The sequence below is a fragment of the Peribacillus asahii genome, assembly GCF_003570725.1.
Taxonomy (GTDB): Bacteria; Bacillota; Bacilli; order Bacillales; family DSM-1321; genus Peribacillus; species Peribacillus asahii.
Genome location: NZ_QWVS01000038.1, coordinates 1 through 57,671, shown reverse-complemented (window position 1 = coordinate 57,671; position 57,671 = coordinate 1). Strand labels below are relative to the sequence as shown.

General features: G+C 37.7%; 54 protein-coding genes, 1 tRNA gene, 3 pseudogenes and 2 riboswitches (1 of these 60 running past the window's edge). Of the genes and pseudogenes, 17 read left to right on the top strand and 41 right to left on the bottom strand.

Annotation, left to right across the window (positions count from 1 at the left end; all coding sequences use genetic code 11):
• The 6 genes from guaA to D1953_RS16860 all read right to left on the bottom strand — a co-directional run.
• Nucleotides 1–744: the 5' end (the start) of a glutamine-hydrolyzing GMP synthase gene (guaA, locus tag D1953_RS16885; RefSeq protein WP_119118335.1), read on the bottom strand. The gene continues 807 nt to the left of window position 1, outside the view; only the first 744 of its 1,551 coding nucleotides appear in the window; it begins with the start codon at nucleotides 742–744; its stop codon lies beyond the left edge, outside the window.
• Between the two features lie 141 nt (nucleotides 745–885).
• A riboswitch (purine riboswitch) is annotated at nucleotides 886–987 on the bottom strand.
• Between the two features lie 29 nt (nucleotides 988–1,016).
• Nucleotides 1,017–3,152, bottom strand: coding sequence for a transglutaminase TgpA family protein (locus D1953_RS16880; protein ID WP_119118334.1), 2,136 nt, complete (start codon nucleotides 3,150–3,152; stop codon nucleotides 1,017–1,019).
• Nucleotides 3,142–4,293, bottom strand: a complete 1,152-nt coding sequence (locus D1953_RS16875; protein WP_119118333.1) for a DUF58 domain-containing protein — start codon at nucleotides 4,291–4,293, stop codon at nucleotides 3,142–3,144. Before D1953_RS16875 ends, D1953_RS16880 begins: the two co-directional genes overlap by 11 nt.
• Complete coding sequence (locus tag D1953_RS16870; RefSeq protein WP_119118332.1) at nucleotides 4,293–5,249, bottom strand: AAA family ATPase; 957 nt, start codon at nucleotides 5,247–5,249, stop codon at nucleotides 4,293–4,295. The genes D1953_RS16875 and D1953_RS16870 overlap by 1 nt, the downstream gene beginning before the upstream one ends.
• A 415-nt stretch (nucleotides 5,250–5,664) precedes the next feature.
• Entirely contained in the window at nucleotides 5,665–5,859 is a 195-nt protein-coding gene (locus tag D1953_RS16865) for a hypothetical protein (RefSeq protein ID WP_119118331.1), read from the bottom strand.
• Nucleotides 5,860–5,898: 39 nt separating this feature from the next.
• The gene (locus tag D1953_RS16860) at nucleotides 5,899–7,380 is read right to left on the bottom strand and encodes an aldehyde dehydrogenase family protein (RefSeq protein WP_119118330.1); all 1,482 of its coding nucleotides are present in this window, start codon (nucleotides 7,378–7,380) and stop codon (nucleotides 5,899–5,901) included.
• Between the two features lie 279 nt (nucleotides 7,381–7,659).
• Between D1953_RS16860 and D1953_RS16855 the strand changes: the two genes are divergently transcribed.
• On the top strand, nucleotides 7,660–9,510 hold the full coding sequence (locus D1953_RS16855) for a sigma-54-dependent Fis family transcriptional regulator (RefSeq protein WP_119118329.1): 1,851 nt from the start codon (nucleotides 7,660–7,662) through the stop codon (nucleotides 9,508–9,510).
• A 33-nt stretch (nucleotides 9,511–9,543) separates the two neighbouring features.
• Here D1953_RS16855 and D1953_RS16850 read toward each other — a convergent pair whose 3' ends face one another.
• Entirely contained in the window at nucleotides 9,544–10,914 is a 1,371-nt protein-coding gene (locus D1953_RS16850; protein ID WP_119118328.1) for a VWA domain-containing protein, read from the bottom strand.
• A 378-nt stretch (nucleotides 10,915–11,292) separates the two neighbouring features.
• A complete protein-coding gene (locus D1953_RS16845) occupies nucleotides 11,293–12,798 on the bottom strand; it encodes a DHA2 family efflux MFS transporter permease subunit (RefSeq protein ID WP_119118327.1) in 1,506 nt (501 codons plus the stop codon).
• A gap of 163 nt (nucleotides 12,799–12,961) precedes the next feature.
• Here D1953_RS16845 and D1953_RS16840 point away from each other — a divergent pair, with 163 nt between their 5' ends.
• The gene (locus D1953_RS16840) at nucleotides 12,962–13,834 is read left to right on the top strand and encodes a TetR/AcrR family transcriptional regulator (RefSeq protein ID WP_119118326.1); all 873 of its coding nucleotides are present in this window, start codon (nucleotides 12,962–12,964) and stop codon (nucleotides 13,832–13,834) included.
• 390 nt (nucleotides 13,835–14,224) lie between these two features.
• Here D1953_RS16840 and D1953_RS16835 read toward each other — a convergent pair whose 3' ends face one another.
• The 12 genes from D1953_RS16835 to D1953_RS16780 form a co-directional block, all read right to left on the bottom strand.
• The gene (locus D1953_RS16835; RefSeq protein WP_119118325.1) at nucleotides 14,225–14,998 is read right to left on the bottom strand and encodes an IclR family transcriptional regulator; all 774 of its coding nucleotides are present in this window, start codon (nucleotides 14,996–14,998) and stop codon (nucleotides 14,225–14,227) included.
• A 143-nt stretch (nucleotides 14,999–15,141) separates the two neighbouring features.
• A complete protein-coding gene (locus D1953_RS16830) occupies nucleotides 15,142–16,284 on the bottom strand; it encodes a CaiB/BaiF CoA transferase family protein (RefSeq protein WP_182480657.1) in 1,143 nt (380 codons plus the stop codon).
• A gap of 264 nt (nucleotides 16,285–16,548) precedes the next feature.
• Nucleotides 16,549–17,355, bottom strand: coding sequence for an enoyl-CoA hydratase/isomerase family protein (locus D1953_RS16825; RefSeq protein WP_119118324.1), 807 nt, complete (start codon nucleotides 17,353–17,355; stop codon nucleotides 16,549–16,551).
• Between the two features lie 13 nt (nucleotides 17,356–17,368).
• Nucleotides 17,369–18,427 (bottom strand): acyl-CoA dehydrogenase family protein, encoded by a 1,059-nt coding sequence (locus D1953_RS16820; RefSeq protein ID WP_119118323.1) that lies wholly within the window; start codon nucleotides 18,425–18,427, stop codon nucleotides 17,369–17,371.
• A complete protein-coding gene (locus tag D1953_RS16815; protein ID WP_119118322.1) occupies nucleotides 18,424–19,569 on the bottom strand; it encodes an acyl-CoA dehydrogenase family protein in 1,146 nt (381 codons plus the stop codon). The genes D1953_RS16820 and D1953_RS16815 overlap by 4 nt, the downstream gene beginning before the upstream one ends.
• 618 nt (nucleotides 19,570–20,187) lie before the next feature.
• The gene (gene gntK / locus D1953_RS16810; RefSeq protein WP_119118321.1) at nucleotides 20,188–21,732 is read right to left on the bottom strand and encodes a gluconokinase; all 1,545 of its coding nucleotides are present in this window, start codon (nucleotides 21,730–21,732) and stop codon (nucleotides 20,188–20,190) included.
• 147 nt (nucleotides 21,733–21,879) lie between these two features.
• Nucleotides 21,880–23,211 carry a GntP family permease gene (locus D1953_RS16805; protein WP_119118320.1) on the bottom strand — a complete coding sequence of 444 codons (1,332 nt, stop codon included), beginning with the start codon at nucleotides 23,209–23,211 and terminating at the stop codon, nucleotides 21,880–21,882.
• A 610-nt stretch (nucleotides 23,212–23,821) separates the two neighbouring features.
• A complete protein-coding gene (gene gnd, locus D1953_RS16800) occupies nucleotides 23,822–24,715 on the bottom strand; it encodes a phosphogluconate dehydrogenase (NAD(+)-dependent, decarboxylating) (RefSeq protein ID WP_119118319.1) in 894 nt (297 codons plus the stop codon).
• 616 nt (nucleotides 24,716–25,331) lie between these two features.
• Nucleotides 25,332–26,093, bottom strand: coding sequence for a twin-arginine translocase subunit TatC (gene tatC / locus D1953_RS16795; protein WP_119118318.1), 762 nt, complete (start codon nucleotides 26,091–26,093; stop codon nucleotides 25,332–25,334).
• A gap of 247 nt (nucleotides 26,094–26,340) precedes the next feature.
• A complete protein-coding gene (locus tag D1953_RS16790) occupies nucleotides 26,341–26,547 on the bottom strand; it encodes a twin-arginine translocase TatA/TatE family subunit (RefSeq protein ID WP_119118317.1) in 207 nt (68 codons plus the stop codon).
• A 95-nt stretch (nucleotides 26,548–26,642) separates the two neighbouring features.
• The gene (locus D1953_RS16785; RefSeq protein ID WP_119118316.1) at nucleotides 26,643–28,397 is read right to left on the bottom strand and encodes an alkaline phosphatase D family protein; all 1,755 of its coding nucleotides are present in this window, start codon (nucleotides 28,395–28,397) and stop codon (nucleotides 26,643–26,645) included.
• Nucleotides 28,398–29,047: 650 nt separating this feature from the next.
• On the bottom strand, nucleotides 29,048–30,367 hold the full coding sequence (locus D1953_RS16780) for an aromatic amino acid transport family protein (protein WP_119118315.1): 1,320 nt from the start codon (nucleotides 30,365–30,367) through the stop codon (nucleotides 29,048–29,050).
• Nucleotides 30,368–30,590: 223 nt separating this feature from the next.
• A riboswitch (purine riboswitch) is annotated at nucleotides 30,591–30,692 on the bottom strand.
• Between the two features lie 240 nt (nucleotides 30,693–30,932).
• Between D1953_RS16780 and D1953_RS16775 the strand changes: the two genes are divergently transcribed.
• Nucleotides 30,933–31,169 carry a hypothetical protein gene (locus D1953_RS16775; RefSeq protein ID WP_119118314.1) on the top strand — a complete coding sequence of 79 codons (237 nt, stop codon included), beginning with the start codon at nucleotides 30,933–30,935 and terminating at the stop codon, nucleotides 31,167–31,169.
• Between the two features lie 348 nt (nucleotides 31,170–31,517).
• Here D1953_RS16775 and D1953_RS16770 read toward each other — a convergent pair whose 3' ends face one another.
• The gene (locus D1953_RS16770; protein WP_119118313.1) at nucleotides 31,518–31,805 is read right to left on the bottom strand and encodes a hypothetical protein; all 288 of its coding nucleotides are present in this window, start codon (nucleotides 31,803–31,805) and stop codon (nucleotides 31,518–31,520) included.
• Between the two features lie 31 nt (nucleotides 31,806–31,836).
• On the opposite strand from D1953_RS16770, the pseudogene D1953_RS16765 reads away from it, so the two are divergent.
• Nucleotides 31,837–32,120 (top strand): annotated as a pseudogene (locus tag D1953_RS16765) (aldo/keto reductase); the annotation flags it as partial.
• Nucleotides 32,121–32,262: 142 nt separating this feature from the next.
• Here D1953_RS16765 and D1953_RS16760 read toward each other — a convergent pair.
• The 11 genes and pseudogenes from D1953_RS16760 to spxA form a co-directional block, all read right to left on the bottom strand.
• Nucleotides 32,263–33,351 (bottom strand): GerAB/ArcD/ProY family transporter, encoded by a 1,089-nt coding sequence (locus D1953_RS16760; protein ID WP_119118312.1) that lies wholly within the window; start codon nucleotides 33,349–33,351, stop codon nucleotides 32,263–32,265.
• Nucleotides 33,352–33,382: 31 nt separating this feature from the next.
• Entirely contained in the window at nucleotides 33,383–34,459 is a 1,077-nt protein-coding gene (locus tag D1953_RS16755) for a Ger(x)C family spore germination protein (protein WP_119118311.1), read from the bottom strand.
• A 26-nt stretch (nucleotides 34,460–34,485) separates the two neighbouring features.
• Nucleotides 34,486–36,015, bottom strand: a complete 1,530-nt coding sequence (locus tag D1953_RS16750; protein WP_119118310.1) for a spore germination protein — start codon at nucleotides 36,013–36,015, stop codon at nucleotides 34,486–34,488.
• A gap of 89 nt (nucleotides 36,016–36,104) precedes the next feature.
• Nucleotides 36,105–36,636: pseudogene (locus D1953_RS16740) on the bottom strand (IS110 family transposase); the annotation flags it as partial.
• A 519-nt stretch (nucleotides 36,637–37,155) separates the two neighbouring features.
• Nucleotides 37,156–38,304, bottom strand: coding sequence for a tRNA 2-thiouridine(34) synthase MnmA (mnmA, locus tag D1953_RS16735; protein WP_119118307.1), 1,149 nt, complete (start codon nucleotides 38,302–38,304; stop codon nucleotides 37,156–37,158).
• A gap of 34 nt (nucleotides 38,305–38,338) precedes the next feature.
• A pseudogene (locus D1953_RS16730) lies at nucleotides 38,339–38,685 on the bottom strand (aminotransferase class V-fold PLP-dependent enzyme); the annotation flags it as partial.
• A gap of 94 nt (nucleotides 38,686–38,779) precedes the next feature.
• Nucleotides 38,780–39,214, bottom strand: a complete 435-nt coding sequence (locus D1953_RS16725) for an OsmC family protein (protein ID WP_119118306.1) — start codon at nucleotides 39,212–39,214, stop codon at nucleotides 38,780–38,782.
• A gap of 120 nt (nucleotides 39,215–39,334) precedes the next feature.
• Nucleotides 39,335–39,670: an IDEAL domain-containing protein gene (locus tag D1953_RS16720; RefSeq protein ID WP_119118305.1), complete on the bottom strand. Its 336-nt coding sequence runs from the start codon at nucleotides 39,668–39,670 to the stop codon at nucleotides 39,335–39,337.
• A gap of 146 nt (nucleotides 39,671–39,816) precedes the next feature.
• Nucleotides 39,817–40,245 carry an RrF2 family transcriptional regulator gene (locus D1953_RS16715; RefSeq protein ID WP_119118304.1) on the bottom strand — a complete coding sequence of 143 codons (429 nt, stop codon included), beginning with the start codon at nucleotides 40,243–40,245 and terminating at the stop codon, nucleotides 39,817–39,819.
• A 261-nt stretch (nucleotides 40,246–40,506) separates the two neighbouring features.
• Nucleotides 40,507–40,641 (bottom strand): BA3454 family stress response protein, encoded by a 135-nt coding sequence (locus tag D1953_RS16710; RefSeq protein WP_119118303.1) that lies wholly within the window; start codon nucleotides 40,639–40,641, stop codon nucleotides 40,507–40,509.
• Nucleotides 40,642–40,668: 27 nt separating this feature from the next.
• Nucleotides 40,669–41,064 carry a transcriptional regulator SpxA gene (gene spxA, locus D1953_RS16705; RefSeq protein WP_119118302.1) on the bottom strand — a complete coding sequence of 132 codons (396 nt, stop codon included), beginning with the start codon at nucleotides 41,062–41,064 and terminating at the stop codon, nucleotides 40,669–40,671.
• Nucleotides 41,065–41,314: 250 nt separating this feature from the next.
• On the opposite strand from spxA, the gene D1953_RS16700 reads away from it, so the two are divergent.
• The 4 genes from D1953_RS16700 (at nucleotide 41,315) to D1953_RS22100 (ending at nucleotide 42,559) form a co-directional block, all read left to right on the top strand.
• Nucleotides 41,315–41,581 carry a Ger(x)C family spore germination protein gene (locus tag D1953_RS16700; protein WP_119118301.1) on the top strand — a complete coding sequence of 89 codons (267 nt, stop codon included), beginning with the start codon at nucleotides 41,315–41,317 and terminating at the stop codon, nucleotides 41,579–41,581.
• A 16-nt stretch (nucleotides 41,582–41,597) separates the two neighbouring features.
• Nucleotides 41,598–41,942: a Ger(x)C family spore germination protein gene (locus D1953_RS21415; protein ID WP_182480656.1), complete on the top strand. Its 345-nt coding sequence runs from the start codon at nucleotides 41,598–41,600 to the stop codon at nucleotides 41,940–41,942.
• The gene (locus D1953_RS16695; protein ID WP_182480655.1) at nucleotides 41,893–42,303 is read left to right on the top strand and encodes a Ger(x)C family spore germination C-terminal domain-containing protein; all 411 of its coding nucleotides are present in this window, start codon (nucleotides 41,893–41,895) and stop codon (nucleotides 42,301–42,303) included. Before D1953_RS21415 ends, D1953_RS16695 begins: the two co-directional genes overlap by 50 nt.
• 127 nt (nucleotides 42,304–42,430) lie before the next feature.
• Nucleotides 42,431–42,559 carry a hypothetical protein gene (locus D1953_RS22100; RefSeq protein ID WP_286676500.1) on the top strand — a complete coding sequence of 43 codons (129 nt, stop codon included), beginning with the start codon at nucleotides 42,431–42,433 and terminating at the stop codon, nucleotides 42,557–42,559.
• On the opposite strand, the gene D1953_RS22005 is transcribed toward D1953_RS22100, so the two are convergent.
• Nucleotides 42,514–42,648: a hypothetical protein gene (locus D1953_RS22005; RefSeq protein ID WP_281271570.1), complete on the bottom strand. Its 135-nt coding sequence runs from the start codon at nucleotides 42,646–42,648 to the stop codon at nucleotides 42,514–42,516. The genes D1953_RS22100 and D1953_RS22005 overlap by 46 nt on opposite strands.
• Before the next feature lie 689 nt (nucleotides 42,649–43,337).
• Between D1953_RS22005 and trxA the strand changes: the two genes are divergently transcribed.
• The 6 genes from trxA to D1953_RS21775 all read left to right on the top strand — a co-directional run bounded on the left by trxA (nucleotide 43,338) and on the right by D1953_RS21775 (nucleotide 47,711).
• Nucleotides 43,338–43,652 (top strand): thioredoxin, encoded by a 315-nt coding sequence (trxA, locus tag D1953_RS16690; RefSeq protein ID WP_119118299.1) that lies wholly within the window; start codon nucleotides 43,338–43,340, stop codon nucleotides 43,650–43,652.
• Between the two features lie 244 nt (nucleotides 43,653–43,896).
• Nucleotides 43,897–44,415 (top strand): DJ-1/PfpI family protein, encoded by a 519-nt coding sequence (locus D1953_RS16685; protein WP_119118298.1) that lies wholly within the window; start codon nucleotides 43,897–43,899, stop codon nucleotides 44,413–44,415.
• Nucleotides 44,416–44,536: 121 nt separating this feature from the next.
• The gene (locus D1953_RS16680; protein ID WP_119118297.1) at nucleotides 44,537–45,049 is read left to right on the top strand and encodes a type 1 glutamine amidotransferase domain-containing protein; all 513 of its coding nucleotides are present in this window, start codon (nucleotides 44,537–44,539) and stop codon (nucleotides 45,047–45,049) included.
• Between the two features lie 99 nt (nucleotides 45,050–45,148).
• Complete coding sequence (locus tag D1953_RS16675) at nucleotides 45,149–45,865, top strand: SDR family oxidoreductase (protein WP_119118296.1); 717 nt, start codon at nucleotides 45,149–45,151, stop codon at nucleotides 45,863–45,865.
• A gap of 152 nt (nucleotides 45,866–46,017) precedes the next feature.
• Nucleotides 46,018–46,917, top strand: coding sequence for an aldo/keto reductase (locus D1953_RS16670; RefSeq protein WP_119118338.1), 900 nt, complete (start codon nucleotides 46,018–46,020; stop codon nucleotides 46,915–46,917).
• 545 nt (nucleotides 46,918–47,462) lie between these two features.
• Nucleotides 47,463–47,711 (top strand): tyrosine-type recombinase/integrase, encoded by a 249-nt coding sequence (locus D1953_RS21775; RefSeq protein ID WP_245980208.1) that lies wholly within the window; start codon nucleotides 47,463–47,465, stop codon nucleotides 47,709–47,711.
• Nucleotides 47,712–47,824: 113 nt separating this feature from the next.
• Here D1953_RS21775 and groL read toward each other — a convergent pair whose 3' ends face one another.
• Both groL and groES read right to left on the bottom strand, forming a co-directional pair.
• A complete protein-coding gene (gene groL, locus D1953_RS16660) occupies nucleotides 47,825–49,456 on the bottom strand; it encodes a chaperonin GroEL (protein WP_119118295.1) in 1,632 nt (543 codons plus the stop codon).
• A gap of 63 nt (nucleotides 49,457–49,519) precedes the next feature.
• Nucleotides 49,520–49,804 carry a co-chaperone GroES gene (gene groES / locus D1953_RS16655; protein WP_119118294.1) on the bottom strand — a complete coding sequence of 95 codons (285 nt, stop codon included), beginning with the start codon at nucleotides 49,802–49,804 and terminating at the stop codon, nucleotides 49,520–49,522.
• 305 nt (nucleotides 49,805–50,109) lie between these two features.
• Here groES and D1953_RS16645 point away from each other — a divergent pair, with 305 nt between their 5' ends.
• Nucleotides 50,110–50,832, top strand: coding sequence for a CPBP family intramembrane glutamic endopeptidase (locus tag D1953_RS16645; protein WP_119118293.1), 723 nt, complete (start codon nucleotides 50,110–50,112; stop codon nucleotides 50,830–50,832).
• Nucleotides 50,829–51,035, top strand: coding sequence for a YdiK family protein (locus tag D1953_RS16640; protein WP_119118292.1), 207 nt, complete (start codon nucleotides 50,829–50,831; stop codon nucleotides 51,033–51,035). Before D1953_RS16645 ends, D1953_RS16640 begins: the two co-directional genes overlap by 4 nt.
• A 119-nt stretch (nucleotides 51,036–51,154) precedes the next feature.
• Here D1953_RS16640 and D1953_RS16635 read toward each other — a convergent pair whose 3' ends face one another.
• Nucleotides 51,155–51,841: a redox-sensing transcriptional repressor Rex gene (locus D1953_RS16635; protein WP_119118291.1), complete on the bottom strand. Its 687-nt coding sequence runs from the start codon at nucleotides 51,839–51,841 to the stop codon at nucleotides 51,155–51,157.
• Nucleotides 51,842–52,246: 405 nt separating this feature from the next.
• Here D1953_RS16635 and D1953_RS16630 point away from each other — a divergent pair, with 405 nt between their 5' ends.
• Nucleotides 52,247–54,169: an ABC-F family ATP-binding cassette domain-containing protein gene (locus D1953_RS16630; protein WP_119118290.1), complete on the top strand. Its 1,923-nt coding sequence runs from the start codon at nucleotides 52,247–52,249 to the stop codon at nucleotides 54,167–54,169.
• A gap of 344 nt (nucleotides 54,170–54,513) precedes the next feature.
• On the opposite strand, the gene tsaD is transcribed toward D1953_RS16630, so the two are convergent.
• The 5 genes from tsaD to D1953_RS16605 all read right to left on the bottom strand — a co-directional run bounded on the left by tsaD (nucleotide 54,514) and on the right by D1953_RS16605 (nucleotide 57,503).
• A complete protein-coding gene (gene tsaD, locus D1953_RS16625; protein WP_119118289.1) occupies nucleotides 54,514–55,530 on the bottom strand; it encodes a tRNA (adenosine(37)-N6)-threonylcarbamoyltransferase complex transferase subunit TsaD in 1,017 nt (338 codons plus the stop codon).
• Entirely contained in the window at nucleotides 55,527–55,979 is a 453-nt protein-coding gene (gene rimI, locus D1953_RS16620; RefSeq protein ID WP_119118288.1) for a ribosomal protein S18-alanine N-acetyltransferase, read from the bottom strand. Before rimI ends, tsaD begins: the two co-directional genes overlap by 4 nt.
• A gap of 2 nt (nucleotides 55,980–55,981) precedes the next feature.
• The gene (gene tsaB, locus D1953_RS16615) at nucleotides 55,982–56,701 is read right to left on the bottom strand and encodes a tRNA (adenosine(37)-N6)-threonylcarbamoyltransferase complex dimerization subunit type 1 TsaB (RefSeq protein ID WP_119118287.1); all 720 of its coding nucleotides are present in this window, start codon (nucleotides 56,699–56,701) and stop codon (nucleotides 55,982–55,984) included.
• A complete protein-coding gene (gene tsaE, locus D1953_RS16610) occupies nucleotides 56,698–57,153 on the bottom strand; it encodes a tRNA (adenosine(37)-N6)-threonylcarbamoyltransferase complex ATPase subunit type 1 TsaE (RefSeq protein ID WP_119118286.1) in 456 nt (151 codons plus the stop codon). The genes tsaB and tsaE overlap by 4 nt, the downstream gene beginning before the upstream one ends.
• A 276-nt stretch (nucleotides 57,154–57,429) precedes the next feature.
• A tRNA-Met gene (locus D1953_RS16605) sits at nucleotides 57,430–57,503 on the bottom strand.
• Nucleotides 57,504–57,671: the final 168 nt, after the last annotated feature.

The window sequence follows — 57,671 nt, the reverse complement described above, 5'->3', positions numbered from 1 at the left end:
TTGGTCGCCAATCGCTTTATGGATTAACACAGCTACAACAGAAGAATCTACGCCTCCGCTCAATGCACATAAAACCTTTTTGTCACCAACGATTTGACGGATTTTCTCTATTTCCACTTCAACAAAGTTTTCCATAGACCAATCACCTTTACATCCACACACTTCAAATACGAAGTTTTTCAAAAGGTCATTTCCATATTCTGAATGACGCACTTCTGGGTGGAATTGCACCGCAAATAAATTGCGCTCACGATCGCTCATTGCGGAAATTGGACAAGATGCACTTGTTGCATCTACTTGGAAACCTGCTGGTGTTTCAACAACTAAATCACCATGGCTCATCCAGACAGTTTGCTCTTTCGGTAAGTTAGCAAATAAGGCAGAATCATTTTGAACATTTAGAATCGCTTTTCCATATTCACGATGCTGTGCTGGCTCTACTTTTCCGCCGTAATATTGCGTCATCAATTGCATCCCGTAACAAATTCCGAAAATCGGTAACCCTAATTCAAAAATCGCTTCATCGCAACGGAAAGCTGACTCATCATAGACGCTGTTTGGTCCACCTGAAAAGATAATTCCCGCTGGATTCAACTTTTTGATTTCCTCTGCTGTAATCGTATGTGGATGTAATTCACTATATACACCAAATTCACGAATACGACGTGTAATCAATTGGTTATATTGACTTCCGAAATCAAGTACTACGATCATTTCTTGGTTTATTTCTGTTTTCCCCGGCACTATCGTCACCTCAACTAATGTATTTTCACTTGAGTCTTTCGAATCAAGTAATTACTTTTACTATTTCCATAACGAAAATATTATCATAAAAAAAACTAGAAATATGCCTTCATCATAACAAAAAGGCAGATTTCTAGTTTACACGTTGAAATCCGCCTTCATAGTCAAATCATTTCCGGTGATTTGGTAGATACTTTCGATCCGTATTATCGAGGATATATGAAGGGCTCTATACGTTTTACGGTCATTGTATCAGTATAATAAAAACAAGGTCAAGAGCTAGTTTTTCTCATTAAGGTTTCCCAGCTCTCTTGAAGTTCCCTCCACGCTTCTCCTTCTTCATCTCCTCTGTAAAGAATTAATTCATAGCGACGTGTTAGTTCGGTCATGAGATTTGTATCATAGACCGAATCAACATAAGCAGCATATTCGCGAAATGTTTGCCCCTTAAGACGCTTTAATCCCGCACGATGCAGTTGTTTAACAAGCACTTCATACGCTTCAGAAAAACAAATGGACTTTCGTTTACAACGAGTAATCAGTAAACGTGGTACCCATTTTCGACGAGTAAAAAATAAGCTAAGTACAACGATCACTACAATCCCTAAGCTTATCCAAAATGGCTTCATAATGGAGGCAAATTTCCCATTTGTTCCTCTTTCACTGATAGCATTCTTCTCTTCTTGCTGGGGTGTCTCGGCTTGATCTTCACGTACAGTAGCATGTTCCATATCACGATGAGTTGTCCTATCTGAATTAATAAATTCCGGTTCACTCGAAAATCCTTTCGTTGGTTCAAAAGAAATCCATCCAATTCCAGAGAAATACACTTCCACCCAAGAATGTGCATTATTATTCGTTACTTGATAAATAACCTCCCCTTCTTTAACCGTTCGCTCTCCTTCCGTGTACCCCTTTGCCCATCTAGCTGGAATACCTGCTGCTCGCAGCAAAACAACCATTGAAGTCGAATAGTTATCACAATAACCAGTCCTTGTTTCAAATAAAAACTGATCCACATAATCTTGATCTTTCGCTGGATAAGGAATGTCCTCCTTTGAATAAACAAATTCCGATCGATCAAAATAATCTTCTACAGCCTTGGCCTTATCGTACCAATTTAATTGATTCTCTGTCAGTTCCCTTGCTAAATCATACACTCTACTCGGAACACTGTCAGGCAGCTGCGTATATAAGTCCATCAATACATCCATCGTTTCATCAGCCTCTGTTACTTTTCGCAATTGCGCCAAATCATAACGAGACTGCTCATAATTCACTATATACTCACTTATATCTTGTAAAGTTCCATCCGCTGTCTGAGGCGTTAGTTTCTTTAGATTTGGTTCATATAGAAAAAATGAGACTCCCTCCGCCTTCACGTTTTTCAAATAACTTCCTGCTGGATAAAGAATATGTCCTTGGTCCTCTATGATAGATACCGATGCCGAGAGTGCTTTTGCGGCTACTTGCTCCGGCCCCTCATAATTCTCTAGCTCTGTCAGTTCATCGCCATTAGCTACAGGAAAGGCCGTTCCTTCTCCAACCGATGAAACCCACCCTTTCCCGGTATATACATTCTTACTTTCTACCTTCCAATAATAATCCGGCGTTGCTGTATGATAAAACACAACGGACGAATCGGGCTCAATAGAACCCCCGAGTTTTGAATCATCCTCGCTATATCCAACCTTACTAACGGAAGCTGTACTGTCCTCTCCCTTTGCCTGCTCAGAAAAGGATTGAATAAAAGGAATAGGGTCTGGCCACTGTGGACCAGGCTTTGGCAAAAGAAGGCCCATTGATACAAAAAAGGCTACCATAACAATAAGCGACATAGACCATTTCCCTAACAGGCGGAGCGACAACGCTGGAAACAGATGAACCAGCTTCATTACTCCCAATATCATAACCCCTGCTATAACGACTCTAACGATAGCTGTGCTTGCATCATAAATAGTAAAAGTATCCAAAACTGCTAAAAGAATAATCGTCATACTAAAAAAGAAAAACAGATTGCTCTTCATATAAATCCAATAATGAATCAAGTACGTCACAAGCCATAACAGCGCAAAAAATAATAAGGTCCGAAATGAATTGGTCATAAGCACCCAATCGCCACTCCATACATAAGCTATATTGACACCAAGTTCTCTTATCGAAAACAGTGCATCATCATATAACATATATGCTATTACGGCTATATATCCTATTAACACAACAAAACGAGCAAACCAGTGAAGAGAAAAGAAGTGAACAGCTAATGATAAAATGATAAACAGAATAAACACTTTCATATTCCCTGTATCCGTCAGTTCCGAGACCGGACGCATCCATTCTGTAAGGAGAAAAAATGAGAATACGTAGATGAATAGTTGTATTATATTTTCGACTCGTTTAGGCATCATTCTTACTCGCTCCCCCGGTTTGCGATATCACAAACTGAACCTGTACGCCTTGTTTCAACGCCACTTCCTGCACTATGTAATCTTCATCTTTTACCTGTTCCTTCACAACAAAACAAGTAACCGCTTGGTTATTCCTATACGCATATATGTGTTCAAGTTTTTCAAAGGTTAACTGAGTCGTCATCACAATAAGCTTCGCTTGATGCATCCCCATTCGAATATCGCGAGGTAAACTTTGATTCAAATTCGGCTGTACACGAGCTAAATGATAAAAAATCTCTCTCTTGTGCCTCTCCCCTTTACTTGTTGGCAGATATATATGCTGCATAGAATCAATCCAGCCAATCTGTATCCCCCGCTTTAGCGCTGCATGAACAAAAGAAGCAACGAAGGACACCATTTCTTCAAACGAGTCCGTATAACTTTGATCTAAAATAATATAAAATGTTTCCTTCCTTTGTTCATCGAATTCTTTCGTCATGAGCTTATTCGCTTTTGCAGTCGCTTTCCAATTAATCCAAGAGAGCTGATCGCCGGCCTGATACTCTCTCACACCAGAAATGACAGATTGGCGGGAGCGTGCTCTTTGCGAAAAGCCTTGCTCACCGCTCCATAATCGATTAAATTCCCGATAACTTAGCTCATGATAAGCCGGAAAAACAAGAATAGTATCCTCCGTTTTAAACATTTGTTCCTTGTGAAACAATCCTAGTACATCACCGGTATGTAGACGTATCCCTTGAAAAACGTGCTCCCCACGCGGAACATGTTCTACTGTATAATGCCAAGTCAACGTTTTTGTAAAGCCAACAAATAAAAGAGATTGCGGCGGTCTAAGCGCGGTCCCTTCTATATGCTCCTCTACTAATAAATAAAGAAGAGGAAATCGGCTTTTCCGTGTCACTGTAATATAGACATCCACTGCACTTCCAACTGAATATTCTTTCTTGGTAATCTTTCGCTCCACCTTATATACGTGAAACGAATGAAAAGACAACGCCAGTGAATAAAGAACAAAAGGGCACACGGCATAAAACAAAAACCAACTCACAAAACTACCTTGAAACATCGTAAATATAAACATAGCTAGAAGCAAACTAAACAGCCCTATCACTTTTGTATATCTTTTCACGTTCTTCATCACGTAGCCACTCTCTTCACTGGCACGGAAGTCGTCGAAAGAATATCTTGAAGAATAAACTCAGCATTTTCTGCAGAATATTGTGCTTCTGGTTGTAAAATTAATCGATGACTAAACACAAATGGCACTAAATACTGGATATCATCTGGAAGCACATAATCCCGGCTGCGTAATAGTGCATAAGCTTGAGCCGCCTTCATTAAAGCTATCGACCCACGCGGACTCGCGCCTAAATAAATACGGGAATCATTTCGTGTTCGATGCGCAAGGTCAATAATATATGCTTTCACTTTATCATCTACCACGACATTCTTTACCTCTGCTTGCAGCTGTAATAACTCCTCTAAACGAAGTACTGGTTGCAGTTCCTGAAGCGGTGAATAAGAACCTGCCCGCCGCAATACTTCCATCTCTTCCTCCACAGTCGGATATCCCATTTTCAGTTTTAATAAAAAGCGGTCAAGCTGCGCTTCCGGAAGCGGGTAAGTCCCTTCATGTTCAATCGGATTTTGTGTCGCCATTACGAAGAATGGCTGCTCTAATTTTCTCGTTTCTCCATCAATCGTAACACTGGCTTCTTCCATCCCTTCTAGCAGTGCTGATTGCGTCTTCGGTGAAGTTCGATTAATTTCATCAGCTAAAATAATATGTCCCATAATCGGCCCAGGACGAAAAACAAATTCCTGTTCCTTTGTATTAAAAACGGAAATACCTGTTACATCAGATGGCAGCAAATCAGGTGTAAACTGGATACGTTTAAACGTTGCTCCAATCGATTTCGCAAGAGCCTTTACGAGTACAGTTTTTCCCACACCCGGCACATCCTCAAGCAGTACGTGCCCCCCTGCTAGTAAAGCAACCATACTTAATTCAGCGACTTCCCTTTTTCCACTTACAACTCGATCAATATTGTTCAACACTTTTTCTAGTTTCAGATGTATTTGTTCTTGCATCATATTCTCCCCCCTGCCCTCTTAAACTAGTTCGACTATCCCTAAACATAATCCTCTATACAGTATGGCTATAACTTTACAATCTTATTTTTCTATTAAGCTTATCTCATTCAATGTATTTTGATTTGGCTTTATTAAATAACATTGTTCACTTTTAAAACATAGAATGGACCGCGAATAATAGAATCGATGTTCTTTATTCGCGGTCCATTCTATAATAGATATTTTTGACAACAAGCAGAATACTAACGAAAATACTTTGCATGACGAATGTACTTTTACTTAATTTTCCTCTGTATAAGTACATTCGTAAAGTTTGATTAAATGTTTTAACTAAAGGAATAGATTAATTATTAGTAGAAAGCCCCAGGAAAAAAGAGTAATTTCCACCTCTTTTTCCTGGGGCTTATCTTTTCCCTTAAACACACTTCTGTAATACTAAATACTGCTTCACTACTTCTTCTGTTTCGTCTTCTGAACTTAATCCAAAAGTATCTTTCATCGTTCGAGTAACCGCAATGATTTGGTTATCTTCTACTCCAGCCTTGATAAACGCATTGACTACATATATGATTGGTTGACTATTTTCTTTTTGCCATACCCATTTCGTCATTTGAATTTTTAAAAACCTCCGAATCATAAAAAGCCGATATTAATTTAAGTTAATCCACACGCTCTTCACTTCCGTATAATTATCAAGCGCATAGCTTCCCATTTCTCGGCCGATTCCACTTTGTTTATATCCTCCAAAAGGAGAGGCAGCATCAAAAACGTTATAACAGTTTACCCATACCGTACCTGCTTTTAATTGATTCGCCACATAGTGAGCCTTCTTCACATCCTGTGTCCATAAACCAGCTGCTAAGCCATATTCAGAGTTGTTTGCGCGGCGGATGACATCGTCTAAATCTTCAAATGGCATAGCAGACACAACCGGTCCAAAGATTTCTTCTTTCGCAATTGTCATCTCATCATTCACATCAGCAAAGATTGTTGGTTGAACAAAATAGCCTTCTCCTTGACCATAAACACCGCCCGCTACAACTTCTGCTCCTTCTGTCTTTCCTAATTCAATATATCTTCCTACTCGCTCTAATTGCTCCTGAGAAACTAATGGCCCGATTTGAGTAGAAGGATTAATCCCCGCCCCCTGCTTAATGTTTTTAGCATGAGAGGCTAAATCTGCAACTACATTATCATAAGATTTCTTTTGAATATAAAGACGTGAACCGGCACAGCAAACTTGGCCTTGGTTAAACATAATACCCATTAGAGCTCCAGGTATCGCTTTACTCATATCCGCATCCGGTAAAATAATATTAGGTGATTTTCCACCTAGCTCAAGAGAAATCTTTTTAACTGTTCCTGCCGCTTGGCGCATAATCATTTTTCCGACAGATGTTGAACCAGTGAATGCAATCTTATCTACGTCTGGATGATCGACAAGAGGTGCCCCAGCCGTTTCTCCAAAACCTGGTACAATGTTAAGAACTCCAGCCGGGATGCCAGCTTCAAGTGCTAGTTGACCTAAATATAAAGCGGATAGTGGTGTTTGCTCTGCTGGTTTTAACACAATTGTACATCCTGTAGCAAGAGCGGCTCCCAACTTCCAAGTTGCCATAAGCAGAGGAAAATTCCACGGAATAATTTGGCCCACTACGCCAACTGGTTCATGACGTGTATAGTTAAAATAGTTACCTGCAACTGGAATCGTTTGTCCCATAATTTTCGTAGTCCAGCCAGCATAATAACGAATATGATCGATAGCAAGAGGTACATCCGCATTTCTTGTTTCATTAATAGGCTTTCCATTATCTAAAGTCTCTAACTGCGCTAATTCTTCTTGGTGCGCTTCCATTAAATCAGCTAATTTATAAATAAGGCGACCGCGTTCAGAAGCACTCATCTTTCTCCATGGACCGTTTTCAAAAGCCTGACGAGCAGCTTTTACTGCTCTATCTACATCTTCTGGTCCTGCTTCACTCACTACAGCCAACACTTTTCCATTAGAAGGATCAAGAGTTTCAAAAGTTTGGCCTGAAGCGGCTTCTACCCATTCCCCATTAATCAAAAGCTTTTTCGTTCCCTTTAAAAACTCCTGTACACGTGGCTTGATTGATAATGTTTGTTCCATCTAAAAAATCCCCCTTAAATTAACTATATTGGTATCGCTTACAACTATTTATATATGCAAGTCTTGTGCCAAAATTAAAGACCTTTGATTTTCGCATCCCATCATTTTTAAACATATATAGCTGTTCCATAACGGAACAACTTCATGTGCCGTTATGGAACATATGTGTAAAATTGGAACATTGTACAAAAATTCTACAGTATTCTATCATTCTGCTATAATAGTTCTTATATTTGATATTTTTCCCAGAATATTAAGCAAACTGCGAGGTGTCATTCTATGTCTATCGATCTCAACACATCTAAAGGAATAGTCCCTAATCATATTCAAGAATCGTGGAAACGTTGTTATTCAAATGGACTTGACCCTACAACAATCAATCAAGACCATATACTTGGAGAATATGAACTAACCGAATACTACGATAAATATGAGGAGCTTCTTTATTACTCCTCTTCTATTTTAAAAGACGTGCACGCTTCTATTCGTGGAACGGAATTTCTTCTATTAATCGCTACACCTGAAGGATATATTATCGATACCGTTGGAGAACCTTCTTTTATTAGGCACGCTGATAACGTTGCTTTAAGAAAAGGAGCCAATTGGCTGGAAGAATCGAAGGGAACCAATGCAATTGGTACAGCTATTGTAGAAAAAAACTCCGTACTTGTTCACGGAAGCCAACATTTTTGGGAGAATAATCATTTTCTTACTTGTGCCGCAGCTCCCATTCTTGATTCTAAAGGACAACTTCTCGGCATTTTAAATTTAAGCAGTTATCAACAAAACTATCATCCACTCACATTAGGTTTGGTCAAAAGAACCGCTCATAGTATTGAACAAGCTCTGTTACTAGCTCATACTCAAAAGCAAACAAAAAACTTCACAAAAGATCTTGATTTTATTTATAATCATCACCCTGCCCCTCTTATTACCGTTAATAAAGAAGGCACCATTACAAGATTGAATACGGCAGCAACCCGCACAATTGGTTATTCAGAACAAGCTGCGATTGGTAAACCGATTTCCAACATTCTAGTAGAAGTGAACCCTTTAGTGCCAGAGCAAAAATTTTTATTAAACAATCAAGTATTTACTCCCCACATTCTTACTAGCGATTATCGTGATCAGTCCTATATGCTTTTACGAGGAGAAACAAAACAACAGAATGCTGCATTAACGAATCGCTATCACTTTACCGATATTATTAGCCAAGACTCTAAAATGAATGAAATGATAGCCATTGCGAAAAAAGCAGCAATTATAGATATAAACCTTCTAATTTCTGGCGAAACAGGCACAGGGAAGGAGTTATTTGCTCAATCTATCCATGGTGCAAGCTTCAGAAGCAACCAACCCTTTATCGCCATTAACTGTAGTGCTATTCCTGAAAGTTTATTAGAAAGTGAGTTATTTGGATATGAAAAAGGGGCCTTCACAGGAGCCAAAAACCAGGGACAAGCAGGTAAGTTTGAAGCAGCAAACGGCGGGACTCTGTTCTTAGATGAAATTGGGGATATGCCTCTGACTGCCCAAGCTTCCTTACTTCGAGTGCTGCAAGAGCGTTGTATCACACGCATCGGAGGAACGACTCCTCGTCCTATTGATGTACGAATTATTGCGGCCACTCATAAAGACTTACAACAGGAAGTAGAGGCGGGACGTTTTCGTGCCGATTTATATTTTCGTCTCAATGGCTTTACATTAAAGCTTCCCCCTCTACGCAATCGCACAGATTTGCTTTTGTTAGCCGAACATATTTTATCTCAGTTACCCTTCAAAAAAGAAAACATAGAACTAACCGAAGATGCCCAAACCTTTATTACCGAATATGAATGGGCAGGAAACTTCCGACAATTACAAAATGTATTACAGCAGGCTGCTTTTCTAGCCAATGAAAGTCGTATTACGAAATCCTTACTGCTTTCTCTTTGTCCTTCTCCAGTTAAACCAATAGAAAAAGAACGAACAAAAAGTCAAAAGATTATGAGCTTACGAGAACATGAAATAGCTCTTATTCAGCAAGTATTGGAACAAACAAATGGGAATATTAGTCGTGCCGCTAAGCAATTGGATATTGGCCGTAATACGCTTTATCGGAAAATGAAGGAATATGGTCTTATGTTGTAATGTTCAAAAAGCGCCCTATTTAAGGGCGCTTAATTAATTAGCATATTTCTTTTTCATCTCTTCTTCTTTCTCTTTAATCGATTCTTTTAGCTTTTCTCCCTCTGTTTTTAAAGTTGTGTTCAGCTCTTCATATTTCGTTTCATAATATTCACGTATAATCTCATAGCGCTGATCGATTAAGCTGTTTACTTCTCCATATGTTTCATAGTTGATTTGTTCCTTATTCTGAAGATAAGAGGAAGCTTCTCTCATACGCACCTTTTCATCATTTGCTTGGTTCCAAAAACTATTTTTTTGATTAATTAACTCAGTGGACTTTTTATTTTGTTCATTCCAAACATTGCTCCAGTTTTTATTTCCCCAATTCCACCATTCATTCCAAAGACGACGGCGCTCATCTTCCCAAAGTCGATTAAAATCATCTGCAGAATTAACCGTTTCAAACTCACCGCCACCTGCTTCAGCTGCTTCTTTTAATTGCTTCGCCCCATCGTTATCCACATCAAAACCAATGATATTAACAACGGCTTGAATATCTGAATCATGAAGGCTTTTCGCTTCCTTAACAGGATCGCCATCACATGTTTCTATTCCATCACTTACAACATAAATAATATTTTGTCCTTCTGTACCTATTTTTTCAAAATCTGCTTTCGTTTCAGCAATAGCTCTAGCAATAGGTGTCCATCCCGTTGGCTTAAATTTATTTAAAGAATCTTGGAATTTTGCTTTTTCATATGGAGCAAAATCATAGACAACTTCTGTGTTTTCACAAGAAACTTTTTTATCCGAATCATCATTACTTCCTTTATGACCATATACACGAAGCATTACATTAGCGCTCTCTGGCATCGAGGCAACAAAATCATCAATCGCCTTGTTAGCGAGTTCCATCTTCGTTTGTCCTCCAACCTTTTGAGCCATACTGCCGCTTGCATCAAGCAAAATAGCAATATTCGTATTTACCCCTAATTCCCCGTTTTCACTAACCGTAATTCCTCCTGGCATTTCCGTCAGGATTGTTTCAATAGAAGGATTAAACTCTTCAAAAAACTGATAATGTTCCTTATAATTTTCTCCTTCTCGCATTAGTTCTAATAACGCATGATACACTTGAAAGCTATCTTTATCAGCAAAACTTTGCTCATTTAATTCTTTATGAATAATTGCTTGATTATACTGTGTTCCCGAGTACTTACCTGGCTCCTCTTTTAAAATTTCTTCAATCGTTGCCGCAACCTTCGTTGGGTCTTCTTTCTCTTTGTCTGCTCCCTGCTCCTCTTTCTCTTTATCAGCTTCTTTTTCAGAAGAAGTTTCCTCCGTACTACATCCTGATAATAATAGGAAGAACATTGCAACAAGCATAAATAACAAATAGGAATTCCCCTTTATCTTGGTGAACATTCGTCCCTCTCCTTCCTTATACATTATGGCTATTCTATTTACTTTCTAAAAAATCATACATAACATTCCATATATGTACCATATTTGAAATATAAAATAGTTACTTATACACACCAAACGCCACTTATGTAAAGAACATTTTTATATCTTAAGAATCATCAAATGGATTATTTAGGTAAAATTATCCACAGCGAATAAAACTATACACTTTATTTCACAGTAACTTTTTAACTAAAAAATAAACATAAAAAAAGCAATAAGGAGATCTGTAGTCTTCTTATTGCCTTTTATTATCCAGCCTCATTTATTTAATTAATGATTTACATAAACAACGCCCTCTGGTTATAAACCATTCCTTGAAGGCATTGTGATTTTGCTTTAATTTGTAGCTCGTTCTGGTGTTCCACTTTCTTCGATTTTACGAACTGCATCTTCACTAACATCCACTCTCTTTAGGAACAACGCTAAAATTAACGCAATAATGTTCATGCCTAATGCTACTAAGAATGAATATTGAATACCAGCTAATAACGCTTGTTGACCAAGTAATGCCATTGCTTGCTCCGTTGCTTTAGCCGGGTCAACACCAGCCATTAAACTTTCCGCTTCATTTGTTGCTACATGGTTCATAATGGTTACTAAAATAGCTGTACCAATTGAACCTGATACTTGTTGTGCCGTGTTGTTTACAGCTGTACCATGCGGATTTAAACGTGTCGGTAATTGGTTTAAACCGTTTGTCATAATAGGCATCATGACCATCGACATCCCAAACATACGAAGTGTATAAATCATAACAATATAGGTGTATGATGAGTCAATTTGTAGTTCTGCTAATAAATAAGTAGAAACCGCTGTAATACCTAAACCTATTAACGATAATAGACGAGGGCCCATTTTATCAAATAATTTCCCGGTAATCGGTGACATAATCGCCATAACAATGGCCCCTGGCAACATCATTAACCCTGAATCTAACGGTGAAATACCACGAACATTTTGTACATAAGCAGGTGTTAAGATCATCCCTGAGAACATCGCCACTGCATTAACCATCGAAATAATTGAACTTAACGCAAACATTGGATATTTATATACGCGTAAATCTAATAACGGATTCTCTAACTTTAATTGACGTATAACGAAAACGATTAACGCAATAGCCCCAACAGTTAAGGTTGTTAATACTAATTCATCTGTCCAACCATCTGAGCTTGCCGAACTGAAGCCATATAATAAACCACCAAAACCGATTGTAGATAAAACAACCGAGAAATAGTCGATTGTGGCGTTTTTATTTATTTCCATTACATTTTGTAACTTCCAAATTGATAATAGTAGACTAATGATAGCAAGCGGTAAAATCATTTCAAATAGTACGCGCCAATCATAATGTTCTACAATATACCCTGATAAAGTAGGTCCAATTGCAGGTGCACTAATCATGACTAAACCAAAAATCCCCATTGCTGCACCACGTTTTTCACGCGGGAAGCTAATCAGCATCACGTTCATTAATAACGGCCCCATAACAGAAGACCCTGCAGCTTGCACCATACGTCCAGCCAATAACACTGCAAAGTTTGGTGCAAAAGCAGCCATTGCTGTACCTAAGGTAAAGATCACCATCGATGTAATATACAAGCTACGATTTGAAAAGCGTGTAATTAAAAATGCTGAAGCCGGGATTAAAATCCCACTCACAAGCATATAGCCTGTAGCAAGCCATTGAACTGTTGAATAATCCTCAATTTCTAGATCTACCATAATGGATGGCAGTGCTACGTTTAATAACGAGTTATTTAGAAATGATACAAAGGCACCAACGAATAAAACGGCAATCATCAAATACGATGGCTTTTTCATTTGATCCATTGAATTCATATTTTCTTTCCCTCTATTTCTTTATTTAATTTTTTGGTCACTCGAGAATTTTAAACCCTCAGTACAATTTTTTCAAGCGTTTTATACTAAGAGTTTAAAATCATTGAGATTCAACTCGAACAACTTTATACTAAATGTATATAAAACGCTCGATGGAGGAATTATGAATAACCGTAAAAGACATGTAGCAAATGTAGCGTTACGATTATTTGTTGAAAAAGGCATTCAACAAACGTCTATACAAGAAATTATTGAACAAGCAAATATATCTAAAGGAACTTTTTATAATTATTTTTCATCTAAAAATGATTGCATTGCTGAAATTTTAGAAGGATTACGGTATGATGCCAGCCAAATCCGAATGGAAATGCAGATGGGAAAGGATGAGAAAGACCGTCAAGTTCTTATTGAACAAATCTCAATTTTAATCCAATTGAATGAAGAGCGTAATTTAAATGCATTATTTGAAGCCAGTTTAAGCTCAAATGAAAAGGAACTAAAAAAATTAGTGCTGCACCACCGCATGTACGAACTGGATTGGTTAGCTAAGCGGCTTACAGAAGTGTTTGGATACCATATTGAGGAATATGCCTTTGAATGTACCATTTTATTTTACGGGATGATACAACATATAATGTTTACAATGCGCGTTACAAATATGCCACGCTCCATCCATCGCATTGTGGATATTATCCTTTCCTATATAGAGCTGATTATTCCGAAAATGATTGAACAAAACAGTAAGTTACTCGATCAATCTGCCATTCATCTATTACGGGCAAATGTTGATCGACGTATCATCACAGTGAAAGAATTAATAGAACTAGCGCAGCATATCGAAAAAGAAGCGACTTTTACTCAAGAACAACAAGATTTATTTACCGTAATTATCTCGGAATTAAAGCAAGAACGTATTCGTAAATGCGTTCTACAACCATTACTAAAACCATTTCAACTAACATTTATGAAAACTCCTCTAGAAGCACAAGTAAATACGTTTACAAGTATGGTTTGGTATTTTTTAAAATCGTTATAAACTTTAATTGATGTCATAAAGTTTTTAATCAATAAAATAAAAAACCTCTTACCCATTTGAAAATGGATAAGAGGTCTATATCATCGAGCTCGTATAAGACTAGTTAATAGCTCATGTAACCATCGCATGCCGCTCATCTAACGTTCCATGAATTCACAGAACCCCAACATCTAAGATGGAACCTAAAATCTTATTCTAATTCAATCAATTTAAAGCCACTTATATTGTCATTGAAGACAAACAAAAACAGGCATGTACGTACTAAGTGACGTTTATGCCTGTTTTAATGTTCGATTAATGATTCCGTATTTCGGCTTAGTTTTGCATTTAATCAATCGTTTAATTAAATATTACAATATGCCATAATAAACATTTTTCCATCATATCAATTTAATACAATTGTTCTTCGATTGTACGTGCCGCATTCGTTACAAGCGAAATTAAATGTTGTTCTTCAAAATCTTTATAACGTACATCCGGAATAACGATGGTCACCGATGCAATGGCATGGCCTGCAGGTGTTAGAATTGGTGCAGCAACCGAATGTGCACCTTTAACCCGCTCGCTGTAACTGATTGCAAACCCCTGCTGTTTGATAATCTCTAGACTATCTTCTAACGCCTCCTTCGACAGAAGCGTATTTTCCGTAATCGGGTTAAAGACGACACTAGCCATATATTGCTCGAACTGCTCCTTTGGTAAAAATGCAAGTAAAACTTTAGCTGAAGCACCTGCATATAAAGGTGATGTATCCCCAACATAGGCTTTGGCTGCCAGCGGATACTTGCTCGCCAAATTGTAAATACAACGTCGTTCATCACCGTCCACGATATTCAGTGACACACTCTCGCCAATTTCTTCATTTAATGCCTTTAAAATTGACTCAGCGGCTGTCACTATACTCGACTCTTCTTCAACAAGCCGACCTAAATACATAAGTGATAGGCCTAACTGATATTGTTTTGTACGCTCATCCTTATGTAAAAATCCTTCATATACTAGGGTGGAAACAAATCGTTGCAAACTCGAAATGCTAATGCCTGTCTTTTTATTTAACTCTGTTAGCGACAGACGAGGTTCCTCCCGTGTAAATGCCTTTAATACCTTAATGGCCTTGTGAAGTGACTGCATTGTATAGTTTTTATTGAAAGTCTCCTGATCCATCTCATCACCTCATTTAATAAAGCAAGTCTCCCTTTATCGTACCAAAAACGGCGGAGAATGGGGGAATATAATTTATCGCACTGTTAACGAACGTTGAGGCCTCCTCTCACCTAGGAGAAAGGCCTATTGATGGAAGTTTCTCTTTATACCCTTTTTGACAAAAGGAATTGATCTGTGTGCTCCCCTAAAATTGGCGGTGCACTCTGATAAACTATATTTAGTCCCGATCGCTGCATTGGATTTTTGACAAACTTCACCTTCCCATACTGCGGATGCTCTATTTCACCAATTAAATCACGTGCTATGACCTGCGGCTGGGTCAACGCTTCTTCAATTGTATTCACACATCCTCCTGGAATTTTATAGTGTCGCAGCTCCTCAACCCATTCTTCACGTGTTCGTGTTACCATAATATCGCTAATCTGTCTAACGAGTTCTTCTTCATTTTCTTTACGGCCTGTATTTGATTTATAACGTGGATCATTTATCCACTCTTCATGCCCTAGCATCACACAAAGCTTTTCGAACTGACGATCATTGCCTGCGCATACCATTAGAGGACCATCTGCGCATTGAAATACTTGATAAGGTGCTACATTATTATGGCTATTACCTAAGCGCTTCGATACCATCCCTGCATTCAAATAAGCACTAGCCACATTAGCAAGACTACTAATCTGTACATCAAGCAGCGCAAGATCAATAAACTGCCCTTGATTCGTTAAATCACGCATGCGTAGCGCACTTAGTGCACTAATAGCTACATAATGTGATGTTAAAATATCTGCAATCGGAATCCCCACTTTAGTCGGCTCTCCATCAATTGGACCCGTTACATCCATTAAACCACTCATCGCCTGTACGACAGGATCGAAGCCTGGTTCATAGGCAAGCGGCCCTGTTTGTCCAAAGCCCGTTACCGCACAATGAATAAGACGAGGATTGATTTCCTTCAACACATCATAGCTAAGCCCCATCTTCTTCATATCACCTGTTTTAAAATTTTCAAGAACAATATCTGCGTCCTTAACAAGTTCTTTAAATTCAGTGCGTCCACTCTCTGTCTTTAAATCTAGCGTAATTGATTTTTTATTGCGATTGGCGCATAAATAATAAGTGCTTTGTCCTTCAATAAAAGGACCCCAATCACGCATACTATCAGAGCCATCCGGATGTTCAATCCGAATTACCTCAGCCCCTAAATCCCCTAGTATCATGGAACCTGCAGGAGCTGCATATACACGGGATAAATCTAGTACTCGAATATTTTCCAGTGGTTGTATCATCGCTTTCACCCTTATCAATTATTTTCCTGTACGGTTAATTGTCCTGAGGTATTCACTTTCTCACCTTTTATTCCAATTGGAATATCTTTCACTTTCGATAGGAACTGCATAGTGCAGGGAGCCCAACTACAGCTAGTGCAAGTCATTGCCTTTACTTAAGACGTTATTAAACAATATTATTGATAATACGAGTTTTGGCTCATTTATGTGAAACTAAGGTTTACAAAAATGAGCCAAAATCAATAGTGTTCTGAATATAGAGCCTTACTTAAAAACAGCTTTGCGTTTCTCTACAACTGCAGCCACGCCTTCTTTATAATCATCTAACTCAGTTACAATCGCCATTGCAGATGAGATATAATCAAGGGATGATCGTAAATCCATCTTTTGACTTTGATACACGGCACGCTTAATAAACTGAAGCGTTGTTGTCGGTCCATTGGCTAGCTTCGTTACATAATCTAATGTGAATTGCTCTAATTCATCATCTGGAACAACAAACGTAACAAGGCCTTTTTCCTTCGCTTCTGCTGCCGTTAAGACACGTGCTGTCCAAAGCATATCAAGCGCTTGATCAATCCCAACGAGCTTCGGTAAATAATAGGCCCCGCCATCTCCTGGTACAATCCCTACATTAATGTAACTTTCAGAAAACTTAGCTGATTCAGCGACAATTCGAATGTCACACATTAAGGCCATATCAAGACCTGCTCCAAATGCAAAACCGTTCACTTGAGCAATCACCGGCTTATCAATTTCCTCTAGTAAAAGCGGGATACGTTGTACGCGTTTCCATAGAGAGTTTTTACGTGCTAACCCTGTAGAAGTAATATCTGTTTCGCTTTCAAAGAATCCTTTACCAGCAGTCATCGCCTTTACGTCGCCGCCTGCACAAAATGCTTTACCATTTCCTTTGACAATGACAGCGCGAATATCATCTGAATCTCGGACTGTTTCAAGGGCACGAATCCAGTTTAAGATCATTTCTTCACTAAATGCATTCATCTGATTAGGTCGATTTAACGTAATCGTTGCAATGTGGTCCTTTACTTCAAATAATAAATCCGCCATTCTATTTCCCTCCTTATAATTGAAAGACTTTTTCTGTTCTTGTTAAATATCCCCATAAACTATCGTCTTCTACTTCCATTAAACGATTCGCTAACTGCTTCGTCCAATAAGCCTCTCCTGCACCTTCTTCACGCCAAGACCAAAGTCTGCGAGTATATTGATGTAAGCTATGTTCATGTGTTACACCTATAGCAGCATGTACTTGGTGTGCAGATGCTGCAACAATTTTTGCTGCTTCCTCTATACGAATCCGCGTATAAGCCACTTCATTTTGTAAACATTTTTGAGCAATAGAAGCAATCATATTATCTATTGCTGAGCTTGTAATAACAGCTTCTCCTGCTAAGTTTGCTAAATGTTGCTGTACTAATTGGAAGCGATGAATAGGACGGCCAAACTGTTCACGCTCTTTTGTATAACGCACAGTTAACTCATAGGCCTTGTCAATCGCACCAGACATCGCAGCCGATTTTGCAGCAGATTCAAGGGCAATAAAATACTCTAACTGCTCATTTGTAATCTTTGTTTGTTGCTGGACAGGTGCATGGACTAATGTCACGGTATCACGCGGTTCGCACGCTAGATTCATATTCGGAGAAATAGCTGCATCTTTCAGTGATACTTGAACAAGTTCAAGTCCCGATGTACCAGCAGCAACAACAACTAATTCATCGACATACCTTGCCCATGGAACATTAACGATTGTTCCTGATACTGTTCCATTGTCAATGGATACGTTCAGTTGTTCTTCAACGGCATAAGTGGCTTTTTCCTGAGTAACGTTAAGCCCAGTCTTTTCTAGTAGAACGTTGGCAAATGTCGTTTCTACAAACGGAATTGGTACAGCATATTTCCCAATTAAACGATATAAATTTAGTAAATCGTCTAAATCACCACCTGCACCTCCGTTTTCTTCTGATACAGCTACCGCCAGCATTTCATTATCCTGAAGAACTTGCCATACATCCTCAGCCCATTTTCCTTCTTCTACTACATCCACTTTTTCCTTGTCCACTTTATCTTTAAAAATCTTCTCGACAACATTTACAATCATTTCTTTCATTTCGCTCATTGTCCAACAACCCCTTTCGCTACCATGCCATATAACACTTCTGATGTACCACCGCGAATTGTAAAGCCTGGTGCGTGTAATGTTGATTCAGCCATAAAACGATCAATTCTGCGCTCAGCCTCAAGACGTGGATATGTACGCACGAGTAAGCGTGTAATCTCAGGAATGCTTTGCTCAAACTTCGTACCTATACTTTTGACAAGCGCTGCAGGAATGGCGACCTCTCCACCCTCTTCAAGGACCTTCGCAACCCCGATAGATAAGTTACGCAGTCCCCATAAGCGAGAAAGTACTTTTGACGCCTCCTTCATACCGGCTGCATCGCCTTGTCTCTTCAGCCCAGCGATTAACTCATCAAGTAATGGGAATGTACTTAAAATACGCTCTGGGCCGCTTCGCTCAAATGCTAGTTCGGCCAACCCTTGTTTCCATCCATTTCCAAGAGTGCCTACAACCATATTATCCGGAACAAAAACGTTATCAAAAAAGACTTCGTTAAAATGATGCTCACCCGTTAAATACTTAATCGGCACAATCGTAACGCCCTCTGCATGTAAATCGATAATTAACTGACTTAACCCATCATGCTTTTTCTCACCAAGCGGCTCAGTCCGTATAAGCGTCACCGCATAGTGTGCATCATGCGCGTTGCTCGTCCATGTTTTAGAACCATTTATAATCCAGCCGCCATCTACCTTTTCAGCACGTGTTTTAACAGATGCTAAATCCGATCCGCTGTTCGGCTCACTTAAACCAATACCAAAATAGCATTCCCCTTTAACGATTTTCGGTAAGAAAAACTCACGTTGCTCCTCTGTACCAAAGCGCATTAAAAGCGGTCCTGTTTGTCGATCCGCAAACCAATGTGCCGCTACAGGGGCACCCACAGCTAAAAACTCCTCTGTTAAAATGTAACGGTCAATTGTACTGCGTTCCTGACCACCATATTTTTTAGGCCATGTTAACCCAATCCATCCCTGTTCTCCAATCAACTTTGAAAAGGCAGGGTCACTACCACTTAACCATGAATCACATTTTGTTTTAAATGTCCCTTTAGCTAAATGCTCCTGTAAAAACGCTCGTACTTCTAAACGAAACTGTTCTTGCTCATCAGTAAATTGAACTGTCGGTAGACTAAACATGAATATCCTCCTTTTACCGTTAATCGGTAAGTGTTATTCTATATGTGTATTGTATACTGTAAAAATAATCCAAGTCAAACATTTTATTTAAATTTTTGGAATTTTTTATTTTTAAACAAAGCAAAATCGGATAAAAGAGTGACTGACTATAAGTGAGCATGCCTTAATTACCTAAGTTTTAAAGCATTTACTTTCTCCTCATAAACAGCAGCTTTCTTTCAATTCATTGTTGAACTCTTTATGAAAGAATACTTTAACAAAAAGAAAAGACTACCTCCTGTTTCTAGAAAGTAGTCTTTTCTTTAACAAATTATCCTTTACTATTACAATTGAGTCTTTATTCCCTAACTAACAATAATTAGGTTCTTCTAGCTCTATTTAACAACCATCTGTCAATTAATCAATATACCTAAAGATGATTTGAGGTAACTCCATATTAAAAACAGCCTATATCTATGATTATTGGGTAATCATAGATATAGGCTTTATATTTACTATCTTTATATGTTTAATCAACCGAAAAAATTTTTTTCAGTTCTTAACAAACCTTATGTTCATAAATGTATAAGGTTTGTTAATACTTTAATATTTCAATCTTTAACTTATTTTTATAACTTCTTATTTCATCCACTTATGTTGGAAACCAGCAATGGCTTCATATTCACTTTCAAGTGCACGAAAAACACGAATATAAATGGCAATTAAATCTTGGTAAATATCTACATTTTCATCAATAGGTTGATGGGCATGAGTAGAACCAACCCACTCTGATACAATAGAAAAATCTTCAATCTTCCCTAGAGCATACATCCCTAGGATGATAGCACCTAAACAAGAGCTCTCAAAACTTTCAGGAACAGTTACTTCTTGATTAAAGATATCCGCCATCATTTGACGCCATAACTCAGATCTAGCAAATCCTCCCGTAGCTTGGATTTTAGTTGGTACCCCAATCATTTCCTGTAGAGCTAACATAACAGAATAGAGATTTAAAATGACTCCTTCTAAAACAGCCCGAACCATGTGCTCTTTTTTATGATGCAGACCTAATCCGAAGAAGGAACCCCTTGCATTGGCATTCCAAAGCGGCGCTCTTTCTCCAGCTAAATAAGGATGGAAAATCAGCCCGTCTGAACCAGGTGAAACACGAGTCGCAATTTTTGTTAATACTTCGTAAGAGTCCATTCCAAGGCGTTTTGCTGTTTCAACTTCGGAAGAAGCAAGCTCATCCCGCACCCATCTGAACGCCATACCACCATTATTGACAGGACCTCCAACCACCCAATGATTTTCTGTTAAGGCATAACAAAAAATTCTTCCCTTCGGATCGGTAACAGGTTTATTAGTAACAGCTCGGATGGCTCCGCTCGTTCCAATTGTTACAGCCACAACCCCAGGTTCAATTGCATTTACACCTAGATTTGATAGAACACCATCACTGGCTCCTATAACAAAAGGTGTTTGGGAGGAAAGTCCAAGTTCATTTGCAAATTCCTGTTTCAGCCCAGTTAACGTAAAAGTAGTTGGGACTAGGTCTGATAGCTGCTCTTCAGTAATACCGGCAACCTGTAAAGCTTCTTTATCCCATGTTAGCTGTTCTAAATTGAACATGCCTGTAGCAGAAGCAATAGAATAATCCACAACATATCGATCGAAAAATTTATAAAAAACATATTCCTTTATACCGATAAATTTGCTTGTTTTATTAAAGACTTCAGGGTAATCAGTTCTTAACCAAGCAATTTTAGCAAGAGGCGACATTGGGTGAATTGGAGTACCAGTTCTTCTGTAAATCTCAAGACCATTCAGCTCATTTTTAATCTTTTCAGCCCATGATGTAGCCCTGCTGTCGGCCCAAGTAATGCAATGGGTCAAAGGATTCCCATTGTCATCAATGGCAATCACACTATGCATCGCCGCACTGAAAGAAACTAGTTCTAGTTGGGATGGAGCAACGGAACCTTTACGGAGTGCTCCTTTAATCGCTTCTTTTACTGCACGAAAAATTTCATCAGGATCTTGTTCCGCGACAGACGGTGATGGGCTAAAAAGTGGATATCCTGAATGGTGCGTACTAATAACGGTTCCTTTATCACCAAATAAAACTGCCTTTGTGCTTGTTGTCCCGATGTCAACACCTAAGTAATAGGATGAATGCTCCATAGATTAATCCTTTCCCTTTCTACAACAATTTCAAAAACTTTCTTTTCTTTAAAATTTAGCTTTTTCTTTTGTAAGTTTAGATTAGTTTTTAATAGTACTAGTAAGTAACAGAACAACTTATATTTTAAGCTTATTTCCACTCATACATCAAATAAACATATTCAAGATTAATGCACCGGCAAAAGCAACAAATGATAAAATCGTTTCTAATACAGTCCAGGTTTTAAACGTTTCATTAATCGTTAACCCTAAGTATTCCTTCACCATCCAGAATCCAGCGTCATTAACATGTGAAACCATAAGTGACCCCGCACCTGTGACAATAACGAGTAGCTCCAAGTTGACACCAGACATATTTGCAATAATAGGAGATACAATTCCAGCGGCAGTTGTTAAAGCAACTGTAGCTGAACCTGTCGCAATTCGAATAAGACCAGCAATAAAAAAGGCTAAAACAAGCGGAGATAGCGCTAAACTTTCAGATAAGTTACCAATTGTTTCTCCTACGCCACTGTCAATCAAGATTTGTTTGAATGCTCCGCCAGCACCAATAATTAAAAGAATTGAACCAACCGGAAGAATACACTCCTCAGTGAATTTTTTAATAGTTTTTCTATCCATTCCTTGACGGAAACCGAGAAAGTAAAAGGCTAGGAAACAAGAAATGAGCAGTGCAATAAGTGGACTGCCTATAAAGGTAAGAAACTTTTCTACAGTAGCCGAAAATCCCATGAAAGGTGCAGCAGTACCTAATATCATTAGAATAACAGGCATTAAAATGGCTAGAAATGAAATTCCAGTACCAGGTATAGAATGTTTATTTGTTGTTTCTTCTATTTTAACAAGTTCAGGCTCTCCTTGGGGAATGACTCGATTATTTGTCCACTTTGCAAACAGAGGACCACCAATAATTCCAGCAGGAATCGCAATAATCAATGAATATAGTAAAACTTTTCCAAGGTCAGCACCGTATATACCAATCGCAGCTACCGCACCTGGATGTGGCGGTACAAGACCATGTACGATGGATAAACCCGCTATAGCAGGTAACCCAATTAATAAGATGTTTTGCTTTGTTGCTTTTTGAATGGAAATCACTAACGGTAATAAAATTAAGATCCCCACCTCAAAAAATACCGGTATTCCAATAACAAACCCAGAAAGAAACATAGCCCAAGGCAATCTTTTTTCACCAAAAATCTTTACAAAATAATTGGCTATCTGCAGTCCAGCTCCAGACTCTGAAAGCATCTTACCTAAAATAGTTCCTAATGCTAAAATGCCAACTAAGTGGCCTAAAGTTCCGCCGACTCCTGTTTCATAAGCAGTTACAATTTTTTCCCAAGGCATTCCGGACATAATAGCTAAGAATAAACTAGCAATAGTTAAACTAATAAATGCATGCCATTTAAGCCAAGAAACACCTAGTATCACGATTACAATGGATAGCAGTGTTATGATTAACAGATATGCGTCCATAAAAAGATGCCTCCTCTAATAAATAAAATCCAAACAGTATGTTATTTTGTTAAACATTTTAATAAAGCCCCTTTTTTCCGTTTCATAACCTGGCTTTCAAGTAGAACGAGTATATTTTTCTTAGTATATCGCCATACCAGGTTAATCAAATGGATTCCCCCCTATAAGTAAGCTACTGATTCTATATGCTTTTTCGGAGAAGCAAACGATTGCGCTATGTATATTCAGTTAACCCGACAATTCTATTTGGTACACTACCGTCAACATGGTTTAATACAATTAGATGGAGTTCACTTGATTCACGCAAAGAGGGGGGAACCATCCTAAATAATTAGACCCCGGCCTCTTTTAGTTATGTAGCATGTTGTGCGCTACTTTTTCAAATTCGGATAAATAATCAACTTCACTCTGTTATACAAGTAAACGTACATTTGCATAACCAAAAGAGACTATCATTCTTCCTCACCCTTGTTACACCAACTCTTGCAAAATTACTTTAAAAACCCTAGACGTTAGCATACCGAAACTTTCATCAAAAATTAAATATTATCTTCAGAACTATCATCTGTATTTACCTTTAACTATTTCGTAAATTCTTGTACCTTGTTTCTCAGGCTTTTTCCACTGCGTGCCCGCCAAATTCATTACGTAAAGCAGCTACTACTTTTCCATTAAAAGTATCTGTATCTAAAGAACGATAACGGGATAGTAGTGACAGAGCAATCACAGGTATTGATGTTTGCAAATCTAAAGCTGTCTCAAGTGTCCATTTTGCTTCACCTGATGAATGCATGACTCCTTTAATTCCATCAAGCTTCGCATCTTTAGAAAAGGCGTTCTCCGTTAACTCCATTAACCATGAACGAATAACGGATCCATTATTCCAAACTCTCGCTACCTTCTCATAGTCAAAGTCGAATTCACTTTTTTCTAATACCTCAAAGCCTTCGCCAATGGCAGCCATCATGCCGTATTCAATACCATTATGAATCATCTTTAAGAAATGTCCGCTGCCAATTTTCCCTCCATATAAATAGCCATTTTCTACAGCTGTATCACGGAAAAGCGGTTCAACAACTTCCCAAGCTTCTTGGTCACCGCCAATCATGTAACAAGCTCCATGACGAGCTCCTTCCATTCCGCCTGAAGTTCCAGCATCCATAAAGCGAACCCCTATTTCCTTTAATTCATTGTATCGACGAATGGATTCTTTATAATGGGAATTACCTGCTTCAATCACAATATCGCCTTTTTCCAACAATGGAGTAATATCACTTAGAACGGAATCTACGACAGTGTGTGGAACCATCATCCATATTACTCTAGGTTTTGCTAATGACTGTACTAATTCTTCTAAATTAGATGTTGCTTGAGCTCCTAATTTATTCATTTCTTCTACTGCCTTTGGATTTAAATCATATGCAACAACTGAATGATTGTGATCTAACATATTTTGACCTAAATTCAATCCCATTTTCCCTAAACCGATTAATCCGACTTGCATATTTTTATTCACCTCTAAAACCTGCATATTTTTATTTACCACTAAATTGTATTATCCACTTTTTCTATTTGCTTATTCTTAATGTAGAAGCACTTACTTACCGTCAGGGGGGTAAAGGGACAGATTTACTGTCCAAAATTGCGGGAGAAACACCGTTCTGTCTACTTTCCTCAAGCCAAACAGAAAGAAGGCTTCCCGTCAATTCGAAAATTATCGAGAAACCTTCTAAATTTGAGCAAGATGTTAGCATATAGCTTTTTCATCCTACACAAAAATCCTTAAGTCTGTCAAGGATTTGAATTTATGGGCAGATTACACCATGCCGTGCAACCAGAATTCAGCATTAAGCCCCGCAAAGATTTCACTCATTTCCCCCAATACCTTATGACTCCGTCTACTTGTCCAAATTTTGATAAATAGAAAAAAACGTCTATCTGCACGTAAAAAAAGAGGCTTCTCATAAGTTTGCGCAACTCATAAGAAACCTCTAATTTAAGGAGAGAAATGTTAGCAACATGCTAGCATTTTTCAACGTACACCGAGAATACTATGATTGGTAGTACCATCCCTATCATTCCGAAATATCCTGTTCCTGTTGTAACAGTTGAAACCACCATCATGAGTAGGACTGGCCACTCTCTGCCACGCCGTGGTTCTCCAAGGCTGCTTCCTGCAGCAATTTTTTTCTGTAAACAATCCTGGAGAGAGATACACTTACTTCATAAAGCACAAGCAATGGCACAATCACCAGAACATCGGAAATTAAATCCGGGGGAGTGATTAGAACGGATATAACAATCAGGCAAAAATACGAAATCCTCCTCGCCTTGGCCAGCCTAATTGGATTAAGAATCCCCAGTCTCGTTAAAAACATGACAATGAGCGGCATTTCAAACAGAAACCCAAACGGCAATGTAAGGTTAATCATGAATCTGAAATATTTTTCAGCCGTAAACATCGTTTCAAATTGCCCTGCTGACAGAGTGGTTAAAAATCCGAGCACAATTGGAAACAGCACGAAATATCCAAATGAAATCCCTAAAATAAACAACAGGAATAGTCCTGGAATAAACCTTAAAGTAACCTTACTTTCTTCAGGATTCAGCGCCGGTGCTACAAAGCGCCAAGTCTGGTAAGCAGCGACCGGAATAGTTGCTGCGATTGCAAATACTGCAGCAATCATCATGTAAACCCAAAGGATGTCACTTGGACCAAGGATGGCCAGTTTCCCATTAAGATCCCTTATGAGCCACTGATAAATATCTTGGACAAAAATAAAACTGATGATTAGAAAAGCAATAAATGCGAGTAACGTCAAAATGATTCGCCGGCGAAGCTCCTCTAAATGATCAGCCAGATTCTGCTCTTTGTTTTTCATTCCAGAAGCCTCCTTTTGAAAAGCGCAAGCTCCCTAGTCAGCGGCATATCGCCTGAGGATCTCCACAACCGGAATAAAGGAAACACGAAGAGCTCAAGCCGTTCGATGTTGACTTATCGTAGGGCGGAGAGCGAAGGACATTAGCCGCTAGGGCGCTGGAACTGGACAATTCTCAAAATCAAAATTTATACTTTCATATTATCCAAAGAAAGAGAGCGGACGGGCGGCGCCGCCAGCTCTCTTTCTATTAATTTTCCTTTTTCAAAGCGGTTAACTCAGGCCTTTTCGCCTCCTCTTTGTTATCATCAGATACTAATTCCTTTGCAGCACTTTTAAATTCGGTTAATGTACGGCCAAATGCACGGCCGATTTCCGGCAGCTTGGAAGGTCCGAAAATAATAAGAGCGATAACGAGTACTAAAATTAACCCTGGAATACCAATATTGGAAAGCATTTAGGTTCACCTCCCTTTCTTAAGAAAATGGCAGTTAATTGGTATTGCAGCGTTCTTTCTGCCATTTCCCCTGTTCCTTCATGTTCTGCTTAAGTTTAATTAGAAACTGCTTCGCGTTTGCTTTTTTTCTCCATTTGCTTCTGATGCGCGCGGTCATGGGCACGATGACGGTCTTCTTCCACTTCACTAGACATTTGGACACCCATAGGCACCGTAGTAGTAGCTACTTCCTTCAGACCTTGCTGATTTTTTTGAAAAACAAATGATGCTCTTGTGGAGATATCGGCTCCAGGCTTGGTCACGAATGGAACAACACGATAATCGGCACGCCATTGTTCCGGAGTGACCTGGCAGCGAACGTAACCGCGGTAATTATTAAAGAATTTGATGTGCGGGTTGTCCGATAAAGTTTTCGCCGTATCTGCACGCACATCTGAGCCATCTCCTCCTGATGTGATTGAGGTTCCGACAAACTCCGCTCCAAAAATGGGGGCCTCCGGATTGTTGTAATCAGTCGTCAGGTTCGAAGCCCAACTTGCATGGACATCTCCAGTTAGAACAATTATGTTGTTGATGTCTCTGCCGGCAACAAAGTTGGTAATATGCTGGCGTGCGGCCGGATAACCGTCCCAGGAATCCATGCTGAATTTTGGTGCTGTGCTGGATCCTGATTTACGCTCTGCAAAGAAAATTTGCTGGGCAAGGACATTCCATTGAGATTTCGAGTTTCCCAGATTATCGAGCAGCCATTTTTCCTGCTCTGGCCCGAGAAGAGTCCGGTTTGGATCCAAGGATTCCGCTGTATGTGCTTTCGATCCATCTCCATTTGCTTGATCATCACGGTATTGACGAGTGTCAAGAACATAGAAATTTGCCAAATCACCGTAGCTGAAATCACGGTATAATTGCATGCCGCCATCGTGAGGCAATGAAGACTTGCGCAGCGGCATATGCTCGTAATAGGCCTGGTAAGCAGCGGCACGGCGCTTGATAAATTCTTCAACAGATTGGTCTTTTTCAGGAATAACATTGGCATAGTTGTTCTCTACTTCATGGTCATCCCAAGTCACGATCCACGGGAAAGAAGCGTGTGCAGCCCTAAGATGTTCATCTGAACGATACTGGGCATAGCGGTTGCGATAATCTTCAATCGTAATGATTTCATCGCCACGATGAGCACGCACATTGCCTGTTGGCGATAGATATTCGTTTGTACCGTATTCATATATGTAATCTCCGAGATGGAACACTAGATCAAGATCCTCTTTTGCCATATGCTTGTACGCCGTATAATAGCCGTGCTCAAACTGCTGGCAGGAAGCAAAAGCAAACGTCATGCTGGCTACGCTGGCGCCAGGCGCTGGAAGGGTTTTTGTTCTTCCAACAGGGCTAAGTTCATTTCCGCTCTTGAAACGGTAATAATATACGGTATTCGCCTTCAGACCGCTTACTTCAAGGTGGACAGAGTGTGCAAGGTTTGGGGAGGCATGTTCTGTTCCCCGTTGAATGATGTTGCGGAAGTTTTCATCGGTCGCGAGCTCCCATTGGACCGGAACGATATGAGACGACATTCCCCCGCCGTTTAACGGATCCGGAGCCAGCCTTGTCCACAATACAACACTGTCAGATAACGGATCACCAGAGGCGACACCAAGCGTAAAAGGATATTCCTTGAAAACCGGAGCAGCCTCTACCTTAAATCCCCCCATTGAATTTGCGATAGCCAGTCCCAGGGACAATCCCGCAACCTTTCCTGCACCTTGAAGGAAGCTGCGACGGTCAACATTCTTGTTCAAATTTTCTTGAGTAAACTTTCTCACTAATTCGTCCAAAGATCTCTCATTCGTCATGATTCTTTTCTCCTCTCGGATTGAATTTCTTAACCACGACGTTGATTATAGTGAATATTTGTTAATTGACTGTGAAGATTTGTAAATAAAGGAGTTAGCCTGATAGTAAAGGATAATAAAATAGTAGATTGGGCTTTCAGCTTATAAGAGGATATTTTTCACAAAAACAGGTAACCAACTTGCTGTTCAACGGGAATTTCCCCCGATTATTGGCAGTCTTTTTTTCCTGTTTTTTTTAATGTTTTCTTCAAAGGAAATTTACAAACTGGAATGCTTTCCATCCGTTTCACTAGTGCTAAATCATTACTAAAGAAATCATACAAAAAAGATCTACTCCAAATAGAGTAAATCTTTTCGTGTCATAAGCGGATATTACATCATGCCGCCCGTAAGATGAGAATGTGTAATATCGTTAACGTTGTGTGCAGAAAGTGCGGTATATCAAGTTTTTTCTGAATATGAGGTGTAACATCTTTAACGAAAGTTCACCTTTTTCCACTTGATTGCGTTAGCAACATGTTAGCATTTTTCAACGTACATTCAGCAGTACACAGCTGCTTATTTTCCAGAAAAAGTAAATTGGATGAAAAGAAAGTCTTGACAATCTTCATACTTGAAAACTACGACGCTATTTATACAACAATAGTGAATTAGAAAAATGCTTTAATACTTGCTAGGACAGTGAGTACACCTACAACAATGACAAACACATTACTCATTTTCCCTCTGTATTTAGCTAGTACAGGTACTTTACGGATTGTATACATTGGTAATACACATAGGATAGCAGCAACTAGCGGACCACTGAGGGTATCAATGAGTCCAAGAATACTTGGATTTGCATAAGCAACATACCAGCATGTTAATACGACAAAAACAAGGATCATTGTCTTAACTGTTTTTTCTTTTACATCTTTTCCGCGTGCTTTACTATACTCGATAATCATGTCACGCATTACCTCGTATGCTCCCACATAATGGCCAAGGAAGGACTTTGTTATGGCCACAAAAGCAATGATAGGAGCTGCCATAGTAATAATAGGCGAATTAAGCTCATTAGCAAGATATGATAATATTGACAAGTTCTGTTCTTTTGCCATTACAAGATCATTTGGAGTCAAACTCAAGACACTGCTCCAAACAAAGAATATAACAACTGAGAATGTCATTATATAACAAACTTTTTGTATTTGAGCACTTTTGGCGTCAGTAGCTTCTATTCCATAGGTTGCTCTCTGTTTCATAACAAATGACGATATTATAGGAGAGTGATTAAACGAGAATACTATGATCGGTAGTATAATCCATATCATTCCGAAATATCCTGTTCCTGTTGTAACAGTTGAAACACTTGAAAAACTAAGCATTGACGTATTCCACTGTGGAATCAAAGATATTGCGATAAAAAGCAGAGAAGCTATGAAAGGATAGACTAGCATACTCATTATCTTTACAGTGATATCTTGACCAAAATTCAATATAACTATAAGACCGAGTACTAATACAAGCGATAGAATGGCCCTTGGAGGCTCTTTCATGTGCAATTGATTCACGATGAAACTACTTGCTGTATTTGTAAGTGCAACCGAATACATCAGCACTATTGTGTAAATGGAGAAGAAATATACGATATTAAAAATTATACTTGCCTTTTTTCCAAAATACTCTCTTATCGTACCTGTAATCCCCTCTTCAGCAGAATTGGAAGCGTATATTATTTTAGCAAGTGCCCTATGCGAATAATACATTATAGGAAATGCAAGTATGGTAATTAACAGTAATGATAATAAACCTCCTGAACCTGCATTAATAGGTAAAAAGAGTACTCCTGCTCCGATTGCTGTTCCAAAGAGGCTCAATGCCCAGGTAGTATCTTGCTTATGCCATTTTTCGGGATCTAGATATTTTTCATTTATTACTGCAGTATCTTCAGCATGTAATTCTATTTTTTTAGCAGTATTCCCATGCATCGGTAATTCCTCCTTGTATCCTATTCTTAGGCCTCTTTTTAAGGCTTAAACCATTCCTGAAAAGTGAATTACTATATTCTTACTACCTTTTTTTATTGAAATAACCCTCCTAATATATTCATATTAAAATAGTCACTTGTAAAAAAATAAAAAAGCCCCAAGATACACCGGAGCTCGACTTCAGATAGGTAGATAATGGGGATAAAAAATGAATTTATCTCCATACTTATATACACAATCTCGTAGTCAAGCTATTTATGGTAGCTTGGTAGAAACTTTTGGGCCATATTCCCAGGATTATACGAGAACCGTATTTAATTTTTACTAACACATAGTAACACCAGAAATCCCAACCGTCAATAAAACACGAATATTTTCCTACCTAACTAAACATAATGTTCGGTAATTGTGCGAGTAGTGTGAATTTTTAATAAAATCATCATCTCGAAATATTATCCTGACTAACCATTAAGTCCCTATATATTTTTAGGCCTTTTTATGTTGAAAATATACTAGTGGATAACTTTTTAGGAAAATAACGAAGGCAACAATGGAAAGAGGTATAATGGAAAACGCGGAATTAGTCATTTCTGATTTTGACGGCACTTTATACGAGGGATACAGATCATTTCGTTTATTATTCGGAACAATTAAAAAACAGCTGCCAGAAGATGTACAGCTCCTTTTTACAAAAGAATACAGAAAGATAGTATCTAGAGAACATGTTGTCCCGGCTAATTTTATGTATACCCAGCACGGGAGACTTTTAGGGTCCCAAACTGTGCATGTAACCAAAAAATAAAAAGGCTTCTCATCAATTTGTACCAATTAATGAGAAGCCTAAAATTATATACATTACTTTATCATTTCACATTTTTCTAGCTAGGAAACCTTTACTTACAAGAGGATTTCCGGGCAGATTACATCATGCCGCCCATTCATTTTTGTATTGAATAAGGAGAAATACCTTTTAAATATTAACCTTATATAAAGATTTGGGCTCCATTTAACTTAATAAAAAGCAATAATATTAAAATAAGCCGAGGACAAATCAGAGGACAAAAATCCCCCTTTCATTGTCCTCCTTTATCTCGTAGCTCAAATACCCACAAAATCATGGACCAACTGATTTATAGTTTTCTTGTAAAACCTACTCCATCAAACGTTTTGTTACACCAGCTCTAAGATCTTCTCTTACAGCATCATCCAAATAGGATTTAGCCATATTACTTAGGATTCCCGCGACTCTTGGATAACTAAATTCGAGTGCTTTGACCCAATTCTCGTACTTTTCGGTCAACTTCCTCTCGTCGTCCCCACCTGTTCCACAGCCAAGCTCTATTGCCGACTCACGAACCTTTTGAACCCATTTTACAATCCTGGCCGGGTCTAATTCACCTTCGCTGTTATGACCGGGAATGGCTGATATCTTCTCCAAAAGACTATAAGCCGCCCCTGTAAGCCACTCTTTGGCCTACAGTCCCCTTGCTCAAGGAGGCTCTTTAAGAAGACAGCTTTTAAACAATCCACTATTCATGATATTGCTGACAAATACAATGTCCAACCATTACAAATCGCTATTGCTTGGACCATCCGTTCGAATAACGTCATCGCTATTCCAAAAGCGGTTCAAGATGAACATGTTTTAGCAAATGCTGAAGCAGCAACAATTGAGTTTACTGAAGAAGATCTCAGTAGAATTGATCAAGTATTTCCTAAACCTACTAGGAAAATGCCATTGGATATTATATGAAAATTCACTTTAAAAAAGGACTCTTGTTGGAGTTGCTGACAATCTAATAGGAATTTCAAAAAAACTGTGTAGAATTTATTCCATACAGTTTTTTTATCGGGGAAATTTAATATCCTTATCTAAGTATTTTGGCATCAAAACGCTATTTAGTTAATTTTTGTTTAATGTTAATCGTTAAAAAGAGAAAAGGGACATACAAATATATAAAATAGAAGCCGACAGATGAGTATAAATCAACTAATCGTTCTATCTGTTTATGGCTCTCTAATACATTAGAGAACAAAAAGAATAAAAAGAGGCAAATGAATAAGCTGATACGTTGTTTGATATTTACTAACTTTTTGAGTCCGCGGCAGACTGCCCATAGATGCTGGCAAATATGAGGCAATACGACAAGGAACAATAAGGAAACGACAATATATTCAACTCTTTCTATGAAAGGCATTTCCGCAATTTTAAGTAAAGTTAAGGTCGGCCAAATCGTATGTTTGAGATGCTCTTCATTAAAGAAAACAAAAGTAATGATTGTTATGGAAAGGTATAGGAAGATTGTAAACAAAACCCCGAAATGAGCCCATTTTTTTGATTTTTCAGGATTCTTGATAAATGGATAGAACATGAGTAGAGTCTCAAAGCCAAGAAACTGAAACACCATCTTTTTAGATGATCCTAATATTTCATTAACCGAGTGATTAAAAAGAGGCAGTAAATGATTGAATTGGGCAAATTCTAAGGAAAAGACTAAAAGAGGAAACAGAAAAACAAAAGGTATAACTGTTCCCCAGAAACACATCCCGGTAATCACACGAAACCCACTGGAAACAATGTAATAAAGAAGGAATAGAAAAATCACGCTTATTTGCCATGTCTTCATTAAAGGAAACATCCAAGCTTGAACAACATCAATATAAGCACGGAAAACAATCAATCCCACTACAAAAAAATAGATGATGATAAAAACGTTTAATAACCCGCCAATCCATTTCCCAAAGCAAAATTGATGGATATAAATGATATCGTTATTAGCAATTGTAAGAATACGATATATCATCCAAACTAAAACATGAATGCTTATACCGGATAATAGGACGGAAATCCATGCATCGTAACCGGCACTCTTTATAATATCTCTTTGAAAACTCAGGATTCCCACACCAATAATATTAGAGTAAATCAGAAAGAAAACGAAAAAAGGAGATACTAAAAATCGTTCATCGGTTAAAGTTTGCACATTATTCCCCTCCTCTTCAAAAATGAAATCCTTACTCTCCGACACCTATTTGTATAATATTCACCTTTGTATTGACTGTAGTTTTAAGATGTGGATACATATCCTGAAACCGGCTATAATTCCACTTTCTTGATTTTGCTCTAACCATTTCTCCAAACCCGATTGGATCTACTTGGTATTCTTGAAACAACGAGATTAATTGCTGGACTTCTTCATTAAAGTGTTTATTCAAAACATTTTCTATTTTTAGGATATCTTTATTTACGGTTACATTAAGCCAAGGCGGGACATCTTTTATCTGAGTATTCATCGTTAAATCGATAGATATGTTCGGAACTTGACCGATTTGACTAATTGTATAATGAGCTTTTGCATCCAGATTTTTCAATGAAATAAAACCATCCTTTTTATTTTCATTGATTTTGATGTAATAGCGTCCATTTTTGGCTCCATCAATTAGCATTTTTACAATAAATGACTGATTTAAACTAATATGATTTATATACTTGCCATTCTTAAATAAAGCTAATCCATTAATGTGGGCTCTTCCCTCCTCTATGGTAAAGTAAGGCAAATACGGATCTTTACCTTTATCGTAAAAATTTTCCAAAAATAGGTGTAAATTCATTTTGGGCAACTTTCCATTCTGTATATTCTGATTAATTTTTTCGCTTAAATGGAAAGGAAAGTTTGTATGTTCACCTGATATTAATATATCTTCTGCTGTATGTTCGGCTATACCCAGCTGCACTCGACTTCCCACAATCGGATCCCGTTTAAGGCTTTCTATAACCGGATTAATCCCTTGTTCCGCAAACTTCTTGCCGAACAATACTAAACGTAATTGGCCTATTTCGATTGAATGCGCAGACTTTGTATTCAATCTCGGGAGGATATCATCATACGAAGGAGATTTTGTCGTCAAGATATTTAATTTGGTTTGTCCTTTTTCTTTGAACGTAGGATAGATAGCCGTACCCTTGATTTCATCCTCATGCTGATCATAACCAATCGATTCGATAATCTGAACTTGATCAATAGTCCTTTCATTCTCGCACCCAGTTAGGAACACAATGAAGCTAACCGCAAAGAAAAAACGTGAGTTCATACCTCACCTCGTCTATTATTTTCTGATCAATCATCAAAATCGTTTTTCTTTTTGATCTGGTCACTTGGATGATATCTCCAAAGTGATCGAGGTCGTAAATAACTTGGTCTTTTTGAAGTGGCATTATAGGACGAACGTATAATGCTATCCGCAAAATCTTTACGCCTAAATGGATATAAGGGAACGGTATAGGGTGTACCTAATGATTCTAAACGTGTCAGATGAACGATCAAAAAGCTTATTCCTAAAACAATCCCTAATCCGCCCCATATGGATGCTAATATAATCAAAGGAAAACGTAAAAAGCGTATGGTGTTCGACATTTTATAAATCGGTGTAGTAAAAGAAGCCAAAGCAGATAGGGCAACAATAATAAGCAACACATTGCTTGTAAGTGCTGCTTCAACAGAGGCCTGGCCTATTACGATGCCACCTACGATTCCCAGCGTTTGTCCCACCTTAGTAGGTAACCGTGCTCCAGCTTCACGTAAAAGTTCAATCGTCAATTCCAAAAAAAGTACTTCTAATAACGGTGTAAACGGAACGTTATTACGTGAAAAGATAAGGGGACCGAGTAACACTCTTGGAATCATTTCATAGTGATATGTCAAAACAGCTATGTATATAGAGGTTGCAAAAACTGAGAAAAACACACTAAAGATACGTATCAAACGAAAAAAAGACGCAATAATCCAAGGTAAATAGTAATCTTCAGGCGAAACAAAAAAATCCAGTAATGTGGAGGGGCCCGTGACGGCATAAGCCGATCCATTACTAAAAACAGCTACTTGTCCGCTAATCAAAGCAAAGACCGTTCTATCAATACGTTCCGTGGATAGAAGTAGCGGAAAAGGTGTTAAGGAATTATCGGTTATGATTTGATGAAGCTGAGAGGAATCAAAAACCACATCAAAATCGATATTTTGTAATCGTTGAGTCATCGTTTGAATATGCTGCTCATTTGTAATCCCTTCAATATAAGCGATGATGACTTTAGTATGTGACATAGACCCTATGTGAATGTCTTGGATAATTAAATTAGGTGTACTGATTTGCTGCCTTAGTAAATGTATATTGATATCGACATTTTCAACAAATCCGATTTGAGGTCCTATGACGCTGAACTCATTTTCAACGTTATTTTGCTCACGCAACCCAACTTTGTCATTGGCTAAATTAATTAAAGCACACTTATAATCATTTTCTTTCATTTGCAGAATAGCATACCCTTTAAGGAATTTCGATTCGATCACTTCGATGTTGTCTGTAATCAAAATATCTTCAATGGGAATCGTATTCCTAATATCCTCAATGTTCTTGATGTGACCAATATTAAAAGACGGTTCTTGAAAAGCATATAATACTTTGCACTGAAATTGTTCTAGATCAATTAGTGTGTTGTAGTAAGAAAGGATGAAATGTCCTGTTTTATTTATAAGTGAAAGTTGCCTAAAATCACTGGATTTTTTTGCTTTAGTAAATAAATGGTTAATATCTTGAGGACCTATTGCTTGTTTCTCAATTTTTTTTTTAAAGAACCGTTGTTTAAAGGACATATAATCACCTCATCACTTAGAGCCACTCATGGTTATCTATATTATGGTGAAATTTATATTCAAATATACTTTTTGACTAAAAAGTTTACTATCTCTTCTTCAAATTTGGATAGATGCTTTTGGTATTCCAGAAGCATTTTTATATACATTTCCATGCTTAAAATATGGCTTTGGTACAGATTTTCCCTAAAGGGATTTTGGCTTGCGTCAGCTAAAAGGGCTATTGCTTTTGTATTAGCCCACATTGATGGAGCTCCTTGGACATAACTTTTTTATTGTGTTATTCGCCTGCTTCCAAGAGACTTTGAGATGTAGGAAATTCAAGTAAGGTGAGGAGAGAGAGACAACAGAATATAAGTCCCAAAAAACTCCTCTATATACTGGAAACACTTGATCCAAGACGGCTTGGAATTGCAGTTTTGTTTGCACATATATCCCCGTAATATTTTTGTGCTGCCTGGTCAGGTTTCGAAGGTTCAAGAGCTGGATTCCGCGTTTTTTATAAGGTTCCAAATCCTCTTTGTAATACATCCCGCAGAGATGATTGGTATCAATTATATCTGTCTTTACCTTTCTAAAACTTGAACTCTTTGCCCGATAAGAGACTAAAGGGTTAACAATCTTTTAAACTTTTTATTATTATAAATTCTTCTTGTGTCAACCCTTCTATACCCGCACACTCCTTTACCTGATCTTTTAATCGAGCAACTCTTATTCAAATATTCTTCAAGAATAAGATTGATAATTTTAGTTTTGATTCTTTTTTTCTATGTATTAACTTTGAAATATAGTCCACTTCTTCTTCGAACTTTGCAGCTAAATCCCATATTAAATGCATATAATTCTTATTTTATGCTCAGTTTAAAATCAACCATATTACCCCGAACTACATAAGAATCAGCTTTTTGATTGTTTATACCATACTGTTTAGGCCTTTCCAAAAATGGGGTCTTATTTGTATTGCCATAATTGAAAAAGTGGGAAACAACTACTCAAAAAACAACGAAATTAACGAAATAAAAGAGGAGGGCCCATCTCTATATCATTCCAAATATCCAAAAATATATAAAATTCGAATGAAAGAAAAAAACTGACTCAATAAAGTCGTCTTTAACGACCTTTTGAGTCAGCCCCCCAGTATCACCCAACATAGGTAAGTCTTTCACCATTTTTGAATACTTTTTTAATCGTGCCACCGCCAAGGCATTCTTCTCCTTGATAGAATACAGCCGATTGTCCCGGTGTAATCGCTTTTATTGGCTGATGGAAAAGCACCTGTACTTGATCATTTTCCAAAAGGCGGACAGTCACTTTATGATTTTCTTGACGATAACGGAATTTAGCTGTGCATTCAAATTCCTGTGGTTTCTCTATATTGGATACCCAGCTGACTTCGTCGGCAATAATGGAATCAGAATATAGTTTTTCATGATGAAACCCTTGTCCAACATAAAGAACATTACGCTTTAAATCTTTTCCGATCGCAAACCAGGGTTCACCTGAACCGCCAATTCCCAGTCCATGGCGCTGGCCAATAGTATAATACATTAATCCATCATGCGTACCCTTAACTTCACCATCAAAGGTTTCCATCTTCCCATTTTTAGCAGGAAGATAATTGCTTAAGAAATCTTTAAAATTCCGCTCGCCAATGAAGCAAATTCCGGTACTGTCTTTTTTCGTTGCAGTCGCAAGGCCTGCTTCCATGGCAATTTCACGAACTTTGGATTTCTCAAGTTCACCTATCGGGAACAGTACTTTGCTGAGCTGTTCCTGTGATAATTGGTTAAGAAAATAGGTCTGGTCCTTATTTTGATCAATCCCCCGAAGCATTTTATATTCCCCATCACGATAAACAACCCGAGCATAATGACCTGTTGCCACATAGTCAGCTCCAAGGTTAATCGCATGCTCTAAAAAGGCTTTAAATTTAATTTCTTTGTTACACATGACGTCTGGATTAGGTGTTCGGCCAGCTTTATATTCCTCTAAAAAATAAGTAAAAACCTGGTCCCAATATTGTTTTTCAAAATTAACAGCATAGTATGGAATTCCTATTTGATTGCAGACGCGAATGACATCATCGTAATCTTCAGTAGCCGTACAAACTCCATTTTCATCTGTATCGTCCCAGTTTTTCATAAAAATACCGATAACATCATAGCCTTGCTGTTTTAAAAGAAGGGCTGCAACCGATGAGTCCACACCACCAGACATTCCAACAACAACTCTTATATTTTTTGGATCCTTTGTTGCCAATTCTATCACCTCGACTTTCCGTGTAAACATACTTTAAAAGATTTATTTTCTTAAGCGCCTCACACACAATGCTTGCGGTTTCATGGGCAGCTTCGACAATCTGTTCATCTGTCGTGTTGAAACCAAAACTAAACCGAATGGAATTGATCAAACGCTCTGAATCTTTCCCAAACATTGCCACAATCACATGTGAAGGTTCAACTGATCCTGCTGTACAAGCTGAACCGCATCCGTATGAAAAAAGGCCTGATGTTCTGCCAGTATCTGGCCAATTTCTGCAATTGGCTGTAGTGTTCCGACTTCATTGTTGCCATACATGACAGAAACGAGAATTGTATCATCCCTTAAAGCAGCCTTAAAATCATCTAAACGAATTCTGCCTGTTTCATCTACTGGCAAATAGGTAACTTCACATCTTTAATGGCATCCCTAATTCGAATCCAAAGCTCCCTTTTTTGCCTGCCCCTCTACGCTAACAAATTATTTAAATATTCAGGTCAATGCTTTACTTAGCGGAAACTTTGGCTTGAACCTCAATTTTTACATCTGCTTTTTTCAATAGATTTCCCACTTCGCATCCCTTTTCTGCCGCTTCTGCAGCTCTTTGTGCTGATTCGATCTGTTCTTGATTTGCATCAGAAGATAAAACAATATGTGGATAATGCGTAATTTTAAACTCATTATCAGCAATGTTGGCCTCAGAATCCACCGTAAGCTCCACTACAGGTAACTTTCTACTTTCGAGCACAAACACAAGAGTTGCTGTATAACAAGTTGTCACAGATGAAACAAGTATCTCTTTTGGATTTGCTCCATCCCCGCTTCCTCCTATGGATGCAGGTATTGCAATTTTTGTTTCAAGGAAGTTTGCATTAAGCGTTCCATTCCCTTTTACTCCGTCATTCCAAACAGCGTTCACATTTACTTTCATATTAGCCATGTTTAACACTCCTCAAAAAGTAAAAATATATTGGATAATCGCAAATTTTTCACGAAAAATGAATATTTCCAAACACGTTGTAATTTAATTTAAAAAATCTATATATAATTTGTATAAGTTTTAATGTACCCCATCAACAAGCTGATTGATTGAGTTTAACTTGGAAGAAAGCTCAATAAACCATGCTTCATCCCCCGTTGATAATGCCAAGTCTATTAGAAATAGAATTTGTTGCTTGTTTACCGCCTTAGAAAGTGGCAGTTTCCTAACATTTTTACTTAAAATCGGAATTGTTTTGCCAAGCGTTTTACGATTGTCACTCGTAGCAACCGTTACTTTAACAACTCCATCCAGAATACTCTGTGACTCAATATAACCAATTATTAATTCCCCATCCCCTGATTTTCCCTTAATCCAATCACCTGTTTTCAAAACGGAATTACCATTCGTCAACATCCTTTTTCACCTTCTTAAGTTATTTTTGTATTTTATGAATGTAATCAAGAAAGAACCTTTTTTTAAGCTACAGTCATCGGGGATATATCACCTAGATGAATCTGTAATATTTTTTATTACATTTAATAAAAAGAAGTTTACGGCCATCAGTCACAGCCGCTATTTTGTTCTTGATTTACAAGATCGACAACTTCTTTAATTGTATAGTTCTTTAAATATTCACCCAAATGTTCTTCCGCACCTAAGAAAATTGTAAATAATACTCTTTTCATATTCGCTCCCACAATACACTGTTCATTTGAATCAGGACACCTAGGCTGCAAAGCACCTTCAGAGGTTAACATATATATATCCCAAAGATTAACTTCACTTAGCTCTAGAGTAAAAATAAATCCGCCGCCGGTTCCTTCTTTTGATTTTATAAATCCATGTTTTTTTAACAAGCTTAGCACTTTACGAATGCGTACTGGGTGGACACCAGCACTCTCTGAGATACAATCACTTGTTGACATACGGTCCGGTTGCAACGCAAGATAAGTTAAACTATGAACGGCAAGTGTAAAATCACTATTCATGGCCTGCCTCCTTAGAAATCAACACAGCTAATCAGCTTTTTGCTTTACATATAGCTTCTGCATCTTTTTTTAAAATCAATCAACATAGTGTAATAATAAACATTACAGTTTTTCTTGTCAAGTATCTAATTAGAAGTGTTGTATCAACTCTTAACCATGAATAAGGAATTCCAGGCGTCCTGTAAGCTTTACGAATCACGTTCTCTTCCTTAAAGGTGCGTAAATAAATTTGCGTGTTTTGAAATTTTTGTATAAGTAAGTTTAAAAATCCCATTGTTTTATAACTTGTTCTTCTGCTAACTGTTTTATTTTTTCCAATGTCATTTCTTTATTTACAATGACATTGGTTTGATAATTTTTATCTTTATAATTAACTGTAACGAATACTTCAATCATCACTTTCTTCCTCCTTCCGAAATAATATTAATTGGCCACTTTTTTCCATTCGACGTTCGAAAATGTGCGAAGTCTTCGAGGCAAAAAACTGCGGATATCTTCCTCGTTATATCCAACCTGTAATCTTTTTTCGTCTTGGATAATTGGCCGGCGCAACATTTGAGGGTACTTGATTATTAATTTATAAAATTCATTAAGCGGAAGAGATTCAATATTTACATTTAATTCCTGGAATGTTTTTGATTTAGTTGAAACAATGTCATTAGTCCCATCTTCAGTCAAGCGAAGAATTGATTTAATCTCATCGACTGTAAGGGGATTGGATAATATGTTTCTTTCAATATACTCAATATGATGTTCTTCAAGCCAAGCTTTTGCTTTTCGGCAAGAAGTACAACTTGGTGTCATATACAGATTAACCATACTTATACACACTCCTTCATATTATTCAGCTCATTTCCTATCGGCTATACTGTAAATTTAAACATTACAGTTAGTGAAGTCAACTGTAAATTTATGGATTAGGTATCAGAACGCATTAGAGTTTGTAACTTTTAAAAATTACTGTACTTAAACTAGCCTCTTGAATGAGATACTGGATAATAATGAAAGGGATGGAAAACATAATTAAATAATAAGTTTGATTCTGACAGAAGAGAAGTGACGTTAATGAATGAAAAAGGAAAAAGGAAAAAATAAAACCCTTTTCCTCGAAGCTGTGTTCATTCTTGTTCTATTATCAGGGTGTGGTAATGACCGAATTATCGATAAAATTCAAATCATTGATACACTAGCTTATGATAAGAAAAGAGACAAAATCGAAGGAATGGTGATCTATCCTCTCTTCAAGGAAAAAGGGAAAACCGTATTAAAAGATTTCAAAACTTTTTCCACTACGTTTGAGGACATCCTTCAAAGATTGGAACGCTTAGCCGGTTGAAATTGGAAAATTAGACTTGGTTTTGTTCGATAAACATTTTGCAAAAAAAGGAGTCGCTGAAGCTTTAATAAGTCTCAGTAAAGACCCGACTGCCGGGAGTCGTATGCAGATCGATATAGCCAATCCTTCGGCTCAAGAGATTTTAACGTCAAGTGAAAAAGTCCAGCTTCCATTTCATATAAGTGAAAAAATCAATCACAATATTGAAAAAGGCAATCTACCCAAAATGAACCTGAATGTACTTTTAAATCATTTTTATACTGAAGAAAGGGATGGCTATTTACCTTATATCATCATTGAAGAAAGGTCAATTGAAGATTTACGGTTTAGCTTTGTTAAGACATGGGCAGTATGTCCATAAAATTAATATGAGACAGGCATTTATTTTAAAACTGCTATTGCAGCAGCATTCTGGAAATGGAAACTGTAAGGTCAAAATAAAAGTTAACAATCAAAAGATTAGCTTATTGTTGAGAAATCTTGCTTCCAAAACAACCTACACCGTTGAAACCAACAAGCCTAGTCCTCGTATCCTAATTGATTTAACGCTTAATGCTCAGGTTAGATATGAACCGCAATCATCAATAATATCCGAAAAGAACAACTATTCAGAAAAGTTATTACAAATAAAATTTTCGCATAATTATTTCCTTTTTTATCTTTCAATGGATGGGGTAGGGCAGCATGAAATTCAAACTTCCACAGAAATGTCGACTGTTTGAAAATAAGTGCGTACATTTGGATCCCCCATAAGGCCACTTGCAAATCAGCGTCCCATTTCTAGTACTTATCTATTATACGGTTTCAAGCGGATTCCGAGTAATTACTGGCATTTGTTTTTGAAGAACGGTGATTCTTTTTATTATTTTAACTCCCCTTAATTTCTTTTCCTTAGAATTTGCCCAATGGGATCATTTATTGCCGCTTTTTAATCATTCCGCCATGGACATCTTGTTATCTTCAAAAGAAGTGTCATAATAGTTCTCAACTTTAAATGAAAAGTGACCTTCTATGTCCGATACGCTTTCATATTGACGAATCGTCTGTGAATCTGGCTCGACTATCAAGTGGCGGTGCTGTCCCCCTATTTCATGCACCTTGAAAATCAAAATTAGGACGAGGTATTTCTTTTAAACATAAAATTTTCGCGTAAACTTCTATTAAGACTTACACAATGGAGACATTTATATCTAATCAAAACCTTCACTTCTTTCATTTTAAATATATTATTTTTACCTTAGTAGTTTTCGAACCTAAGATCACTAATCCCCTCCTCAACCAGATCTATCGGAAATAGCACAACCACAAAAATACCGTCGCAGGTGAAATAAGAGGCATTAGCAAAGTCAGATACTTTCGTATATTATCATAAACAAAATAAACAAAAATCTGCTTCAGGTGAAAAACGAAAAATGCGATGAGAACTTTTCATCGGTTTATACCCACTATAGTGGAATTTGAGAATATCGAGTTAATTTTTCTTGACTTCATAAACTGTAAATATTAAAATCACAGTAATTCCTTTTGAATAGGAAGCAATCAATTTGAAAAGTGGCTTTTATAATTTAGTTTGTTAGGGACATTTACCAGACCATTGCTTCTTAATGTCTATACTGTAAACTATTTTATTACAGTGTGTTCCACGACAAACAAACTGTAACTTTTTTCATTACATTAAAGGGGGTAATTTTGTATTTTGTGTAAACATTAAAAAATACTTTTAGAAAATTATAAGAATGAATTGGAGGATATAATAATGGCTATCTCACACGTAACAGATCAAACATTTAGCACTGAAATTAAAGAGGGATTAGTTTTAGTGGATTTTTGGGCACCATGGTGTGGTCCTTGTAAAATGATTGCACCTGTATTGGAGGAAATCGATGGTGAGATGGGTGACAAAGTTAGAATTATCAAGCTTAATGTAGATGAAAACGCAGGAACAGTAGGAAAATTTGGAGTCATGAGCATTCCAACGTTGATTCTTTTCAAAGACGGAGTGGCTGTAGATAAGGTTATCGGGTTCTATCCAAAAGAAGCTTTGACAGAAATAATCTCAAAGCATATGTAATACAGACTTTTTAGAAAGAGGATGAATCTATATCTATGCATACAAAAAAGTATTTGATATACCATTCTCATTGCTAGACCTTTCACCGATTGCACGTTGGAAGTTTTCCAGCTGATGCTTTTCGCAATACACTAGAACTTGCACAGCTCGCTAAAATTTTAGCTGAAATTGTTAACAGCCACAGGTAAAAATACGAATATATGAAAAAGTGTTATCAACAAATCTTTTTGAGGAGGAAAAAATAATGAGTAAAAAAGCACTCTTAATTATACCGCCAGAACGTTTTAATGAAGATGAGTTATTCAAACCAAAAGAAGAGCTTGAAAATGCAGGAGTCGAAGTAACCATTGCTAGCACCGTGGCAGGTGAAATTACTGGTGACTATGATGGGAAAGCAACTGCTTCGGTTATCTTTTCAGACGTATCCCCTACAGAATTTGATGTTGTTTCGGTAATTGGAGGATCTGGTACAAATGATCATCTATGGGGAAATCAGGAATTACAAGGCTTTTTGAAGCAAGCTTACAATGAGAAAGTTCTTGTAACAGGAATTTGTGCAGGGGCTGTTACAGTTGCTAAAACTGGTTTGCTTTCTGGAAGAGAAGCAACTTGCTATCCAGTAGATGTTCAAAAGAACGAATTGATAGCTGTTGACGTTAAATATGTTGAACAACACGTTGTTGCCCATGGTGATATTATTACTGGCGATGGTCCACAAGGTGCGAAAGAATTTGGAAAAGCCCTTGTTAAAGCATTACGTTAGTTCTACATTTTAGTTGGATAGAGTGTGGTTCGGAAGTGAATTTCGAACCCACCGCTTCCATTAAATATAAGCATTTTTTGTGAGAATAATAAATTTTTGCGATTCAAGGAGGGTTTTTAGTTTGGGCAAAAAAATTGCTACACTTATTACCAATTTATTTGAGGATGTTGAATTTACAGAACCTGCAGAAGCATTCAAAGAAGCTGGTCATCAAGTAATTACAATTGATAAACATGCAGGAAATGAAGTAACTGGTAAAAAAGGCGCAACCGTAAAAATTGATAAAGCCATAGATGAAGTTAATCCTGCAGACTTTGATGCTTTGCTTATTCCGGGTGGTTTCTCCCCTGATTTACTACGTGAAGATGACCGCTTTGGTCAATTCGCAAAAGAATTTATCCAAGAAGGCAAACCTGTTTTTGCCATTTGCCATGGACCACAAGTATTGATCGATACAGACCTATTAAAAGGCGTCGACATAACTGGTTTCAAATCTATTCGTAATGATTTAAAAAATGCAGGGGCTAACTACAAAGATGAAGAAGTTGTGGTAAGCAATAATATTGTGACTAGCCGTTTTCCAGATGATATCCCGGCATTCAATCGTGAAGCGCTAAAACTATTAGCAAAATAAAATAATGAAGCGTTGGTTTATATTATTTTCACTAAAAGTAGTATGTAATATTGTTTTCAGATACAATCTAAAAAGAATTTTTTAAGGAGGGTTCATACAATGTCATTAAAAGGAAAACGTGTGGTCGTAATAGGAGGTACTTCTGGTATTGGATTATCCGCAGCAAAGGCATTTCTTGATGAATCTGCTCAAGTCATTATTGCAAGTCGTTCTGATGCAAAACTATCGGAGGCAAAGAATGTACTTGGTGGTAATGTGGAAGCATACAATATTGACTTTCGAAGTGAAGAAAAACTAGCTGACTTTTTTAAAATGGTAGGGAATTTTGATCACCTTGTCGTTACGGCAGGTGAAGGTGCAATGGGTCATTTTAGTGACTTACCTGTTGCGGATGTTAGAGAAGCGTTTGATAGTAAGTTTTGGGGGCAATACTTAACCGTTCGTGCCGCTATTCCGTACTTAAATGATACCAGTTCTATCACATTGACCTCTGGTGTTTATGGAATCCGTCCACCACAGGGGGCAACTACACTTGCTTCGATCAATTCAGCGATCGATGGATTGGTTAGGGGGCTTTCAGTAGACCTGGCCCCTATACGGGTAAATGTTGTTTCACCTGGTATCGTAGACACCCCACTCTACGGAGGGATGCCTGACGAGCAAAGACAAAATTTATACAGTAAAATTGCACAGCAGCTACCTGTTAATCGCGTGGCACAGCCTGAAGACATTGCTGAGACCTACGTGTACTTAGTGAAAAATGGTTTTACAACTGGTACTGTTCTTCTTATTGATGGCGGGGCTCACTTGGTGTAAGTGAGCAGTATAATGTTATTTTTGTGGCTATACTACAACAATGTATAGCCACATTTATTTTTTAAATAATAATCCAATTTTTCAATAAATGGTAATGATTGAAGAATTGCAGTTCAAGAAAAACAAGGTGAGATATGAAAGGAATGATGAAAATGAGTTTACGTGACCATGAAAAAATATTGAGAATTAAGCATTCACTTGAAAAACGTGTAGTAACTTTACCTGATGGAACTTTTCTTCCAAGCATTGGTCAAGGAACATGGTACATGGGTGAAAATCCTCAATCGAAAAACAAAGAAATCAAAGCTTTGCAACTTGGAATAGAACTAGGCATGAAGCTAATCGATACGGCTGAAATGTATGGAAATGGCGATTCCGAACGTTTAGTTGGTGAGGTAATCAAGGGGCGTAGAGATAAAGTTTTTTTAGTATCGAAAGTATATCCTCATCATTCCGGGTTAGATTTGATTGAAAGCTCATGTGAAAATAGTCTAAAACGACTAGGAACAGATTATCTTGATTTGTATCTTTTACACTGGAGAGGTCGTGTTCCTTTGGCAGAAACAATTGAAGGAATGGAGAGACTGCGCAAGGATGGTAAAATTGTAAGATGGGGAGTTTCTAATTTTGATACGGATGATATGATAGAGTTGTGGGATAACGCTAATGGGAAAAAATGTGTGACAAATCAAGTGTTATATCATCTAGGTTCTAGAGGAATTGATTATGATCTCCTACCATGGCATCATGAACATAACATGCCAATTATGGCCTATAGTCCCCTGGCCCAGGGAGGGAGCTTAAGAAGACAATTACTAAGCGATCCAACCATCATTGAGATTGCAGAGAAATACAATGTGCAGGCATTACAAATTGCTCTTGCGTGGACCATTCGTTCGAACAACGTAATAGCTATCCCAAAAGCTGTTAAGGAAGAACATGTTTTAGCCAATGCTCAAGCTGCTACTATTCAATTGACCATAGAAGATCTGAACAGACTTGACGAGGTATTTCCAAAACCAACAAGAAAAATACCTTTGGATATTATATAAAATGAATGGGGACAAAGGATCTGTACTCTTTGCCTAGGAGAACCTGTCAATGTCCCTTCTCAAACTCTGATTTGTCAACAGAGTCCTAAAGTACATTTCTTCACATGCTTTCCCCTTTTGGCTCCTCTAATTATAGCCAATTTCACGAAGTGTTTTAATATAAACTGATTTCTTTGTTTCCTCTTTTTTCATTTATTCTCTTAAATGCGAGATAATTACATCAGCAATATCGGTGATGATAGGCAAGCTCACCCTTTCCAATTTCGGTCCATTGCCAAAATATCAAGCAGCCCTTAAATGGGATGATTTGGATGAAGAAAAAGGGTCATTGCTTGTTACCAAGACTTTATACAATCCAAATAATAATATAAATAAGTATCAGTTACTAACACCGAAAACATCAGGCTCAATCCGAGCCATTCGAATTCATGAAAGACTCATAAAAATGTTAAAGCGACATGCGGAAATAAAATTGCAAAAAGGGCCCTTATATAGATAGCCATTTTATCTTTGCACGAGATAATGGACACCCACAATTAAGAAAAGTGATTGAAACTAGACTAAAACGTTTATTAAAAAAGGTTGATATTGATAAAAACATTCCCCCCCATTCATTCAGACATACACATACATCTCTATTGATTGAAGCTAGTGTGGGAGTTAAGGAGATTCAGCAGCGGTTAGGTCATACAGACATTAACACAACCATGAATATTTACGCTCATATGACCGCCAATATGGAAGAAAAGGCCTCCCACCAGTTCAGTAAACTGATGAAAGACCTTCTCCTATAGTTAGCTTTTTTGTCATAGGTTGCCTTGTTTTTTATAAAACGAGGACAAATCCGAGGACAAGAAAAGCATATTATCATTTTAGACGTTGATATAACAAGGTTTTAAAACCCTAATTACATCATGCCGCCCATGCCGCCCATACCGCTCATGTCAGGCATTCCAGTAGCACCAGCAGGTTCTGGTTTGTCAGCAACAACTGCTTCTGTTGTTAAGAACATAGCTGCAACGCTTCCAGCGTTTTGTAGAGCTGAACGAGTTACTTTCGTTGGGTCAACGATACCAGCTTCGATCATGTTTACCCACGCACCAGTAGCTGCGTTGAATCCAGTTCCAACTGCTTCACCTTTAAGACGCTCAACGATAACAGATCCTTCAAGACCAGCGTTGTGAGCGATTTGACGTACAGGCTCTTCAATCGCACGAAGAACGATTTTCACACCTGTTGCTTCGTCGCCTTCAGCTTGAAGCTCAGCCACTTTATTGTATACGTTAAGAAGCGCTGTACCACCACCAGCTACGATACCTTCTTCAACCGCAGCACGAGTAGAGTTCAATGCATCTTCAATACGAAGTTTGCGTTCTTTTAATTCTGTTTCAGTAGCCGCACCAACTTTGATAACCGCTACACCACCAGCTAATTTAGCAAGGCGTTCTTGTAATTTCTCACGGTCAAATTCAGAAGTTGTTTCTTCTAATTGAACGCGGATTTGGTTTACGCGAGCTTGGATTGCTTCTGCATTTCCAGCACCTTCAACGATTGTTGTATTTTCTTTTGTTACAACAATTTTAGAAGCGCGTCCTAATGATTGGATTGTAGCAGATTTCAGGTCAAGACCTACTTCTTCTGTAATTACTTCTCCACCAGTAAGAGCTGCGATATCCTCAAGCATTGCTTTACGACGATCACCGAATCCAGGAGCTTTAACTGCTACTGCATTGAATGTTCCGCGAAGTTTGTTCACAACAAGTGTTGCAAGTGCTTCACCTTCAACGTCTTCTGCAATGATTAATAGTGGTTTACCTTGTTGTACAACTTGCTCAAGTACAGGAAGGATTTCTTGAATGTTACCGATTTTCTTATCAGTAATTAAGATGTACGGGTTATCAAGAACAGCTTCCATTTTATCTGAATCAGTTACCATGTATGGAGATGCATATCCACGGTCGAATTGCATACCTTCTACAACGTCTAATTCAGTTGTGAAACCTTTAGATTCTTCGATTGTGATAACACCGTCGTTACCAACGCGTTCCATTGCTTCAGCGATTAGTTTACCAACTTCTTCGTCAGCAGCAGAAATCGCCGCAACTTGTGCGATAGATTCTTTGTTTTCAACTGGTTTAGAAATAGCTTTTAACTCTTCGATTGCAGCGTTAACCGCTTTTTCAATACCTTTACGGATACCCATTGGGTTCGCACCAGCTGTTACGTTTTTCAAACCTTCACGGATCATTGCTTGAGCAAGAACTGTTGCTGTTGTTGTACCGTCACCAGCTACGTCATTTGTTTTGCTTGCTACTTCAGCAACCAATTTTGCACCCATATTTTCGAATGCATCTTCAAGCTCAATTTCTTTTGCGATTGTTACACCGTCATTTGTAATAAGCGGTGAACCAAATTTTTTCTCAAGAACGACGTTGCGTCCTTTAGGTCCTAATGTTACTTTTACTGCATCTGCAAGCGCATCTACACCACGAAGCATTGCGCGGCGAGCTTCTTCACTAAATTTAATTTCTTTAGCCATGTATAAGTACCTCCCTAATCATTTTTCATTAAAATTTTCGTTCAGTTAAGTATTGTTGTATAATTAGCCAATAATTGCTAAAATATCGCTTTCGCGTAAAATTAAGTATTCAGTACCCTCGTACTTGACTTCCGTACCAGCGTATTTTGAGAAGATAATACGATCGCCTTGGGCAACCTCTAAAGTAACACGTTCGCCATTTTCAAGAACACGGCCTGTACCAACTGCTACGACCTTACCTTCTTGTGGCTTTTCTTTTGCTGTATCTGGAAGTACGATACCGCTAGCTGTTTTTTCTTCTGACTCAACTAGTTCAATAATAACGCGATCACCTAATGGTTTTAACAAGTGAAACAACCTCCTCAAATTCTTGTGATTAACTGTTTTGAATTATTAGCACTCAACACCTATGAGTGCTAACACAATTATTATATTAAATAAATCATCCATGTTTTGCAAGTATCTTCATCAAAAATTTTCATATTAATTTTTAATAATAGATTTTCATATCAGAAGCAGCCCTACCCATTCTATTAAATCTCTACAACAAATATGATTGAATAGCACCTATAAAAGTGGAGTTATTCAATATTTTTTGATACCATTTTCACTGTACCTATGCATGAATGATTTCACTTAAAGGAGAATTATTTTTGAGAAAAGAATATTGGTATGTCATTATTACGTATCTTGCCATGCAGTTCTCTGGATTTATTGGACTGCCGCTCTTTATGTTTATTGGAAGAACACTAGGGGTACCTAGCGGAGAATTGCGATTAACAGCCTTTGCTTACTGGTCCATTTTCAGTTTTTTATTAGCTCTTCTGCTTACTCTCTTTTTCATGCGACATGATATGAAAGAATCAGCACTCACTCGCGATAAAGCGTCCATCTCCATTTCTGCCTTTTGGGCAATATGCGGGGTTTTTCTCGCTTTATTTGCACAAAGTATCGCGATTACAATTGAACAGAAGATGGGCATTCAAACTGAATCAGTAAATACACAAGAAATTTTGTCTGTCATTGATAGGATTCCGTTAATGATTATCGTAAGTTCTATTATCGGGCCTATATTAGAGGAAACTATTTTCCGAAAAATTATTTTTGGTTCCTTATATAAGCGATTTAATTTCTTTATTGCAGCTTTAATTAGCTCAGTCCTTTTTGGTTTAGCACATATGGAACCAGAACATTTGCTATTGTATTCAGCCATGGGCTTTACATTCGCTTTCCTTTATACACAGACGAAGCGAATTCTAGTTCCAATTATTGCTCATGTATCTATGAATACATTGGTTGTCATTATGCAAATGTATTCTGAAGACATCCAAAATTTCATGAAAAATATGCAAGCTTTCATCGGAGGATTTTTATGAGACATCAATCACCTTTAAAATTAAGCATTATTTATATATGTTTAGGTATCGTATTCACTGCTTTCGCTATCCAAAGTGTCACATCATCAGGTTGGGGATTCTTTGCTTATTTCCTTATCCTTATTGCTACATTGGACTTCGGCTCTGGTATCCGAATGCTTTTACTACATATAAAAATAAAATCAATTCAAAAGAAGAAATAAAGCAGCTGTCGTCAGCTGCTTTATTTCTTTGGCTATGTTAGACATTGTTCATCTTTCACTCATGTATACGGTTTCATATGCATGAGTCAACAATCATTTCATTAGCCCTAGGAATATATTTATTTATTTAACGGGATTCCATCCTCTATATCAGCGGTTTCTTCTTCTAATACTGGATAATGTTTCAGGAAGTAAATCAATGACTGTAATTCAACAGCCAAGTCAATATGATGAATTCTAATAGAAGAAGGTACATTTAATCGTGCCGGGGTAAAGTTTAAAATTCCTTTTACTTCAGCAGCAATTAAACGATCTGTAACGGACTGAGCCACATGTGCTGGAATCGTTAAAATTGCAGCTGTAACCTGCTCTTCTTGCAGACGGCTCTCAATTTCATCCATATGATAAATCGGAACATCAGCTATATTCGTACCGACTTTTCTTTCATCCACATCAAAAGCCATACTAATTTTTGTATTATTATTTTTCAAGAAATTATAATTCAAAAAAGCAGTACCTAGATTTCCTACACCAATTAACGCTACTTTCGTCACTTCATCTTGATCCAATGTTTTTCTAAAAAATGATAATAAATAATTAACATTATATCCATATCCTTTTTTTCCAAGTGCGCCAAAGTACGAAAAGTCACGACGTATTGTTGCTGAATCTACCTTAACGGCTTCACTCAACTCTGCTGAAGAAACCCTTTGTTTCCCAGAGGAATGTAGGTTTTGTAAAAATCGATAATACAAGGGTAGTCTTTTGGCCGTAGCCTGCGGTATTTTTAATTGTCCTTGATTCATTATTCTCCCTCGCTTTCACACGCGCTTTTCAATCTATTCTTCTGCCTATATTCCATAGATGTATGAGGTGCATTCAAAATATCACTGATAACGCTTCCATTCCCAGCTTGCTTCGTTCTTCTAAAATAATAGGGATTCTGTCATCTTACTCTTACTAAATTACACTATGTTCGAAAGTATACAATCTTACGTTATAATATCCCTATTATAAATCATACACCATTATTCCACATAATGTAACAGCTTGTTTTGAAACGAAATAACCATTCTATTGCCGATAAGTTCAATGATACGGTACACTAAGAAGAAAAGCTTAAACGTCTAGAGTCAAAAAACAGTATATCTGAAAATTGATAGACGTTCTATAACAATTTGTTCGGGATAATGCTACCTGAGGTGAAATTCATGATTTTATTACAAGTTAATCAAGTATCTAAATATTACGGAGCGGAACTCATTCTATCGAATATGAAGCTCGAAGTTCAACATAAAGACCGAATTGCTCTAGTAGGTCGGAATGGTGCGGGGAAATCTACACTACTAAAAATTATTGCTGGACAGTTGTCTCATGATGGCGGAGAAATTATTCAACCAAAAGGGGTCACAATCGGCTATATGGCCCAAGATACAGGCCTTGAATCAGAACTATCCATCTGGGATGAAATGTTAACCGTATTTAACCATCTCATTTCACAAGAGCAAGCTTTACGTCAATTAGAAGCAAAGATGGCAAATCCAGATATTTTCTCTAATGAAGCCGTTTATCAAAAAGTACTGAGTGAATATGATGCCCTGCAAGTTCAATTTAAAGAATCCGGCGGCTATCAATATGAAGCAGATATTCGCTCTGTTTTGCATGGACTTCAATTTGGCAGCTTTGACCCTTCTACACCTATCTCCACCTTAAGCGGGGGTCAAAAAACAAGACTAGCCCTTGGTAAATTACTTTTAACAAAACCAGATATTTTAATACTGGATGAACCAACAAACCATCTAGATATTGAAACACTTTCTTGGCTTGAACAATATTTACAAAGCTATCAAGGTGCTGTACTCATTGTTTCCCATGACCGATACTTCCTTGATAAAGTTGTTAATCAAGTATATGAAATCTCGCGACACTCAATGAAAAAATATCACGGCAATTACAGCTCTTATTTAGTCAGAAAAGCGGAAGATTTCGAACGAGATATGAAGCAATTTGAAAAGCAGCAAGAAGAAATTGAAAAGCTGCGTGATTTTGTCCAACGAAATATTACACGAGCTTCTACTACCAAACGAGCACAAAGCAGACGAAAACAGCTTGAGAAAATGGAAATCTTAGATAGACCGCAAGGCGATCAAAAATCTGCTTCTTTCTCTTTTCAAATTGAGAAGCAAAGTGGAAATGAAGTGCTGCAGCTAAACGAGCTAGCCATTGGCTATCAAAACGAAAAAATTGCTGAACACATTAACGTTCGAATCACAAAAGGCGAAAGCATTGCACTCGTCGGTCCGAACGGAGTCGGTAAATCCACACTATTAAAAACCATTATTGATAAGATGCCTGCCCTTTCAGGTGACATTCACTTTGGCACAAATGTTCAGATCAGCTATTATGATCAAGAGCAAGCGAACCTCGTTTCCAACAAACGAGTACTTAACGAATTATGGGATGAACACCCCTTAAAGCCGGAAAAAGAGATACGCACCGTACTTGGAAATTTCCTATTTAGCGGGGATGACGTTTTAAAAACGGTCTCTACTCTTAGCGGTGGTGAAAAAGCACGACTTGCTTTAGCCAAAATGATGATGGAAAAAGGTAATTTTTTAATACTCGATGAGCCAACCAACCACTTAGATCTCGATAGCAAACTCGTCCTTGAAAATGCTTTAATCGATTATCCAGGAACATTGCTTTTCGTTTCACATGATCGATACTTTATTAACCGAATTGCAACGAAGGTCATTGAACTCTCTAAAGATGGCAATGTAGAGTTCCTTGGAGATTATGACTACTATGTTCAGAAAAAACAAGAACAAGCAGAGCATGAAGCACTGGAACAACAACAAACACAAAGTAAACAATCAGAGCAAGTAACAGATAAAAACAGTTACATCATTGATAAAGAAGCGAAAAAAGCAGAACGTCAACGCAAGCGCCGCATTGAAGAGATTGAAGGAGAAATAGAAAAATTAGAGGCAGAGATTGAAGAGTGTAATCAGCTTCTTTGTGATTCTGAAGTATTTCAAAATCACGAAAAAGTGATAGAAATTCAAACAAAGCTAGAGCAGGCACAAGCAGCCCTTGATCTTCTATTAGAAGAGTGGGCAGAGCTGGATATATAAAATTAAGTATGAGATAAATATAGATATTAAGAAGGTCGATCTTGATTTAAGTCGGCCTTTTTCTATATCTGCATCCTAAAGCATTCATTTCTTACTAAAATAAACTTTATCCACAAAAATATACACAACCTTCTCCTTTTTACTCAAGCTTCATTCGAACTTTTCCACAATATCCACAAGAATTATGCTACTTATCAACAAAAACGTAAGTTATTCACATTCAATTTTTAATTATCAGACTTTTTTATCCACAGATACAACCAAAATCATTTCTATGGATAAATAAAGCAGAGCTATATACATAGCTCCGCCGTATCAACCCTTATTAATATATGTGCATATTCTTAAAAAGCTTCGATATCTAATCCTGGATTTCCATTTAACGCTAAATTGGATTGTTTTCCCTTTTCGAATAAAATACTTCCCGCCGCTCCAATCATCGCTGCGTTATCTGTACAAAGACTAAGCGGAGGAATAATTAATTCTACTCCCGGCACTTCCTTAAAAGCCTCAGTAAGCGCAGCACGCAGCCCTTTATTAGCCGCTACTCCCCCTGCTAGTAACAATTGCTTTACATCATATTCTTTTACTGCAGAAATCGTTTTTGTCACTAATACTTCAATTACACTTTGTTGAAAGCTTGCCGCAAGGTTTTCTGGTTTAATCTCCTCGCCGCGTTGCTCTGCATTATGAAGTGTATTAATAACAGCTGATTTTAATCCACTAAAACTAAAATCGTAACTTCCTTCTAGCCACGCACGAGGTAACTTAATAGACGGCGTTCCTTCATGTGCTAATCTGTCAATATGTGGACCACCTGGATAAGGTAAGTTCAATGTTCGCGCTACTTTATCATAGGCCTCACCCGCAGCATCATCACGAGTCTCACCAATGACTTGAAATGAGCCAGACTCCTTCAATAATACTAATTCTGTATGCCCTCCTGAGACAACAAGGGAAAGCGCCGGATATTGAATCTCTCGAATTAAACGGTTTGCATAAATATGTCCCGCAATATGATGAACACCAACTAATGGAATTCCATGCGCAAACGCGATTGCCTTAGCTGCATTTACACCAATTAATAAAGCTCCAACTAATCCTGGCCCTTCTGTCACCGCAATGGCATCAATATCTTCGTACGTAATATTCGCTTGCTGTAATGCTTCTTCAATTACTAGTGTAATTTGTTCAACATGGTGACGAGAAGCAATTTCCGGCACAACCCCACCAAATCGTTTATGACTTTCAATTTGAGAAGCTACAACATTGCTTAATATGTCCGTTCCGTTTTTTATTACGGCTGCAGCCGTTTCATCACAGCTAGTCTCAATACCTAATATAATTTGCTCTTGTTTCATGAGAAATTCACCCACATTACATATGCATCTTCATAATTATCGGTATAATATCCTTTTCGAATACCACCTTTTTGAAAACCTAATTTTTCATATAAAGAAATTGCGACTTCATTACTCACCCGAACTTCTAACGTCATCCGAACCACACCTTTACTAATCGATATTTCAATCATCTTCAGAAGTAGAGCCTCACCTAATTTTTGCCCTCGATACTCAGGTAAAATCGCAATATTCGTGATATGTGACTCGTCTAATACAATCCAAGAACCGCAGTACCCTACAACTTTACCGTTATCCTCAATAACTAGATACACTGCATACTGATTATGATCGAGCTCATTACAAAAAGCCTCTCTACTCCACGGCAAAGTAAAAGATTGTCGTTCTACTTCTAACACTTGATCAATATCCTCTCGATTCATCATCCGAAACGTCATCGTTTTACTCATTGTTATCGTTCGCTTTCATCATTTTTTTGGTTCTCTTGCTGTTCAAGCCACTTTGCTTCAGCTTCAGCCATACGCACATAATTTGGAACAAACAAATGAATGTCTTCTTCCTCTTTATTTTTTCCAAGGAAAGCTAGCTCACTTGGTTTTGGATTATATAAAGAATAGGGAACAAACACCGCTAACTCCCCAAGCACCTCACTAAGCGCTTCACGATGAATTTCTATATCTTGTCCTATAAATAAAATAGGACGCTTCCACTCTTTAAGACGTGTAGCCCATTCTGACGATAAGATATTGCAATCTGCCACAATTTCTTTCAATTGCTCATTCTCATCATACTCATATAAACCCGTATACACTTGTCCACGCCTTGCATCAAATAACGGTGAAATCAATCCGTTAAAGTAGCGACCATTAGCAGCTAAAGCTTCTAAGCTTGAAATCGCTGCTAATGGAATATTTAATGTCCACGCTAATGTCTTCGCAATCGTCACACCAATTCGAACGCCTGTATAAGATCCAGGTCCTTTCGCTACAACGATCTTATCTAACTCTTTTGGCAGAGTATCACAATCTTTTAACAACGTATCAATAGCTGGCATAACCCGAACAGAATGATTTTTCTTTAAATTAGTAATGTACTCACCTATGACTTGATTCCCATCGATTAAAGCAATACCTAGCGTAAAATTAGACGTATCAATAGCTAACACTTTCATTCCATAATCTCCTTACACAACTGGACGTAACGATCTCCATGAGCTTCTAAGACTAATCGGCGACTATATTCGTCTACACGATAAATATAAATAATTAAAAGATTCTCTGGGAGCTGATTTTGAATTAAATGAGCCCATTCAATAACGGTAACACCTTCACCTTCAAAATACTCATCAAATCCTAGATCCTCTTCCGACTCACTTACACGATACACATCCATATGATATAGCGGTAAACGCCCATGATATTCTTTAATAATCGTAAAAGTAGGACTATTTACAGTTCGCGTAACCCCAAGCCCCTTCGCTAACCCTTTTGTAAAAGCGGTCTTGCCTGCTCCTAGATCGCCCTCTAAAGCTAATACATCTCCACCTTCAAGATGTTCTGCTAACCGACCTGCAAAACGAGCAGTCTCTTCTTCACCTCGTGAAATCCATTCAAATTGCTCCATATCTTAATCACCTTTATGTAACCAGTTATTTAAATAAGATTAGATAAACAAGACTTACCGTCGATCATGGTGAAAGTCGATGTCCCTTCCTATTTATATATACTATCGTCCGTTTACTATAAATTCTCATAGTATAAAAAATCCTTAGGACCGTTCTCCTAAGGACAGAAAACATTCTATATGTAGTTTACCTGTTTTTTCATCAAGAAACAAATAAGAAAATAATCATGCTGAAAAACCAAAAAAACGAAACAATGTTTCGTTTTTTTGGTTTGATTGCGGGGACAGGATTTGAACCTGCGACCTTCGGGTTATGAGCCCGACGAGCTACCGGACTGCTCCACCCCGCGACGATAAGAATAATGATATTTTGTTTCGACGATTTCTTCCCTCTCTAGAACTTCAGGATGAGGACGCACCGAAACAACTTGATGATAATATATAGTATATACTCTTTTTATAAAAAATATACACAAAATATATAGCTTGGCGACGTCCTACTCTCACAGGGGGAAACC

Bases quoted from the DNA above. Each gene is read 5' to 3' on its own strand.
- D1953_RS16880 (WP_119118334.1), bottom strand. From the start codon at position 3,152: ATGATGCCTAAACGAGTCGAAAATATAATACAACTATTCATCTACGTA.
- D1953_RS16875 (WP_119118333.1), bottom strand. From the start codon at position 4,293: ATGAAGAACGTGAAAAGATATACAAAAGTGATAGGGCTGTTTAGTTTG.
- D1953_RS16870 (WP_119118332.1), bottom strand. From the start codon at position 5,249: ATGATGCAAGAACAAATACATCTGAAACTAGAAAAAGTGTTGAACAAT.
- D1953_RS16865 (WP_119118331.1), bottom strand. From the start codon at position 5,859: ATGACGAAATGGGTATGGCAAAAAGAAAATAGTCAACCAATCATATAT.
- D1953_RS16860 (WP_119118330.1), bottom strand. From the start codon at position 7,380: ATGGAACAAACATTATCAATCAAGCCACGTGTACAGGAGTTTTTAAAG.
- D1953_RS16855 (WP_119118329.1), top strand. From the start codon at position 7,660: ATGTCTATCGATCTCAACACATCTAAAGGAATAGTCCCTAATCATATT.
- D1953_RS16850 (WP_119118328.1), bottom strand. From the start codon at position 10,914: ATGTTCACCAAGATAAAGGGGAATTCCTATTTGTTATTTATGCTTGTT.
- D1953_RS16845 (WP_119118327.1), bottom strand. From the start codon at position 12,798: ATGAATTCAATGGATCAAATGAAAAAGCCATCGTATTTGATGATTGCC.
- D1953_RS16840 (WP_119118326.1), top strand. From the start codon at position 12,962: ATGAATAACCGTAAAAGACATGTAGCAAATGTAGCGTTACGATTATTT.
- D1953_RS16835 (WP_119118325.1), bottom strand. From the start codon at position 14,998: ATGGATCAGGAGACTTTCAATAAAAACTATACAATGCAGTCACTTCAC.
- D1953_RS16830 (WP_182480657.1), bottom strand. From the start codon at position 16,284: ATGATACAACCACTGGAAAATATTCGAGTACTAGATTTATCCCGTGTA.
- D1953_RS16825 (WP_119118324.1), bottom strand. From the start codon at position 17,355: ATGGCGGATTTATTATTTGAAGTAAAGGACCACATTGCAACGATTACG.
- D1953_RS16820 (WP_119118323.1), bottom strand. From the start codon at position 18,427: ATGAGCGAAATGAAAGAAATGATTGTAAATGTTGTCGAGAAGATTTTT.
- D1953_RS16815 (WP_119118322.1), bottom strand. From the start codon at position 19,569: ATGTTTAGTCTACCGACAGTTCAATTTACTGATGAGCAAGAACAGTTT.
- gntK (WP_119118321.1), bottom strand. From the start codon at position 21,732: ATGGAGCATTCATCCTATTACTTAGGTGTTGACATCGGGACAACAAGC.
- D1953_RS16805 (WP_119118320.1), bottom strand. From the start codon at position 23,211: ATGGACGCATATCTGTTAATCATAACACTGCTATCCATTGTAATCGTG.
- gnd (WP_119118319.1), bottom strand. From the start codon at position 24,715: ATGCAAGTCGGATTAATCGGTTTAGGGAAAATGGGATTGAATTTAGGT.
- tatC (WP_119118318.1), bottom strand. From the start codon at position 26,093: ATGAAAAACAAAGAGCAGAATCTGGCTGATCATTTAGAGGAGCTTCGC.
- D1953_RS16790 (WP_119118317.1), bottom strand. From the start codon at position 26,547: ATGCTTTCCAATATTGGTATTCCAGGGTTAATTTTAGTACTCGTTATC.
- D1953_RS16785 (WP_119118316.1), bottom strand. From the start codon at position 28,397: ATGACGAATGAGAGATCTTTGGACGAATTAGTGAGAAAGTTTACTCAA.
- D1953_RS16780 (WP_119118315.1), bottom strand. From the start codon at position 30,367: ATGCATGGGAATACTGCTAAAAAAATAGAATTACATGCTGAAGATACT.
- D1953_RS16775 (WP_119118314.1), top strand. From the start codon at position 30,933: ATGGAAAACGCGGAATTAGTCATTTCTGATTTTGACGGCACTTTATAC.
- D1953_RS16755 (WP_119118311.1), bottom strand. From the start codon at position 34,459: ATGAACTCACGTTTTTTCTTTGCGGTTAGCTTCATTGTGTTCCTAACT.
- D1953_RS16750 (WP_119118310.1), bottom strand. From the start codon at position 36,015: ATGTCCTTTAAACAACGGTTCTTTAAAAAAAAAATTGAGAAACAAGCA.
- mnmA (WP_119118307.1), bottom strand. From the start codon at position 38,304: ATGTTTACACGGAAAGTCGAGGTGATAGAATTGGCAACAAAGGATCCA.
- D1953_RS16725 (WP_119118306.1), bottom strand. From the start codon at position 39,214: ATGGCTAATATGAAAGTAAATGTGAACGCTGTTTGGAATGACGGAGTA.
- D1953_RS16720 (WP_119118305.1), bottom strand. From the start codon at position 39,670: ATGTTGACGAATGGTAATTCCGTTTTGAAAACAGGTGATTGGATTAAG.
- D1953_RS16715 (WP_119118304.1), bottom strand. From the start codon at position 40,245: ATGAATAGTGATTTTACACTTGCCGTTCATAGTTTAACTTATCTTGCG.
- D1953_RS16710 (WP_119118303.1), bottom strand. From the start codon at position 40,641: ATGATTGAAGTATTCGTTACAGTTAATTATAAAGATAAAAATTATCAA.
- spxA (WP_119118302.1), bottom strand. From the start codon at position 41,064: ATGGTTAATCTGTATATGACACCAAGTTGTACTTCTTGCCGAAAAGCA.
- D1953_RS16700 (WP_119118301.1), top strand. From the start codon at position 41,315: ATGAAAAAGGAAAAAGGAAAAAATAAAACCCTTTTCCTCGAAGCTGTG.
- trxA (WP_119118299.1), top strand. From the start codon at position 43,338: ATGGCTATCTCACACGTAACAGATCAAACATTTAGCACTGAAATTAAA.
- D1953_RS16685 (WP_119118298.1), top strand. From the start codon at position 43,897: ATGAGTAAAAAAGCACTCTTAATTATACCGCCAGAACGTTTTAATGAA.
- D1953_RS16675 (WP_119118296.1), top strand. From the start codon at position 45,149: ATGTCATTAAAAGGAAAACGTGTGGTCGTAATAGGAGGTACTTCTGGT.
- D1953_RS16670 (WP_119118338.1), top strand. From the start codon at position 46,018: ATGAGTTTACGTGACCATGAAAAAATATTGAGAATTAAGCATTCACTT.
- groL (WP_119118295.1), bottom strand. From the start codon at position 49,456: ATGGCTAAAGAAATTAAATTTAGTGAAGAAGCTCGCCGCGCAATGCTT.
- D1953_RS16640 (WP_119118292.1), top strand. From the start codon at position 50,829: ATGAGACATCAATCACCTTTAAAATTAAGCATTATTTATATATGTTTA.
- D1953_RS16635 (WP_119118291.1), bottom strand. From the start codon at position 51,841: ATGAATCAAGGACAATTAAAAATACCGCAGGCTACGGCCAAAAGACTA.
- D1953_RS16630 (WP_119118290.1), top strand. From the start codon at position 52,247: ATGATTTTATTACAAGTTAATCAAGTATCTAAATATTACGGAGCGGAA.
- tsaD (WP_119118289.1), bottom strand. From the start codon at position 55,530: ATGAAACAAGAGCAAATTATATTAGGTATTGAGACTAGCTGTGATGAA.
- rimI (WP_119118288.1), bottom strand. From the start codon at position 55,979: ATGAGTAAAACGATGACGTTTCGGATGATGAATCGAGAGGATATTGAT.
- tsaB (WP_119118287.1), bottom strand. From the start codon at position 56,701: ATGAAAGTGTTAGCTATTGATACGTCTAATTTTACGCTAGGTATTGCT.
- tsaE (WP_119118286.1), bottom strand. From the start codon at position 57,153: ATGGAGCAATTTGAATGGATTTCACGAGGTGAAGAAGAGACTGCTCGT.